This is a genomic window from Tabrizicola fusiformis (assembly GCF_013328815.1).
Taxonomy (GTDB): Bacteria; Pseudomonadota; Alphaproteobacteria; order Rhodobacterales; family Rhodobacteraceae; genus Fuscibacter.
The window spans coordinates 1-55,416 of record NZ_JABUHN010000017.1 but is presented as its reverse complement, the minus strand read 5'-3'; the positions used below and the strand labels follow the sequence as shown (position 1 = coordinate 55,416).

The following is a 55,416-nucleotide window of genomic DNA, read 5'->3' as shown; positions in this document are numbered from 1 at the left end:
AGCCGCGCGCAATGCCACGCCCGACCCTTTCCGACCCGGTAAAGGAAATCGCCGCCACATCGGGATGAGCGACCAAGGCCGCACCAATCTCGGAGCCGCGCCCCATGACAAGGTTGAAAACGCCCGCCGGACAGCCTGCCGCCACCAGAATTTCGGCCAGCAGATGCGCACAGCCCGGCGTCAGATCGGCGGGTTTCAGAATGACCGAATTGCCGGCGGCCAGTGCCGGCGCAGTTTTCCAGGCCGGTATGGCGATGGGAAAGTTCCATGGGGTGATCAGACCGACAACCCCCAGCGGTTCGCGTGTCACGTCAATCTCGACCCCTTCGCGGATCGAGTTGTGCTTTTCCCCCGGCAGGCGCAGCGGTTCGCCCGCATAGAAATGGAAAATCTGGGCGGCACGCAGCGCCTCGCCCTTGGCTTCGGCCAGGGTCTTGCCCTCTTCGCGGCTCAGAAGCCGGGCCATTTCGTCAACCCGTGCCAGCAGTATGTCACCCACCCGGCGCAGGACATCGGCCCGCAGTTGGGGCGAGGCGGCGGCCCAGCCGGGCTGCGCCGCTTTGGCGGCCGCGACCGCCGATGCCACCTCGTCCGCGCCACCGCGGGCATAAAGCCCGATCAGGTCTTCGGGATTGGCCGGGTTGCGGTTCTCGCTTGTGTCATGGGGCAGGGCCCATTCACCGCCGATCAGGTTGCGCAGGGGCAGGGGCATGGTGGTTTCCATTCGATAGCGCCGTTTTGGCGGCACTATCGCGCAAAGCGGGCTTGCCCTCTGCAAAGAAGAGATCAGCCAGGGAAAGTTATTCTTTGCTGTTTCGCGCTCTGATGCGGGCCGGATCGCTATTCCGGCAGGCCATCCACAAGGACGACATGCGCGGTTGCGGCCCCAAGGCGATGTCGCAGCGCCTGTTGATATTCTTCCGAGGCATAGCAGGCCCGGGCGGCGGCCAGCGTGGGGAAGGCAATCACCACATGGCGGGCCAGTTCGGGGCCTTCCAAGACATCGGATTCGCCGCCGCGCGCCAGAAACCGCCCGCCATGGGCGGCAAATGCGGCAGGGGCCAGCGCCTGATACCGCGCATAGACCTCGGGGTCAGAGACGGTGACATGGGCGATCCAGTAGGCGGTCATTTCTCGTTCTCCAGCAGGCGGCGGGCGATTTCCGAAGCCTCGGTCAGATGGTCGCTCACGGCTTTGGCGGCGGCGGTGGCATCCTTGTTGCAGATCGCCTCGCAAATCCGCGCCATATGGGCCGGGCCGGAAATGCGGCGGTCCGTGGTGGCAAGGGTCAGCGCCCGCAGCCGGGAAATCCGGCCATTCAGGCGCTGCACCACCTCCCAGGCGATGTCATGGCCGGCGGAGGTGAAGATCGTCTCGTAAAATTCCGTGGTCGCCTCATAAACCCGGCTCGGGGCCGCATCGCTGAAGGCGGCCTCAAGATTGGTCAGCGCCCGGCGCAGCCGGTCCTTGATGCGGGTGTCGGCGATTCTGGCGCAGGCCGCTGCGGCATCAGCCTCAAGCAGGCGGCGGATGTTGTAGACCTGTTGCGCGCGGCCCCAGTCAAGCTTGGCCACCATGGGCCCGCTGCGCGCCTGCGTTTCCACCAGCCCCTCGGCCTCAAGATAGCGGATCGCCTCGCGCACGACCGAGCGGGAAACGCCCAGTTGATCGCAGAGCGTCCGTTCGACCAGACGGTCGCCGCCGGTGAAGCGGCCCGAGATGATGGCCTGCCGGATACGGTCCACCGCCAGCTCGCGCAGCGTGGTGGGGGCATGTTCGATCCGCAGGTCGGCATCATTGGTCTGATCCATGGCGCCACGATAGGCGCAGGGCGGGGCCAGTGCAAGAATATCTTGACATGTGATATGATGGTATACCAACATACCAAAACAGAAACCGGAGGCCCCCATGTCGGCACAGATTCGCAAGACCTATCTCAACATCGAGACCACGCTGATTGAGGGCGGCCGTGCAGCGCCAAAGCCGCTCAAGCTGATCGCGGCGGCGGCTGTGCTGAAGAACCCCTGGGCCGGGCGCGGCTTTGTCGAAGACCTGAAGCCGGAAATCCATGCGGTTGCCCCCGAACTGGGCGCTCTTCTGACCGCGATGATTCTTGAGGCGGCGGGCGGCGCCGAGAATGTGGAAGGCTATGGCAAGGCGGCGGTCGTCGGCCTTGACGGCGAGCTGGAACATGCCAACGCGCTGATCCACACGCTGCGCTTTGGTAACCATTACCGGCAGGCGCTGGGCGCCAAGACCTATCTTGCCTTCACCAATGTCCGCGGCGGCGCGAACACCCCGATCATGGTGCCGCTGATGGACAAGCATGACGAAGGCCGCCGCTCGCATTACCAGACCATCCACTTTGCCATTCCCGACGCGCCTGCCGCCGACGAAATCGTGGTGGCGCTGGGGGCCTCGACCGGAGGGCGCCCGCACCACCGGATCGGCGACCGTTATCAGGATCTGAAAGATCTGGGCCATGATGTCGCAAACCCTGCATCTGTCTGACGGTCTTGCCGTTCGCGTGATCGAGGCGGGGGCGGGAGAGCCGCTGCTGCTGATCCATGGTGTCGGCATGCGGGCCGAAGCCTGGGGTCCGCAGATCGCGGCGCTGGCCCGCGATTTCCGGGTGATCGCCGTCGATATGCCCGGCCATGGCGAAAGCGACGCGCTGCCGGGCACGCCGGAGCTGCCCGATTACGTCGCATGGGCGGCGCGGGTGATTCAGGCGTTGGGCCTTGGGCCGGTCTCGGTCGCTGGTCATTCGATGGGCGCGCTGATTGCCGGGGGCCTTGCGGTGGAACGGCCCGATCTGATCCGGCGCGCGGCGCTGCTGAACGGCGTGCATCGCCGCACACCCGAGGCGCGGGCGGCCGTTCTGGCCCGCGCGGCCGAGATTGCGGCGGGCGCGGGTGGCATCGAGGCACCGCTGGCGCGCTGGTTTTCCCCCGAAGAGGCGGCGTTGCGCGATCAGGTTGCGGGCTGGCTGCGGGCGGTTTCGGCCACGGGCTATGCCAGTGCCTACCGCGCCTTTGCGCGCGGTGATGCCGTCTATTCCGACCGGCTCAGTGAAATCCGCTGCCCGCTCTTGGTGCTGACGGCGGATGGCGATGCCAACTCTACCCCGGCGATGACCGAAGCCATGGCTGCGATGGCCCCGCAGGGCCGCGCCGTGGTGATCAGGGGGCACCGCCACATGGTCAACCTGACCGCCCCCGAGGCGGTCACGGCAGAGCTTCAACACTGGCTGTCCACCAAGGAGATTGCGGCATGACCGACCCTCTTCCCCCGCTGGACCCGCGTGCGCTGCGCGATGCCTTCGGTTGCTTCATGACCGGGGTGACCGTGGTCACCACCCGCGACGATACAGGCAAGCCGCTGGGCTTTACCGCCAATTCCTTTTCCTCGGTCTCGATGGACCCGCCGCTTCTGCTGGTGTCGATCTCGAACCGCTCGGTCAACCTGGCGGCTTTTGCTGCGGGCGCGGGCTTTGCCGTGAACATTCTGGCCGAGGGGCAGAAGGATGTCTCTGCCACCTTCGCCCGCCCGTCTGAGGACCGCTTTGCCAATGTCTACTGGCGGCAGGGGCCGGTCGGATCGCCGCTGATCGCGGGCGTTTCGGCGTGGTTCGATTGCACGCTGGAACAGGCCATCCCGGCGGGGGATCATACGATCCTTCTGGGCCGGATCGGCGCGTTCGAAGCCGCCCCGGCGCCGGGACTGGGCTATTACCGCGGGGCCTATGTGACCCCGGCGCAGACGGCAGCGCAACTGCCGGCAGGCCCCGATGTGGTGATCACCGCCATTCTGGAATGCGAAGGCAAGATCCTGTTGCGCGATGACGGGCGCGGCGGACTGACCCTGCCCATGGCCCGCGTCGGGCGTGAGGGGGTGCAGAACGCCCTTGCCCGCCTGATCGCCGAAACCGGCCTGCCTGCCACGGCGGGCGAAATCTATGCCGTTTACGATGACGTGACGCAGGGCAAGCAGCACATCGCCTTCCGCTGCCCCGCCAAACCCGGCACGCCTGCGCAGGGTGCCTTTGTCGATCTTACGCCCGAGGGGGTCGCAGATGTCACCGACCCCGCCATGCTGACCATGCTTGAACGCCTCGCTGCCGAGGCTCGTATGGGCAATTACGGCCTCTATTTCGGGACACATGAACAGGGACGCGTGCAACGGATCGGGGAAAGGAAAGACCCATGAAATTCTCACTTTTCATCCATATGGAGCGCGTTTCGGCCGAAGATGACCAGAAGCAGCTTTATGATGAGATGATCGAGCTGTGCCGCATGGCTGACGAAGGCGGGATGCACGCCATCTGGACCGGCGAACATCACGGCATGAACTTTACCATCGCGCCGAACCCGCTGCTGAACCTTGTCGATCTGGCGCGGCGGACCAAGAATGTCCGGCTGGGCACCGGCACGGTGATTGCGCCCTTCTGGCATCCGATCCGGCTGGCGGGTGAGGCGGCGATGGCCGACATCATCATGGACGGTCGGCTCGACCTTGGCATTGCGCGCGGCGCCTACAGCTTTGAATATGAACGGCTGATGCCGGGGCTGGATGCCTGGGGCGCCGGCGGGCGGATGCGTGAGCTGATCCCGGCGGTCAAGGCGCTGTGGGAAGGCGATTACGCCCATGACGGCGAATACTGGCAGTTCCCGAAAACCACCGCCTCGCCCAAGCCGCTGCAACCCTCTGGCCCGCCGATCTGGGTCGCGGCGCGTGACCCGAACAGCCATGACTTTGCCGTGTCGCAAGGCTGCAACGTGCAGGTGACGCCGCTGCATCTGGGTGACGAAGAGGTGGTCAGCCTGATGGAGCGGTTCAACGCCGCCTGCGCCGCCCATCCCGAGGTGGAGCGCCCGAAGATCATGGTCCTGCGCCACGCCTATGTCGCCGACAGCGAGGCGGATGCCCAACTTGCCGCCGAAGAGATCAACAAGTTCTATTGCTATTTCGGCGCTTGGTTCAAAAACGAACGGCCCATCAGCCAGGGCCTGATCCAGGAACTGACCGATGCCGAAATCGCGGCCCATCCGTTCTATTCGGCGGCGGCGATGCGCAAGAACCAGATCATCGGTGAACCTGCGGAAGTGATCGAGCGGATTAAGGGATACGAGGCGCTGGGCTATGACGAGTTCAGCTTCTGGATCGACACCGGGATGAGCTTTGCCCGCAAGAAAGCCTCGCTTGAACGGCTGATCCGCGACGTGATGCCCGCCTTCGCCTGACCAGACTTCGCCAGCGGAAAGGACGCCTGATGGACCGCTTTGCACAGTATATCGACGGGGCTTTCGAGGAAGGCCCGGCGATGTTTGAAAGCCTTGACCCCGCCACGGGGGCACCTTGGGCGCAGATGCCCCTTGCCGGTGCCGCCGAGGTGGAGCGGGCGGTGGCGGCGGCGCATCGGGCGTTCCTGTCGGGGCCGTGGCCCGCGATGACGGCTTCGGCGCGGGGCAAGCTTTTGCACCGGCTGGCCGATCTGGTGCAGGCGGCGGCGCCGCGTCTGGCTGCGCTGGAAACCCGCGATACCGGCAAGATCATCCGCGAAACCAGCGCCCAGATCGCCTATGTCGCGGAATATTACCGCTATTATGCCGGGCTGGCGGACAAGATCGAAGGCGCCCATCTGCCGATCGACAAGCCGGATATGGAGGTTTGGCTGCGGCGCGAGCCGGTGGGCGTGGTTGCGGCCATCGTGCCGTGGAACAGCCAGCTTTTCCTCTCGGCGGTCAAGATCGGTCCGGCGCTGGCGGCGGGTTGCACCTTGGTCGTCAAGGCGTCCGAGGATGGCCCGGCGCCGCTGCTGGAGTTCGCGCGGCTGGTGCAGGAGGCGGGCTTTCCGCCCGGCGTTGTCAATATCCTCACCGGCGGGCCAGAGGCGGGGCGGGCGCTGACTACCCATCCGAAAGTGGCCCATATCGCCTTTACTGGCGGGCCGGAAACCGCGCGCCATATCGTGCGGGCAAGCGCCGAGAACCTTGCCAAAACCTCGCTGGAGCTGGGGGGGAAATCGCCCTTCATCGTCTTTGACGACGCCGATCTAGACAGCGCCGCCAATGCGCAGGTTTCGGGCATCTTCGCGGCCACCGGGCAAAGCTGTGTCGCAGGCTCGCGTCTTCTGGTGCAGCGCAGCGTCAAGGAGGCGTTCCTTGCCCGGCTGAAGGCCAAGGCCGAAGCGGTGGCAATCGGTGCCCCTGATCAGATGGCAACCGAGGTTGGCCCGCTTTGCACCGCCCGCCAGCGGGACCGGATCGTGGCACTGATTGCCCGCTCCGTCGCGGCGGGGGCGGTGATTGTCACCGGCGGCGTGGCGCCGGAGGGGCCGGGTTTCTACTTTCCGCCGACCATTCTGGACTGCACGAATGCGCCCGATGCGCCCTGCCTGCGGGAAGAGTTCTTTGGCCCCATCCTTTCGGTCGTGGCCTTTGATACCGAGGATCAGGCGTTGGTGCTGGCCAATGACACCGAATACGGCCTTGCCTCGGGCGTTTTCACCCGCAGCCTGACCCGCGCCCACAGGATGATCCGGGGCATTCGGGCCGGGATCGTCTGGGTCAACACCTACCGCGCCGTTTCGCCCATCGCGCCCTTTGGCGGCCACGGTCTTTCGGGCCATGGCCGTGAAGGCGGCATGGCGGCGGCGCTGGATTACACGACGGTCAAGACCGTCTGGCTGCGCACCTCGGACGATCCGATCCCGGATCCGTTCGTGATGCGCTGAACCCCTGCATCATCTTTGGGAGGAGATAGGATGAAGACGAAACTTGTGGCGCTGGCCACGGCTGCCGTGTTTGCCGCGCAAGGCGCTTTGGCGCAGGACATGGTGTTCACCTCTTGGGGCGGCACGACGCAGGATGCGCAGATGGCGCATTGGGCGGCCCCCTTCACCGAAAAGGGCGGGCCTGCGGTCGTGGCCGATGGTCCCACCGATTACGGCAAGATCAAAGCTATGGTCGAGGCCGGGGCAGTGTCTTGGGATGTGGTGGACGCCGAATATGACTGGGCGCTTCAGGCCGGCAAAGCCGGGCTGCTGGAGCCGCTGGACTTTACCGTGATCGACAAGACCAAGCTTGACCCGCGCTTTGTGTCGGATTTCGCGGTAGGCTCGTTCTACTACTCCTTCGTGCTGGGCTGGAACCCGGCGAATTTCACCGGCGATCAGCCCGCCACGCTGGCCGACCTGTTCGACACCGCCAAGTTTCCCGGCAAGCGGACCTTCTACAAATGGTCGGCTCCGGGTGTGATCGAAGCGGCCCTGCTGGCCGATGGCGTGGCACCGGATGCGCTCTATCCGCTGGACCTTGACCGGGCCTTTGCCAAGCTGGACACGATCAAGGCCGATATCATCTGGTGGGAGGGTGGCGCGCAGTCGCAGCAACTCCTCGCCTCGGGTGAGGCGCCGATCGGCTTTTTCTGGAACGGCCGTCTTGCCGCACTGGCCGCCGACGGAATGCCGGTGGGCATAAGCTGGGATCAGAACATCACTGCCGCCGATGCGCTGGTGGTGCCCAAGGGGGCAGCCAACAAGGAAGCCGCGATGAAGTTCATCGCCGAGGCGACCAGCGCCGAAGGACAGGCCGCCTTTGCCGCCACCACCGGCTATGCGCCGATCAACCTTGGTTCGGCCGATCTGATGGACCCTGCGGTGCGCGCCACGCTGCCCGATGCACAGACGGCGGTGCAGGTGAATGCCGACATGGCCTATTGGGCCGAACACCGCGATGAGATCGGCAACCGCTGGTATGCTTGGCAGGCGCAGTAACGCCCGCCTGCAACGGTCCGGGTGCTGCCAAGGCGCCCGGACCATCTGCTGACATCCTTCTGAGGGTTTCCCAATGCTGTCCGCCATCGCCGCGCGCCGCCGCGGATCAGGGCTTGGCTTTGCCATGCCTGCCATCCTGCTCTTGCTGGCCTTTTTCGTGGTGCCGGTCGCGGCACTTCTGACCCGTTCGGTCACCGAGCCGGAGCCGGGCCTGCAGAACTATGTCACGCTTCTGGGCAATTCGACCTATGCACGGATCTTCTTCAACACCTTCTTCGTGTCGGCCGTGGTCACGCTGATCACCGTGCTGATCGCCTTTCCGGTCGCCTGGGCGCTGGCCATCATGCCGCGGCGCTGGGCCGGGGTGATCTTTGCCATCATCCTTTTGTCGATGTGGACCAACCTTCTGGCGCGCACCTATGCTTGGATGGTGCTGCTGCAACAGACCGGGCTGATCAACCGCAGCCTGATGGCGCTGGGTCTGATCGACGCGCCGCTGCAACTGACGAACAATCTGGTGGGGGTGACCATCGGCATGGTCTATATCATGCTGCCCTTCATGATCCTGCCGCTGATGGGGGTCATCAAGAAGATCGACCCGGCCATCCTGCAGGCCGCCGCCCTGTGCGGCGCAACCAAGGCGCAGGCGCTGTGGCGGGTGCTGGTGCCGCTGGCCGCACCCGGCATCGCCTCGGGTGCGCTGATGGTTTTCGTGATGTCGCTGGGCTATTACGTCACGCCCTCGCTCTTGGGCGGGACGGCCAACATGATGCTGGCCGAGCTGATTGCCCAACAGGTGCAAAGCCTGCTGAACTGGGGCATGGGCGGGGCGGCGGCCTTTGTGCTGCTGGTGGTGACGCTGGGTCTTTACGCCGTGCAACTGCGCTTCTTCGAGCCGGGGGAGGGCCGCTGATGCTCTTGGATTTCAACAAGCTGGGCGCGTGGAAATGGGCGCTTTCGGGCATCTGCGCGCTGATGGCGCTGTTCCTGCTGCTGCCCATCCTGTTCATCGTGGCGCTGTCTTTCGGGTCGTCGCGCTGGCTGATCTTTCCGCCGCCGGGCTGGACGCTGAAATGGTATGAAGAACTGTTCGCCGATCCGCGCTGGCTGGGTGCGGCGCTGACCTCGGCCAAGATCGGCGTCATCGTCATGGTGTTGTCGGTGGCGCTGGGTCTTCTGGCGTCGCTGGCGCTGGTGCGGGGCAAGTTCCGCGGCCGCGCCGTGCTGCGGGCGTTCTTCCTGACGCCGATGGTGCTGCCGGTGGTGATCGTCGCCGTGGCGCTTTACGCGGCCTTCCTGCGGCTGGGCATCAACGGCACGCTGCCGGGCTTTGTGATTGCCCATCTGATCGTGGCGCTGCCCTTTGCCATCATCACCATCACCGGCGCACTGGAAACCTTTGACCCCGCCATCGAGGATGCCGCCATCCTCTGCGGCGCCAGCCCATGGGAGGCGCGGCTGCGCGTTACCCTGCCGGGCATCCGCCACGGGCTGTTTTCGGCAGCAATCTTTTCCTTCCTCATCTCGTGGGACGAGGTGGTTCTGGCGATTTTCATGGCCTCGCCCAGCCTGCAGACCCTGCCGGTCAAGGTCTGGACCACGCTGCGGCAGGATTTGACCCCGGTGATCGCCGCCGCCTCAACCCTTCTTGTCGCGCTGACGGTGATCCTGATGATCGCCGCCGCCCTGATCCGCAAAGGCAAATCCGAATGACCGCGCCCTTCCTGCACATCAACGGCATCCGCAAGACCTATGGCAATGTCGTCGCCACCGACCATGTCGAGCTGGCCATCGCCGAAGGGGAGTTCATGACTTTCCTCGGCCCGTCCGGCTCGGGCAAATCGACGACGCTTTACATCCTTGCCGGGTTTCAAGACCCCACCGCGGGCGATATCCGGCTGCGGGGCCAGTCGATCCTGCAAACGCCCTCGCACAAGCGCAACATCGGCATGGTGTTCCAACGCTATACGCTTTTCCCGCATCTGAGCGTGGGGGAAAACGTGGCCTTCCCGCTGCGCGTGCGCCGCATGGGGCAGGATGAGGTTGCCGCCAAGGTCAAGCGCGCCTTGTCGCTGGTGCGGCTGGACGGGTTCGAAGACCGGATGCCGGCCAAGATGTCGGGCGGCCAGCAGCAGCGCGTCGCCTTGGCCCGGGCGCTGGTCTATGATCCGCCGGTGTTGCTGATGGATGAGCCGCTTTCCGCGCTCGACAAGAAGCTGCGCGAGGAAATTCAGTTTGAAATCCGCCGCATCCATCAGGAAACCGGGGTGACGATCTTGTATGTCACCCATGATCAGGAAGAGGCTTTGCGCCTGTCGGACCGCATTGCCATCTTCAATCAGGGCAAGATCGAGCAGGTTGGCACCGGACCCGAGCTTTATGCCAATCCCGCCACGCATTTCGTGGCCGATTTCATTGGCGACAGCACCTTTCTTGCCGGGCAACTGGCGGGGGTCAGCGGCAATCGCGCCGGGTTGCGCTTTGCCGATGGAACGCTGGTGGCCGATGTTCCGCTGCACGGCAGCGGCCATGCCGGGCAGGCGGCCGAGCTTATGCTGCGGCCCGAACGGATCGAGCTTGCGCCAGAGCCGGGGGCGGCGGGCGCCTCGCTGCCGGTCACGGTCGAGGATATGACCTTCCTTGGCAACAACACCACGGTTGCGGCACGGACAAGCTGGGGTGACGCGCTGTCGGTGCGGCTGAATTTTGGCCATCCGCTTTCGGGCCGGATTGCGCGCGGGGACAGCCTGTATATACGCTGGTCGCCCGAGGCGGCCCATGCTTTCGTGCGAGGATAAAGATGCAGTTGAACGACCCCAGCCTGATTGAGACCCGTGCCTTTCTGGGTGGGGCATGGGTGGCGCGCGACCGCCGCTTTGCCGTGACCGATCCGGCGCGCGGCACGCTTCTGGCCGAGGTTGCCGATTGCAGCCGCGCCGATGCCGCCGAAGCCATTGCGCTGGCTGCCAAGGCGCAGCCCGGCTGGGCCGCCCATACCGGCAAAGAGCGTGCGGCGGTGCTGCGGCGCTGGCATGATCTGGTGCTGACCCATGCCGATGATCTGGCGGCGATCCTGACCGCCGAAATGGGCAAGCCGCTGGCCGAGGCGAAGGCGGAAATCCTCTATGGCGCCAGCTATATCGAATGGTTCGCCGAAGAGGCCAAGCGGATCTATGGCGAAACCATCCCCGGCCACCGCCGCGATACCCGGCTGATGGTGCTGCGTCAGCCGGTCGGCGTGGTGGCGGCGGTGACGCCGTGGAATTTCCCAAATGCGATGATCGCGCGCAAGCTGGCTCCGGCGCTGGCGGCGGGCTGTGCCATCGTGGCCAAGCCTGCGGCGGAAACCCCGCTGTCGGCGCTGGCGCTGGCGGTGCTGGCCGAACGGGCCGGGCTGCCTGCCGGGGTGATGTCGATCCTGCCCGCGACCGATGCCGTGGGGCTTGGGCTGGAGTTCTGCGAGAACCCGACGGTGCGCAAGATCACCTTCACCGGGTCCACCAATGTCGGCCGCATCCTGATGCGACAGGGGGCGGCGCAGATCAAGAAACTGTCGCTGGAGCTGGGCGGCAACGCGCCCTTCATCGTGTTCGACGACGCCGATCTTGAGGCGGCGGTGCAGGGCTGCATCGCGTCCAAGTTCCGCAATGCCGGGCAAACCTGCGTCTGCACCAACCGCATTTATGCGCAATCGGGCATCCATGATGCCTTTGTCGCCCGTCTGGCCGAGGCGGTCGCGGCGCTGCGCGTGGGGCCGGGGGATGCGGCGGGTTCCGAGATCGGCCCGCTGATCAGCCCCGCAGCTTTGGCCAAGGTCGAGGCGCATATCGCCGACGCCCGCACCAAGGGCGCAAGCGTGGCGACCGGCGGGGCGCGGCTGGACGGCACCTTCTACCGGCCGACCGTCCTGTCGGGCATGACCGATGCGATGGACATTGCGCGCGAGGAAACCTTTGGCCCCGTCGCGCCGGTCTTCCGTTTCGACACCGAGGAAGAGGTGGTCGCCCGCGCCAATGACAGCGAATTCGGGCTGGCCTCCTATGTCTATACCCGCGATCTGGGCCGGGTCTGGCGGGTGATGGAGGGGCTGGAAACCGGCATGGTCGGCATCAACACCGGCCTGATCAGCACCGAGGTTGCGCCCTTCGGCGGGGTAAAGCAATCGGGCATCGGGCGCGAAGGCTCGCACCACGGGATCGAGGATTACCTGACGGTGAAATACGCCTGCCTGTCGGTCTGAGCGCGGTTAGCGCCGCCTGCCGGTGGCGGGCGGCGTCTTGTTGCCGCGCGGGCCGGTGGCGACCGGCGTATTGGCGCGGTTTTCATCGGCAAGCTTGCGCCAGCGGTCCAGCCGGGCGGGGTCCAGCCTGCCGTCCGCCACTGCGGCCAGCACCGCGCAGCCCGGCTCATGCGCATGGGTGCAGTTGCGAAAGCGACAATCGGGCGCAAGCTCGGCGATTTCGGCGAACAGCACATCCAGCCCCACCGAAATGTCGCTGACATGCAGCGTGCGGATGCCCGGCGTGTCGATCACCCATGCCCCGCCCGCCATCGCGTGCAGCGAGCGCGAGGTGGTGGTATGCCGCCCCTTGGCATCGCTTTCGCGGATGCTGCCGGTCAGTTGCGCCTCTTCCGGCGCCTTGGCCGCCAGCGTGTTGAGGAGCGAGGATTTCCCCACCCCCGAAGACCCCACCAGTGCCACTGTCTGTCCGGGGCCGCACCATGGCGCCAGGATCTCTGCCGCCTCGGGTGATTTCGCGTTCAGGGCGACCACCTGCAACCCGCGCTGCAATCCGGTCACCTGCGCGGCATAGGGGGCGGTGTCGGGCACCTGATCGGCTTTGGTCAGCACGATCACCGGCAGGGTTCCCGCCTCATTCGCCAAGGCCAGATAGCGTTCCAGCCGGGCCGGGTTCAGATCGTCATTGCAAGAGGTAACGATGAACAGCGTATCGACATTCGCGGCGATCAGTTGCGGCGCCCGCCCGCCTTCGGTCCGCCGCTGCAACAGTGTGTTGCGCTCCAGCCTGCGGATCAGCAGGGCGGTTTCCGGTTCCACCAGAACCCAGTCGCCCACCGCGAAATCGGCGGTGTTGGTCTGCGGGGTAAGTTGCAGGCGCAGGGGGCCGTCTACCGTTTCTGCCGTCATCCGCGACCGATGGACGGTGGCAATGCGTGCCGGCATCAGGCCCTTGTCGGCGACGGCAAGCTGCGCCGCAAAGGCATCCGACCAGCCAAGCGCGGCCAGCGATAGCGGCGGAGGGAGAGGGGTATCGCTCATCCCCCTTTGAATGCGCGCGGGGCCGGGGCAATGCAAGCCCCGCCTTGCGGGACTGCCCCCGGCTGGACGCGCTGTGGCGGCGGCGCTATGACGGGGCCTGCCTGCGGCATCCTGCGCGGGGAAAAACGGGGCGGCCTCATGCTTTGGGATATCCGGGCGCGGATGAAGCCGGTGCTGTCGGTGATCGACCTGATCCCCGACGTGCATCGCACGGCTGCGCTGACCATTCTGCGCCGCTCGGTGTTCGAGGGGCGCCCGACGGTGCTGCGGCTGACATCCGAGGACCGCGACTATGCCTTTCACGATGCGCCGGTGCCGTTGACATCGCCCATCGGGGCGCGGGTGCTGAAGGCGCTGTATCTGGGCGGGCATCTCAAGCTGAAGAAACCCGGGATCAAACCCTTGCCCGCTTTGGACAGGTATATCGCCACAGAGCCGGATTTCCGGGCCGAGGTGGCGCGGGTGCTGGGCGCGGAAACCGCCCGGCGGGCGCGGCTGGATCAGATCATCGCCGACCCGGCCTGCGCCGATCCGGCAGAGCTTTCGCCCTATCTGATCGACAAGGTGATGACGGCACAGCTTGGCCATGGCGTCTGCGGCACGCTTCTGATTGCCGGCATGGCCTGCCACCGGACCCAAGCCGCGCCGGATGGCGCCGAGGGCGACCGGCTGCGTGCCGAGAACCGGCTGCTTTGCTGGTGGCTGGATGCGGCGGGCAACCGGCAGGGCGACAGCGCGTAACCCCGCCGTTGCCCCGGGGTCAGGCCAGTTCGACCGGACGAACCCAGCCGTAGGGGTCATTGGTCTGGCCGCGTTGCAGGCCGACCAAGGCTTCGCGCAGGCGCAGGGTGACCGGGCCGGTCTGGCCATCGCCCACCAGGAATTCACCGCCGGTATGCTTGACCTTGCCGATGCCCGCCACCACGGCGGCGGTGCCGCAGGCGAACGCCTCGGCCAGATTGCCGCTGGCGGCATCGGCCTTCCATTCGTCAAAGGAATAGAGGCGTTCGGTGATGGTGATGCCCGCATCCTGCGCCAGTTGCAGCAGCGATTTGCGGGTGATGCCCGGCAGGATGGTGCCCTGCAACGGCGGGGTGATGATCGAGCCGTCCTTGAAGACGAAGAAGACGTTCATGCCGCCCAGCTCTTCGATCCAGCGGTTTTCGCGGGCATCAAGGAAAGCCACCTGATCACAGCCATGCGCCGCCGCTTCGGCCTGTGCAATCAGGCTGGCCGCATAGTTGCCGCCGCATTTCGCGGCCCCGGTGCCGCCCGCCGCCGCGCGGGTATAGCCTTGCGAGGTCCAGATCGTCACCGCCTTGGCGCCGCCCTTGAAATAGGGGCCGACCGGCGAGGCGATGACACAGAAGATATATTCCTTGGCCGGGCGCACACCCAGAAACGCCTCAGAGGCGAACATGAAGGGGCGCAGATACAGGCTCCCCTCCCCCTCGGGCACCCATTTCAGGTCTTGGGCGATCAGCTTGTCCACCGCCTCAAGAAACACCTCTTCGGGCAGTTGCGGCATCGCCATGCGCCGGGCCGATTCATTGAAGCGGCGGGCGTTTTCCTCGGGGCGGAACAGGACGACGCGGCCACCCTCATGGCGATAGGCTTTCATCCCTTCAAAGATTTCCTGCGCGTAATGCAGAACGCTCGCCGCCGGGTCCAGCGCAAAGGGGGCGCGGGCGGTGATCTGCGCCGAATGCCAGCCTTTCCCTTCGGTCCAGCGGACGACGGCCATGTGATCGGTGAAGAGGGTGCCAAAACCCAGCGCCTTGAACGCTTCGATCCGTTGATCTTCGGGCAGGGGGGCGGTGTTGGGCGTGATCTCGAACTGCATGTCATGCTCGGCTTTGCCGCGGGCGACCGGGACGGCGGCCATCTGGCGGGTGAAAATCGGCGCCAGCATAGAGCAAAGATTTCCATGGTCCAGATGCCGCGGCAGGTGATCAGCCGCCCCGATCAGCCGCTGCGATTTCGGCGAAAACGCCGTAAAGGTGCAGCGCCTGTTCCGCCGGCAGCACCGACGAGCCTGTGGCATAAAGGCATTGGCAGAACAGCCGGTAACCTTCTGCCGTGCGCATCAGTTCCGCCGCCCGCGCCTTGTGCCAGCGGCAGCAGTCGTCATGCAGGGCCGTCACCCCCGGCAGGCTGCGCAGCGCGGCGATTTCGGCCTGCAACGGTGCGGCCCAGGCGGCCATGGCGGTGTTTTCCACGGTGTTGAAATTCCGCTCCACCCAATAGCCAAGGTCGATGGCCTTGGTCCGCCTGTTGGCCAGCCCACGTTCGACCTTGACCAGAAAGCTTTCGGCAGAGCGCAGGGAATAGTGGTGCAGCTCGATGACATCCCGGCCAACGTCCAGCCCGGGCAGCGCGATCTGGCCATCCGCCGCCGCGAAACGGTCCGGCAGCCGCCGCCCCGCGCCGTCATACCAGTTGGGCAAAGCCCCCCCTGCAATCCGCTTGGGCCGGTGAACCCCGGGTTTGTGAAAGCGGTCGGGGCGGTAAAGCGTCTTGATGTTGCGCCCGGCAATCGGGTGATAGAGGTTTTCGGGGGCAGAGCGGGTGAATTGCGCGGTGACCGGGGCGTCGTGAAATTCGGCCCGGCCCGCCGCCCCGAACAGCCGCCACGGCAAGGCGATGGCATCGGCATCGCCCGGCACGGCGGCGATGGCATCGGCAAGGGTGCGCTGCCCGGCATGTATCACCGCAAACTCATCGACATCGGTGAACATGGCCCAGTCATGGCCCGCCGTGACGCCCCCCTTGGCGACCTGTTGCAGGGCCTGCCATTGCGGGCTTTTGCCCGGCCTGATCTCTTGCGGGATGTGGCGCAGCACTCCATTGCGGGCAAGCTGCGACAACAGCCGGTCGCTGCCATCGGTGCAGTCGTTCGAGAAGATGAGGAAATCCGTGACGCCGATCAGCCGGTGATAGGCGATCCATTCCAGAAGGAAGGGGCCTTCGTTGCGGATGCAGGTGAAGGCAAGGATGGTCACGATTGTCTCCGCCTCTGGCCCGGGTCGCCCGGCGCCAGTCTTGCCCAGCCGGGCCGGATGCGCAACCATCGCCAAAGACAAAGGCCCGCACGACAATGCGCGCGGGCCTTCGGTTGCGGGGCGGATCAGCGCGCCAGAATCTGGCGCAGCACGCGGGTCAGGTCTTGCGCCGGGGTGTCCGACAGCCGGGTCGCCCGCCATGCGACATGGTGGTCGGGCCGCACCAGCAAGCAACCCGAGTCGCGGATTTCCGATGCCCGTGCCCATTCGCCGGAATGGTCCACATAGGTCTGCCGCGGACCGATCACATGGGTTGCAAGATCAATCCCCAGATCGGCTGCCACTTTCTGCGCGGCCGCAACCCAAGCCTCGCCGCCCAGACCTGTGAGCAGGGTAAAGCGGCCATGGCCGCACAGGTCCAGCGTCGAAACCTCGGCGCCGTTGTCATGGCGGTAAAGCCAGGCATGGGGCAGACGCGCACCGGGCCATGTGGTGGGCTGGTAATGCAGGTCGGCATCCAGTTGGAACGCCGGTTCGATCTGCCCGTCGGTCACCACCGCGCCCGAGCGGTAGCGCTGGTTCATCTCGACGCCATGGGCATCGAACTCATATTTCTTGAAGGCAATGGCCTTGCGGATCGCCTCGCGCTGCGCCTCGGCGGCGGGGGTGCCTTCGGTGCGGGCCTGAAGGTTCTTCTGCATCTGCACCGGATCGACGCCTTCACCCATGCCAAGGGCAGCAAAGATCGGGCCGGTTTCGCCAATCGACTGGTTGGCGCGGGTCACGATCTGTTTGGCCACCGGCGCGCGCTCGGCGTCATAGCTGTCGAGCAGCTTTTCGCCCGCCTGACCTTTCAGCACCATGGCCAGCTTCCATGCGAGGTTAAAGCTGTCCTGAATCGAGGTGTTGGACCCCAGCCCGTTCGACGGCGGATGGCGGTGGATCGCATCGCCCATGCAGAAGACCCGGCCATTCGCGGTGCGGGTGGCGTAGAAGTTGTTCACGGTCCAGGTGTTGGCCGACAAAAGCTCGATCTCAAGCTCGGGGTCGCCGATCAGTTGGCGCGCAACGCCGGTGGCAAATTCGGGCGTCACCTCGGGTTCCGGCTGATTGATGTCATAGCCCCAGACGATCAGCCATTCGTTCCACGGCCGCACCATCCGCACCAGACCCATGCCGATCCCGCCCACATCGGCCCCCGGCTGCATCACCCAGTAAAGCACCGAGGGGCGGTGGGCGACATATTTGGACAGATCGGCGCGGAACAGGATGTTCATGCTGCCGCCGACGCCCATCTTGCCTTCAAATGGCAATCCGGCATGTTCGGCCACCAGCGATTTGCCGCCATCTGCCCCCACCAGATATTTCGAGCGGATGGTTAGTTCCTTGCCCGTCAGCCGGTCGCGGCAGGTTGTGGTCACCCCCTCGGCATCCTGCACATGACGCAGGTATTCGGTGGACATGCGCGCCTGCGTGCCGCGCTGGCAGGCGGTCTTGAACAGCAAGGGCTCCATGAAGGTCTGCGGCAGATCGTTCATCTTGGTCGGCGAGGACATCAGATGTTCGGCCTTCGACAGGGGATGGTTGCCCCATGCCTTCATCCGGCCGATTTCCTCGCCTGCAAGGCTTTCGCAAAAGATGTTCTCGCCCATCAGATCCTGATGGGTGGCGAACATATAGGCTTCATCCTCGACATTGCGGCCAAGGTCGCGCAGCACCTCCATCGCGCGCTGGTTGGTGATGTGCGCACGCGGCGTATTGGCCAGCCAGCGATAGCGGTTGATCGCCATGTTCTCGATGCCATAGGTCGAAAGCAGCGCCGCGGTGGCAGAGCCTGCGGGGCCCGTGCCGATGATCAGCACGTCGGTTGTGATGTCAGCCATGAAGTCTCCTCCCAGATATTCGGCCGGATTGCGGGCCTGTTGCCCGCGGGGCAAGTCAGATGGCGGGTTCTTCCCCCGCCCATGCCGCCTGCAACAGGCGGCGGATACCGTCGCGCGTCACCGGGCGCGGGTTCCAATAGGGGTTGGCGGTGGCCAGATCGGCGGCGCGGTCAAGGTCGGCCTCTTTCAGGCCCAGATCGCGCAGCGCCATCGGCGCCCCGGACTCCTTGGCGAATTGCCACAGGCCAAGGCCGGGGCCGCCGCCGAACAGGTCTGCCACCGGGGCCAGAAGGTCCGGCACAGCGGCGGCGTTGAAGGCGATGGCATGGGGCAGCACGATGGCGTGCGTCTCGGCATGGGGCAGATCGAAGCTGCCGCCCAGCGTGTGGCAAAGCTTGTGGTGCAGCGCCATGCCCACCTGCCCCAGCACCGTGCCGCAAAGCCATGCGCCATATAGCGTTTCGCCCCGCGCGGCGGGGTCGGTCGGGGCCGCAATGACCCGGGGAAGGCTGTCACGGAAGGCGCGCAGCCCCTCCACCGCCATCAGCGACGACAGGGGCGAGCGGTCGCGTGCATAAAGCCCTTCGGCTGCATGGGCCATGGCGTTCAGCGCCGAAGTCACCGTCATGCCCACGGGCAACGAGGCGACCAGCTCGGCATCATAAAGGATCACCTCGGGCTGCACCTTGGGGCTGGTCAGGGTGGTCTTCACGCCGCCTTCGGTCTGGCCCAGAATGCCCGTCGCCTCGGACCCGGCATAGGTGGTGGGCACCGCGATCTGCGGCAGATCGGTGCGCAACGCGATGGCCTTGCCAAGCCCGGTGGTCGATCCGCCCCCCACCGCAAGGATGCAATCCGCCTTCAGCGCCAGCGCCAGAGCGGTGGCCTCTTCCGACACATCAACCGGGGTGTGCATCGTGGCGCCGATAAAGCGACCCACGGCATGGTCACCGCAGTAGCCGGCAAATTCATCGGCCAGTGCAGCTTGCTGCGGCGTGGTCAGGATCAGCGCGCGGCGGGCACCGAGCAGGTCAAGCTCTTCGGCAACCTGCCGGCGCACTCCGGCACCAAAGCGCACGCGCACCGGTGCGCTGCGCGCGCTGAATTCCTCGCGGAAAAAGGACATCGGATTCCCCCCTGCGTCATCTGGGCTGACACTAGACCGGGCGCACAGAAATATTGATCGCATGAGGCGGATATTATATCGCTTTTCGCTATGAAGATGGACAGCGAACATCTGGAGATTCTGTCGGTCATCGTCGAGAAGGGCGGTCTGACCGAAGGCGCCGAGGCGCTTGGCAAATCGCAGCCCTCCGTCTCGCGCAGCATGGCGCTGCTTGAGGACCGCATCGGGATGCCGCTGTTCGAACCCGGGCGCCGCCCGCTGCGGCCGACCGAGCTGGGCGCCACCCTTGCCCGGCTGGGCGCGCGGATCCGTGCGGCCAATCAGGAGGCGAGCCTGCTGGTCCGTCGGTTCCGTCAGGGGCTGGCCGGGCGGCTGCGGGTGGGCGGGTCGCCGATCTTCATGGATGGCGTCGTTGCCACCATGATTGCCGAATTCCAGTCGCGCCATGCCGATGTGCAGATCGACCAGTCCTATGGCTATCTCGACACGCTGGAGGCGGGGCTGCGCAATGGCGGGCTGGATGTGGCGATCCTGCCGCTGCATTCCAGTCAGGTGCCGCCGGACATGGATTTCGCGCCGCTCTTGTCGGGCAACAATGTGATTGCCTGCCGGGCTGGCCACCCCCTGACCCGGGCGCGGGGCATCACCTTGGCCGACATCGCGCCCTTTGCTTGGATTGCGCCGCCCGCCAACAGCCCGCTTTACCGCGATCTGCAACGCGCGCTGAAATCCATCGGCCAGGAAGATTTCCGGGTGAATTTCTCGGGTGGAACGCTGGCTTCGATCCAGTCGGTTCTGGCGGGGTCGGATGCGCTGACGGTGCTGCCCTATTCGGTGGTCTTCCTGTCGCGCCGCACCGTGCCGCTGGAGACGCTGCCCCTGAAGATCGACCACCCCGACCGCCAGCTTGGTGTGCTGACCATGGCCGAGCGGCAGGGCCCGCCCGCGGTTCGGCAGTTCAACGCCTTCCTTCAGGCCGAATGCGAACGGTTGCAGGCCCGGATGGACCATGAACAGCAGGTCACCCGGCGGCGGGGCTGACTATTTCAGCGCGATATAGCTGCCCGGGTCCAGCGCCGCGATCCGCACAGCGGCGTGCAGCCCGGTTTCCGCCTGCAGCCTGTCACGCAGCGCCTCGGCCGCGGCGCGCAGCACCTGCGGCGTGCGTTCGCTGCGTGGCAAAAGATGCAATTCGGCGTTGATCTGCGGCTGGTCCGGCAGGCCCATGACGGGGATCACGGCGAACTGACAGGCGGCATGATCCACCGCCAGCGTGGCGCAGAGCATGTCGCGTAACTCGGGAAGCAGGGCCGCAAGGCCCTGCCTGACCGAAGGATAGCGCGCCTCATCGACGAAAAGCTTCACATTTGGCATTGCGGCCTCAGAGCGGAACCAGAGTGAAATCGAAGGGCGAGTGCCACAGGGTCTGCCCGCCCTCGACCCGGTCAAACGGGGCGACCAGCGTGTTCTTCACACCGAACACCGCATCCGAGGTCAGGTAGGTATCACCGCCGACAAAGGTATGCGTCACCAGCTTCTGATACCCCGGCGCCGTGACGAGATAGTGCATATGGGCGGGCCGATAGGGATGGCGGCCCAGATGGCCCAGCATCTGCCCGACCGGGCCGTCATCGGGGATCGGATAGCTGACCGGCTTGATGCCACGGAAGGCATAGGTGCCATCGGCCCCGGTGATGAAGCGGCCCCGGTTGTTCCACTTCGGCTGAATGCCCGGCTGCTGCACGTCATAGAAGCCATCGGCATTGTCCGACCAGACATCGACCGTGGCCCCGGCAATCGGCTTGCCGTCAAGGTCCAGCACCCGGCCCTCGAACAGGCAGCTTTCGCCCTTGCCGTCGAGGCTGATGTTGTCGCCCATCGCACGGATCGGGGCATCATCGACGTGGAACGGGCCAAAGACGGTGTTTTCCGTGGCCCCCGCCGGGCGGCGGTTATTGATGGCATCCACCAGCATCGACACGCCCAGCGTATCGGACAAAAGGATGAACTCCTGCCGTTCGCCCGAACACATCTGGCCGGTGCGGGTCAGAAAGCCGATGCCGTATTCCCATTCTTCCTGCGTCAGGCCGACATCCTTGATGAAGGCATGCAGATGCTGCACCAGACTGGACATCACCTGTTTCAGGCGCGGGTCGGTATCGGCGCCCATCCGGCCGTTGACCGTCTCGACAGAACTGGCTTCGGTGAAATAGCTCATTGTGGTCTCCTCGACAGGTCAGGTGGCGGATTTGGGCGCGGAATGCCCAAGAGGGAGCGGGTCAAACCCGCTGCGCGACAGGAAGGTGCCCCAGAGGCCGCGCCGCGCGAACAGCATCACCGCGATGCCGATCAGCCCCAGAACGATCAGATAAACCGTGCCGTAGTCGGCCAGCAGTTGTTCCAGCGCATAGAACACCAGCACGCCGATCACCGGGCCGGGCAGGGTGCCGATGCCGCCGATCACCACGACGAAGATGACGAAGGCGGTCCAGTCCAAGAGCGAAAACGCGGCATCGGGCGAGATGCGGCCGATCTGGATGAAGATCAGCCCGCCGGCAAGCCCGGTGCCAAAGGCGGTCAGCACGAAGACCAGCGCCTTGAGCCGGGTCGGGTCCACCCCCACCGAACGGGCGGCGACCGGATTGTCGCGCACCGCCTGCAACCCCAGCCCCATGCGGGAACGCAGGAAGACCCAGCTTGCCGCCAGCATCACCGCCGCCAGTGCCAGCGCCAACCAATAGGTCATTACATCCACCGCCGCCGCCTTGGACACATCCAAGAGCGCCCGGATCGGCACGACGCCCGCCATGTCCTGCGCGGCGCCCTTGGGCAGCGAGGTGCCGGTGCCGCCGCCCAGCGCCTTCCACTGACCAAAGGCCAGCCTTGCGATATCGGCAACCGCCCAGGTGCCGATGGCGAAATAGGCGCCGTTCAGCCGGAAGGCGAAAAACGCCACGGGAACCGATATTGCCGCCGCCGTGACCCCGCCGATCAGCACCCCCGCCAAGGGGTCCATCCCCCACAGGATCACGGCAGCAAACATCGCATAGCCGCCGACGCCGACGAACAATTGCTGGCCGACCGACATCAGCCCCGCAAACCCCGCCAGCATGTTCCAGTTCAGCGCCAGCACCAGAAGGCACAGCACCATGAACAGCTCTTGCACCAAAGCGCGCGACCCGATCAGTGGCACAAGGGCCATGACCGCCAGCAGCGCGAGGAACAGGGGGATGGTCAGCTTTTGCCGCATGGTCCGGTCTCCTCAGTCATTCGCGCGGGGGAAGAGGCCGCGCGGCCGCACCAGCAGCACCGCGACAAAGGCAAGGTGGCCCGCCAGAATCTGCCACTCGGGGTTGATGGCGGCGCCCATCGCTTGCGCGACACCAATCACCAGCCCGCCTGCCAGTGTGCCCCACAGGCTGCCCAGCCCGCCGATGATCACGGCTTCAAAGGCGTAAAGCAGGCGGGCCGGGCCGATGGCGGGATCGAAGTTTGCCCGCGCCCCCAGATAAAGTGCTGCAATCGTGGCCACGACCATCGCAATGCCGGTCGCCACGGCAAAGATGCGCCGGGGCCGGATGCCCATAAGCTGCGCCGTCACCGGATCGTCCGAAGTGGCACGAAAGGCCCGGCCAAGGGCCGTATGATAGAACAGCCAGTTCAGCCCAAGGATCACCACAATGGCAGAGCCAAAGGTGATCAGCGGCATCGCGCCAACTGTGACCGGGCCGAGGGGCAGCGATTGCGCCTCGATCGGGCCGATGGGCAATTTGCGGCTGTCGGCGGAAAAGCCCATCAGCAGGGCATTCTGGATCACCACCGACAGGCCGAAGGTGACAAGAAGCGGCGGCAGAATATCGTCGCCCAGCACCCGGTTCAGCAGCGCGCTTTGCAGCGCCCAGCCCAGTGCGAACATCAAGGGCAGCGCCAGCGCCGCCGCCAGGAACGGATGCAGCCCGGTTGCCGTGCCCAGCCCCAGGATCAGATAGGCCCCCAGCACGATCAGATCGCCATGCGCCAGATTGACCAGCCGCATGATCCCGAAGACCAGCGACAGTCCCGCCGCAAACAGCGCATATAGTCCGCCCAACAGGATGCCCTGTATCAGAGTGTCCAGCCAGATCATGCGTGGTTCACTCCGAAATAGGCGTCATGGATGGCCTCGCGGCTGAGGTCTGCCGGGCGGCCCGACAGGGTGACGCGCCCTTCCATCATGCAATGCACATGGTCGGCCACCTTCAAAGCCTGCCCGATGTCCTGCTCGACCACGATGATCGAGGTGCCGCTTTCGCGGATGGTCGGGAAGGCGGCGTAAATCTCGCGGATCACCACCGGGGCAAGACCAAGGCTGAGTTCGTCGCACAGAAGAACCGTGGGGTTCGACATCAGCGCCCGCCCGATGGCCACCATCTGCTGCTGCCCGCCGGAAAGAGCGGTGCCCGGATGGTCGCGCCGTTCGCGCAGGATGGGGAACAGGGTATAAAGCCGTTCCAGCGTCCAGAAGCCGTTGCCCTGCCGGGCATGGGCGCCGATCCGCAGGTTTTCCTCAACCGTCAGGCTGGGGAAGAGCTTGCGCCCCTCGGGCACCATGGCGATGCCTGCCGTCAGAATGTCGGGCGCGGCGCGGCGCGACATCTCGGCCCCATTCAACAGGATGCTGCCTGCGGTCACCTTGGCGATGCCGGTGATGGCGCGCATCAGCGTGGTCTTTCCCGCGCCGTTGGCGCCGATGATCGCCACGGTCTGGCCCGCCTCAAGCGCCAGATCGACGCCGAACAGCGCCTGAAAATCCCCGTAATGCGCGGTCAACCCGCTGATTTCGAGAAGCGCGCTCATGCCTCGATCCCCAGATAGATCTCGCGCACCTGCGGCGCGGCCATCACCGCATCGGGGGCGCCGATCATCAGCATCTTGCCAAAGTTCAGCACCATCAGGCGCGAGACGACGGCGGTCAGCGCGTGCAGCACATGCTCGATCCAGATGATCGCCGTGCCTTCGGCATGGATTGCCCGGATGGTGGCGACGAGTTCGCCGCATTCGCCATCGGTCAGCCCGCCCGCGATTTCATCGAGCAGGATTACCCGCGGCTGCGTCGCCATCGCCCGCGCCAGTTCCAGCCGCTTGCGGCTGAGAAGCGGCAGCCCCCCCGCCTTGCGGTCGGCCACCTGCGCCAGCCCGGTGCGGCGCAGGATATCCATGCAGGCATCGGGTGCGGCACTGGCCGACAGCCCGCCGCCAAAGCGCGCCGCGACCAACAGGTTTTCGTAAACCGACAGATGGTCGAACGGCTGCGGAATCTGGAACGACCGGCCGATGCCGCTGGCGCAACGTTGCATCGGGGTTTCGGTGGTCACGTCGCGCCCGTCCAGAAACACCCGCCCGGCATCGGGGCGCAGGTTGCCGGTGATCAGGTTGAACAATGTGGACTTTCCCGCCCCGTTCGGCCCGATGATGCCCAAAGCCTCGCCGGGGGCGAGGTCAAAGCTGACATCATCGGTGACCTTCAGCGCGCCGAAACTTTTCGACGCGCCCCGTAGTGACAGGATCGCCATGGGTTCCCCTCTTGCCCACCCTCCCCGGCGGGCCCTCTTGCCGGCATCCTAGGCTGTCGGATGGGCGAAGTTGATCGGATGGCTGCGCATCAATATCGCATTCCGTTATGAAGTTGCGGCGCGGATCAGGTCTGCCGCCCGCTCGCCGATCATCACGGCGGGGGCATGGGTGTTGCCGGAAACGATCTGCGGCATCACCGAACAATCGGCGATCCGCAGCCCCGCCAGCCCGTGGACCCGCAATTGCGCATCCACCACCGCCATAGGGTCATCCCCCATCTTTGCCGTGCCGACGGGGTGAAAGATCGTGGTCCCGATCTCTCCGGCCAGCTTTGCAAGGCTTTCGTCATCCTCCGGTCCCGGGCCGGGCTTCACCTCGGTCGGGGCATAGCGGGCCAGATGCGGCTGGGCCATCAGACGGCGGGCGTGGCGGATGCTGTCCGCGGCAACGCTGCGGTCGGCCTCGGTCGCCAGATAGTTCGGCTGGATCGACGGCGCCGCCGAAGGATCGGCACTGACGGCATGGGTCGCGCCGGTGGAGGTCGGGCGCAGGTTGCAGACCGAAACCGTCAGCGCCGGGGTCTTGTGCAGCGGCTGACCGAAAGCGTCCAGCGACAGGGGCTGCACATGGTATTCGATATTGGCCCGGTTATGACCGGGGCCAGAGCGGGTGAAGATGCCCAACTGGCTGGGCGCCATCGCCATCGGGCCAGATTGCGTCAGCGCATATTGCAGCGCGATCCCGGCCTTGCCCCAGAGGCTGCGCGCCCGGTCGTTCAGGGTGTGTGCGCCAGAGATGGCAAAGATCGTGCGCAGTTGCAGATGGTCCTGCAGGTTCTCGCCCACGCCGGGCAGGGCATGGGCCACCGGAACCCCGATAGCGCCCAGAATCTGCGGCGCGCCGATGCCGGACAGTTCCAGAATTTGCGGCGTGCCGATGGCGCCCGCCGACAGAACCACCTCTTGCCCGGCGCGGGCGTGGTGCAGGCCGCTGCGGTCGCGGAAGACAACTCCCGTCACGCGCCGCCCCTCCAGCGTCAGGCGCAGCACCTGCGCGCCGGTCAGAATGCGCAGGTTGGGCCGTTTGCGGGCCGGATCAAGAAACGCCTTGCGCGCGTTCCAGCGGATGCCGCGCCGCTGGTTCACCGGGAAATAGCCCACGCCCTCATTGTCGCCCGCGTTGAAATCGGCACTTTCGGGAATGCCCATCTGCTGCGCCGCGCGGGCCACCTCATCAAGGATCGGCCAGTGCAGGCGCTGCTGCTCGACCCGCAACTCGCCTTCGGTGCCATGCGCGGCATCTGCCGCGCCGAAATGGCGCTCTGAACGGCGGAAGAGCGGCAGCACATCCGACCAGCCCCAGCCCGGATTGCCCAGATCGCGCCAGCCGTCATAATCCTGCGCCTGTCCGCGCATGTAGATCATGCCGTTGATCGAGGAACAGCCGCCCAGAACCTTGCCGCGCGGATAAAGCAGGCTGCGCCCGTTCAGCCCCGGGACCGGTGCCGTCTTGAATCCCCAGTCCAGACGCGGATTGCCGATGGCGAAAAGATAGCCCACCGGAATATGCACCCAAGGGTGATTGTCGCTGCGCCCGGCTTCGATCAGCAACACGCGGCGGCGCGGATCGGCGGACAGCCGGTTGGCCAGCACGCAGCCTGACGATCCCGCGCCGACGATCACCACATCATAGCTGCCGAAATCGGCAGCGGGTTCAGCGGAAGACATCGCGGTATTCGGCATCCATCAGGGTCAGGCTGGCCGTGCCGTCGGCCCGCTCGCGCAGACGGTGCCAGCGCCGGTCAAGATAGATCAGTGATTCCAGTTCCGGCGCGCCGGGTTGGGCCCCTGCGGCGCCTTCCAGCAGTTCTGCGGTCACAACGGTTGCCCCCGTCACCGGCAGCGTGCCGATGATCCGCGCGCGGAACCATGTGGCGACATCGGTATAGCGCGGCTCTCCGCCCGGCAGCCGTTCCCATGCGATATCAGACCCGAAACGGTCGGCGCCGGGGGTGGCGCCCAGTTGCGCCACGGCAAGATCGCTGTAGCGCAGCAGGTGAATGACCATCGCGCCCGCCTCAAGCACGGTCGCGGTAGAGCCGGAACGCGACGACAGCGAAAAGGCCACGGTCGGCGGCTCGGCACTGACTGAGATCAGCGAGGAAACCGTCATCGCCACCGGCCTGCCGCCCGGATCGGCAGTGATCACCGCCACCCCGGCAGGATGGCAGCGGAACGCCTCGCGGAAGGCGGCGGAAAGGGGCTGTCCGGTCATGGTATTCTCCGAAAGGCCCGGGCCGGGGTGAACCGGCCCGGGGCCATGGATTATTTCTTTTCGATCAGGTCGTAGAACTGCCACGTCCGGTCGGTCCACTGGCCGCCGATCTCGCGGCCCGCCGAGGTGACGATCGACGGCGCGATGGTGAAGTGGTTCGCCGCCACCATCATGTCGCGGAAGGTGCGCTGGATCACGCCCGCCCGCAGCCCGGCCCCGCCCGAAGCGCGATAGGCAAAGTTGCAGACCTCGACGCCCACTTCGTGAATCTGCGCCTTGGCAAGGTGGACAAGGCTGACCTGACGGGTGGTCATCATGGTGCCGGCTTCGGCGGTGGCCTCGATCTCGCCCCAGACCTCCATCACAAGGGCGCGGGCGGCGCGATAGCTGGCTTCGGCGCGGCCATAATCATACCAGAACTTTTCGCTTTCCCCCAGAAGCCCGGCGCGGCCGGATTTCGAGCGGGCGAATTTGGCAATCTCATCCAGCATCCGCCGCCCGGCGCCCATTGCCCAGCCGGTGTGACCAATGGCGGCCAGCCCGACGATGCCAAGGCTGAACAGCTCTTTCAGGCGCTGCGGCGGTGCGGTCAGGATTGGGAAGACCAGATCCTCGGCAATGAAGACATCTTCGGCGGCATAGTCGATGCTGCCGGTGCCTTTCAGCCCCAGCACATCCCAGTTGCCAAGCTGCTTATGCTCGGGGATCGGCGCATGGGCGCACATGACAATGACATTGCCCGCCGCATCCTTGGCCGGTTTGCCGGTGCCGTCATCAACGAAGCAGGCCGAATGCGACCAAGTGGCATGGCTGAAGCCCGAGCCATAGCTCCACTTGCCGGTCAGGGTATAGCCGCCCTCGGTCGGCTTCAGCATCCCCAGCGGGGCGCCCTGACCGGAAAAGCGGTTCTCGGTGCCCGGCGCAAACAGCCGGTCCACGGCGCTGTCGGGCAGGAAGGCCGCCGACATTGCCCCGATGCAGCAATGCACCATCGACACCCAGCCAGCCGAGCCGGACCATGTGGTGATGGCTTCGATCAGTTGCAGCACCTCGGTCGGGCGCATCTGGGCGCCGCCCAGCTTTTCGGTTGCCAAAAGGTGCGACATGCGCAGCGGGCGCAGCAGTTCAAAGCTTTCGGGCGTCAACTCGCCCGCCGCCTCATCCGCGGGGGCATTCGCTTCAAGCTGGGGACCGATTTCGGCGATCTTGGCCAGAATCTCGCGGTAATCGACGGTATTGCCCCAGTAGCCGTGTTTCATGGGCTTGTTCATGGCTGTCTCCTCCTAAGACAATGGTTCAGGCGGCGAGGAAATCGCCGATTTTGGTCAGGGTTTCGGGCTTTTCCTGCAGAACCAGATGGCCCGCCGCAGGAACGGAAAGCAGTTGCCCGGCAGGCAGCGCGGCGACCCATTCGGGCGCCTGACTTGCGGGCAATAGGCGGTCTTCGCTGCCCCAGACGACCAGCGTGGGGTTGGTGATACGGCCCAGCATCCGCCGCAGGTTCGGATGGCCCATGCCGAAGGGCGCGCAAAGGCGGCCCACCGCCTCGCCCTCGCGGGCGCGGTCGGCGCCGAAGGCTTCGGCAAAGGCGGTGTCAGAACCGTCGGGGAAATATTGCAGCGCAACGGTCACGTCATGCGTCATATAGCCGGGGAAATCCTGCGGGGCGATCTCGCCCAGCGGGGTGGCCGGATGGGACGGATCGTTCAGCCCGGCAGGCGCGACCAAGACCACACGGTCAAACTTTTCGCGGGCAACGGCGGCTAGCTCGGTGGCCATCCAGCCGCCCATAGAAAAGCCCATCAGATGCGGCTTTTCGGGCAGGGCCAGCGCGTCCAGCAGGTTCAGGTAATGCACCAGCAGATCGGCCATGCCCGCGACATGCGGCGCAGGGCCGGAGAAGCCCATGCCCGGATGGCTGGGCAGAAGCACGCGGAAACGGTCGGCCAGACCCGCGGCGAAATCGAAGCCCTCCAGCGTGGCGGCGCCGTGCAGGAACAGCACCGGCTTGCCGCGGCCGATGGCCTTCACCACGGTTTTCACGCCGCCGATATCAAACTCCAGCGTCTCGAAGTTCACGGACATTTGGTTCCTCCTCAGGAAAATTCGGGCTGGATCAGCACCTTGCACTGGGTGGTGCGGCGGCGCAGGCTTTCGAACACCTGCGGCACGGGTGACAGGCCGATCCGGTCGGTGATCAGATGCTGCGGGATGCCGCTGGTCAGGGCGTCAAGGGCGACGCCGAATTCGTTGCGCTGATGGAAGAAGACGGTGAAGATCAGGTCGATCTCTTTTGACAGGGCCACGAAAGGATCCCATTCGTCGCCCCCGATGCACAGGCCGACGCCGATCACCTTGCCCTGCAACCGCACAGCCTGACTTGCCGCCTGCAACAGACCCCGCTTGCCCACGCATTCAAAGACGATATCCGGCGGACCACCGCAGAGATCGGCCAGATTTTCGGCCAGCCTTTCACCCGACAGCGCGAAATCGGTGGCCCCCAGCGCCAGCGCCCGGTCGCGCTGATGGGTGTGGATGTCGGCGACGACGACATGGCTTGCCCCCATCCGCCGCGCCCAGAACGCCACCAGCAACCCGATGGGTCCGGCGCCCAGAATGGCCACGCGGTCGCCCGGCTTCATGCCCGAGCGCACGATGCAATGCAGCGCAACAGACAAGGGTTCGGCCAGCGCACCATCGGCCAGCGCGATATCCGGCGGCAGCACGCGGCATTGCCGGGCGGCCACGGTGACATATTCGGCATAGCCGCCGCCGATCAGCACCAGTTCCGGGCAGCGCGCCGGATCGCCCGCAAGGCAGCGCGGGCAGCGCCCGCAGCCGCGCATCGGCACCACGGCCACCGCATCCCCCGGCTTCAGGTCGCGCACATCGGCGCCGGTGGCCACCACCTCACCCGAAATCTCATGGCCAAGGACAAAGCCCGCGCCGATGCCAAAGGGCGCCGGATCTTCGGTGATGTGCAGATCGCTGCCGCAGATGCCGCAACCGGCCACCCGCAGCACCACCTCATCGGCGGCCGGCGTCGGGTCGGGCTTTTCGGCCATGCGCAGGGGTTGACCCACCGCGTCAAAGATCAGCGTTTTCATGCCCGGTCCTCCGCTTTCAGGATCAGGTGGCGGCTGATCGGGAACCACGGCGCATCCCAGCGTTTCGAGATGGCGCCCCAGATGCCGGTGCGGGCGTAAAGCGCCACCAGAACCGTCATCACCCCCAGCACCACGAAATAGCTGGCGCCGTATTCGCCGAACCAGCGGTCGGCGATGAAATAGATCAGCGTGCCGATCAGCACCCCCTCGATCGAGGCGATGCCTCCCACCATCACGATGAAAATCGCCACATTCGACCACATCGGATCAAAGGCCGAAGGCGGGTTGATCCGCAGTTGCGCCATGAAATAGACCGCACCCGCAAGGCCACAGCCCACCGCCGCCGCGACATAGATCATGAAGCGCAGGCGACCGACGTTCACGCCCTGACTTGCCGCCGCGACCGGATTGTCACGGATGGCGATCAGCGCCAGCCCATAGCGCGAGCGCAGGAACCAATAGCTGCCGCCGATGGTCGCAAGGATCAGCAGCGCGCAGAGCAGCGACATCGCCACGTTCCGCTCGAACCCGGAATAATCCTTCATCACGTTCAGCGACATACCCGCCCCGGCATTCAGCCAGCCCATGTTTGAGGCGACGAGCCGGAACACCTCGGCCACAACCCAGGTGCCGATGGCGAAATAGGGCCCATCCAGCCGGTGCAAGAGCAGATAGCAGGGCACCGCCAGCGCGGCAGGCACCAGAAGCGACAGGAAGATCGCAAGGAAGGGATTCACGCCAAAGGTCTGCGCCAGCACGAACATCGCATAGCCCGCGGCCCCCATGAAGGCTTGCTGGCCGACCGAGACCAACCCGGCATAGCCGGCCAGCATGTTCCACATCTGCGCCACGGCGATATAGCAGCACAGTTCCAGGATCATGCGGATGGTGCCGGTCTTGGCCCACCACGGCATGGCGACCAGCGCGATCAGCGCGATGACGAACAGCGTCAGCGCGACGCGGCCAGATGCGGTTTGCCGGCGCACGGTGACCTTCGGCAGGGTGGCATCGGTCGGGGAAAGCGGGACAGATGTCATAGCTCAGGACTTTCCGAACAGGCCCTGCGGGCGCGTCGCCAGCACGAGCAGGAAAACAAGGTGACCGGCCAGCACGCCAAAGCCGGGGTCGATGCGGAAACCGATGGCCTGACTGATCCCCAGCACCATCGAACCGATGAACGCCCCCCAGACCGAGCCCATGCCGCCGATGATCACCGCCTCGAAGGCATAGACGAGCTGGGCGCCGCCATCGGCGGGAGCAACGGTTGACCGCAGCGACTGAAACACTGCGGCAAAGCCGAGGATGCCCACCGCAATCGCCGTGGCGCTGGCGTAGACGGCCCGGGGGTTGATCCCCGTCATCGCCGCCGCCTCGACATCGGCCGCGGCGGCGCGCAGGGCACGGCCAAAGCGGGTGCGTTTCAGCATGAGGTCAAGGCACAGCGTCAGCGCGGTGGCAAAGACCAGCACGATCACCGGCAAGAGGCCCACATAGATGCCCGCCACCTCGACCGAGCGGCTTTCGATGCCGCCACCGGGCAGCGAGCGGCTGTTGGCCGACCAGATTTGCAGCATCAGGTTCTGCAGCGCCAGCGACAGCCCGAAGGTGGCAATTAGCGAGGGCAGCGGATCATCGCCCACCACCCGGTTCAGGATGACCTTCTGCAGGATCCATCCCATCGCCACGGCAAGCGGCACCAGCGCCGCCATCACCCAGAACGGCCCCAGCCCGAAAGAGGTGGCCAGCGAAATCCCGATCAGCGAGAGCAGGATCACCAGATCGCCATGGCTGACGTTCACGATCCGCATCACGCCGAACATCAGCGCCATGCCCAGCGCATATTGCGCATACATCCCGCCCAACAGGACGCCCTGCACAAGCGCGTCAAACCACTGCATGAGAGCCTCCGAAATAGGCCGCGCCGATCTGTTCGCGCGTCACCTCGCCCGAGCGGCCGGACAGCGTCACACGGCCTTCGAGCATACAATAAAGCCGGTCGGTGGCCGATTGGGCGAGGCCCACATCCTGTTCGACCAGCACGACCGCCGTGCCCTGCCCGCGGATTTCCGGCAGGGCGGCATAGATTTCACGGATCACCTTGGGCGCAAGGCCAAGGCTGATTTCGTCACAGAGCAGCACCTTGGGCTGACAGAGCAGCGCCCGCCCGATGGAGACCATCTGTTGCTGACCTCCCGACAGGCTTTGCACCGGGGTCCGCGCCTTTTCCTTCAGGATCGGGAAAAGCTGATGCAGCCGCGACAGCGACCAGCCGCCCTTGCGGCCCAGCCGTTCGGCCTGATCCACTGCAACGCGCAGGTTATCCTCAACCGACATGCCGGAAAACAGACGGCGGCCCTCGGGAACGATGGCCACGCCCTTTTGCACCATGCGGTCGGTCGGCGTGCCGCCAATCGGCTGCCCGCCCAGCCGCACCATATCCGGTGCGACCGGCAAAAGCCCCATGATCGCGCGCAGGAACGTGGATTTGCCCGCACCATTGGCGCCGATCAGCGCCACCGCCTCGCCTTCGTTCACGGTCACGTCCACGCCGTAAAGCGCCTGAAAGTCGCCATAGCGTGCCACCAGCCCATGGGTGGACAGAACAGACGTGGAAAGGGTTTCCATCATGCCTCGATCCCCATGTAGACCCGCTTGACTTCGGGGTTGGCGATCACCTCTTGCGGGTCGCCCTCGGCAATCTTTTCGCCGAAATTCAGCACCAGAAGACGGTCCGCCACCGCCATGAGCGCGTGCAGCACATGTTCGATCCAGACGATGGTCACACCGCGGTCGCGGATGCGGCGGACAAGGGCGACCAGTTGCTTGGATTCCTCTTCCGTCAGCCCGCCCGCGATCTCGTCCAGAAGCAGCAGTTTGGGGTCCGAGGCCAGCGCCCGCGCCAGTTCCAGCCGCTTGCGGTCCAGGAGCGTCAGGCTGCCGGCGCGGGTATTGGCCTTGTCGGCCAACTCGCAATCCTGCAGCACCCGGGCGCAGAAGGCATAGCTTTCCGCCTCGGACTTGCCACCGCCAAAGGTCGAGGCGACCAACAGGTTTTCAAAGGTGGACATGCCCGAATAGGGGCGCGGAATCTGGTAGGTGCGCCCGATCCCCATCTGGCAGCGCCGGAACGGCGGCTCGCCCGACAGGCGTTGTTCCCCCAGGCGGATATCCCCGCCCGAGGGTTTGATATCGCCGCTGATCATGTTGAACAGCGTCGTCTTGCCTGCCCCGTTGGGGCCGAGAATCCCCAGCACCTCGCCCCGATGCACATCGAAGCTGACCCCATGCAGCACCCGCACCGCGCCGAAGCTTTTCGACACATCGGTTGCGCGAAGAAGAATGTCCCGGTCCATCCCGGCCCCACGGTCCAACATGATCACCAGGCGATCGGCGCGATCTTCTGTTCGGGCTCGAACAGTTGGTTGACCGAGTTGTCCACGATCTTCAGATCATACATCCACTTTTCGCCCTTGACCCACTGACCGCCGAAGATCGGCATGGTGCAGATGTTCTTGTGCGGAGTGCCTGCGAATTTGACCGGGCCGCAAACGGTGGTGATGTCGGTCGCCGCCATCGCCTCGCGGTTGGCTTCGCGGTCGAGCGGGTCGGCCGAACGTTTCAGGATGTCGATGGCCACTTCCAGCAGTGCATGGGAATAGCCAAGCGGTTGCGTCCATTGCCGCTTCTGATCGGTTTCCCACTGATCGGCGAGCGCACGGCTGTCCTGCCCGGTCAGGGTCGAGGGGAACGGGAAGGCCGGGGTCCACCAGACTTCGGACGACATGCCGTTGCCCAGGGGGCCCATCGCCTCGACCCCGCCGGGGAAGAGGAGCGCCGCCGCCACCGTCACCGCCTTGGGCTTGAAGCCTTGCTGGTTGCATTGGGTGACAAAGGTCTTGAGGTCGTCGGGATAGGTGATGCCGCCGATGATATCGACGCCAGCCTTTTTGAATTCGGCGATCTGGGCCGAAAAGTCATTGGTGCGCGGCTGGAAATAGCCGGGGATCGTCACGTCATAGCCGGCGGCCTTGGTCGGCACCGGCAGGCCATAGTCATTGTTGCCCCAGGTTTCGCCGTCGATGTTCTGCGGGAAGAGCATCCCCACCTTCTTGTTGGTCTCCAGCCCGTTCCACAGGCCGACGAAGGTGTTCAGCGCCTCGTCCAGACCCCAGAAGAAGTGGTAGGTCCAATTGAACTCACCGCCGCCGCGCGGCATGATCACGGCCTGCCACGGCGCACCGGACGAGATGCAGGGCGCTTCGTAAAGCTCGGCCTGCTCCATCGCGGGCAGGATGGTGTCGGTGGTCGAGGCGGGCGCCAGAAGATGCACCTCCTCGTTCAGGATCAGGTCACCGGCGATTTCGGCGGCCTTGTTCGGGTTCGACTGGGTGTCGCGCTCGAGGATCTCGATTTCATAGGTATTGCCGTTGTTGCTGACCAGTTGGCCCCCCAGCACTTCACGGATCTTCTGCACGGTATAGCCGTCGGTCTCACCGAACAGGCCCAGTGGCCCGGTGGCGGGCGTGAGGTAGCCCAGCTTGATCTTGCCGGCGCTTTGCGCCCGCAGATAGGTCGGCAGCGCCATCGTCGAAGCCGCCACACCTGCGCCGATGCCGCGCAGCATGGCGCGGCGGCTGATGCCGGCCTTGACCAGTTTGTTATAGTAGGTCATTCGCGTCTCCTCCCTGGAGTTTTCGTTGATTTGATCCGGTCGCGCGACCTCCTCCGGCCGCGCGCCCGGCTGAGCGTCAGGTCATCCGCGTGAGCGAGCCGCCGTCGATCACGATGAGCGAGCCGGTGAAATAGGCCCCGGCGGGCGAGGCGAGCAGCAGCGCCAGCCCCTTGATATCCTCGACATCGCCGATCCGCCCGATCAGCGATTGCGCTTCGAACGCGGCGCGGTCTTCCTTGTTGCGCAGCCGCCCCCCGGCGATGTTGGTGATGAAGGGGCCGGGCAGGATGGCGTTCACCCGGATGCCGAACGCCCCCAGTTCCATCGCCATATGCTTGACGAAGTGGTTCACCGCGGCCTTGGCAGGCATATAGCTGGTGCCGACGATGCTTTCGTTGATCAGCGCCGCGATGGAGGAGGTGACGATGATCTCGCCGCCGCCATTCGGCTTCATGTGCCGCACCGCGTTTTTCACCGTAGTATAGACCGAGGTCAGGTTGATCTCGATTCCGCGGTCCCATTGGCTGTCAGGGATGTTCTCGATGGCGCCGTCGGGGTTGCGTTCGCCCACCGGGGTCATGAAGCCGGGGCCGGGGTCGATCCCGGCATTGGCGAAAACGGTGTCGATCCGGCCGTGGCGCGCGGCAACCTTGTCGAATGCCGCAGCCATGGCGGGGCGGTCGCCCACATCCACCACCTGACCCCAGCAATCGCCGCCGATTTCGGCCACCACACGGTCAAGGCCCGCCGGGTCGATGTCGAAGATGCAGACCTTCGCGCCCTGTTCGGCCATGATTTCGGCATAGGCCCGCCCGATGCCGCTGGCGCCGCCGGTGACGATCACCGATTTGCCGCGCACGTCGAACATCTTCTCAAGTGTGGCCATGAACCTCTCCTCCTCCCGGCCCGATCCATTCCGCATGGCTTCCAGCCCTTCAGGGCAGCCGCGACTGGCCCCGGAATCCGGGGTTCGACGCAGGGAACTTGCGGAAAGGGTCTGCCCGCCTCCCAGAGGGCAGAACCACTGGACGCATGAGGTCTGTCAGAGGCTAACAAGTCAAATGCGGAAAACTGCAGTTAATATATCGTTTTGGCATAAAAGTAAGCATATGAATTTAAACGAAATAAATAAAATCCAGCCGATGGGCTGACGCACTTCAAAAAATGAACTTCACCAAATGATAAATTTCATTGATGATTTGATTAAACCAACACGGGAGCCTTGCGTTGAAATCCCCGCTGCTTGCCCTCCGCATCAATCTTGACTCAGCCGGGCTGCTCGACCGGGGGGGCCGCCCGACGGTGCGTGAGCTTCTGGGCGGGCTGCAGTTCGACGCGGCCACGGGGGCGCTGCGGCTCAACCAGGCGCGGGTCACGCTGCAGACTGCCGCCGCCGACCGCATCCTGCGCCGCGAGCTGGTGCAGATGCTGGGCGAAGAGGAGGCGCGGGTTTTCCTCTTGCGCCGTGGTTTCCAGATGGGTCATCACGATGCCGCCTTTGTCGCGCGGTCCTGGCCTGCGCTGGACCGGGGTGATGCCTTTACCGCCGGAACCCGGCTGCACATGTTCAGCGGCATCGTGCGGGTCGAGACGCTGCACAACGATTTCGACTTCGCCCGCGGGCGCTTTTCGGCCGAGTTTCTATGGCACAATTCGATCGAAGCCGAGAGCGGTGACGATCTGCCCCGCCATTCGGATCGGCCGCTGTGTTGGCAGCAACTTGGCTATGCCTCGGGCTATGCGAGCTTTTTCTTCGGCGCCCCGGTGATCTACAAGGAAACCGCCTGCATGGGGCAGGGGCACCGGGCCTGCCGGGTGGTGGGGCGGCTGGCCACCGGCTGGGGCGAGGACGACCCCGAGGTGATCCTGTTCCGCAACCGCATCCTGCCCACGGCCCCGGTGGTGCGCCGCCGGGGGCAGGCCGGTGGGCCGGTGCCCGAAGCCGCCGATGCCCTGCTTCTCGCGCCGGTGCTGCGCGGGCTTGAGCGGGCAGCGCGGCTTCCCTTGCCCGCACTGATCGCCGGGGCCGGCAGTTGCGGGCAGGAACTGGCCGCGGCCCATCTGATCCGCCTTGCCGGCGGTGCCGAGGTGCCTTTGCGGCTGCATGGCCCCTCTTGCACCATCGAGGCGCTGCGGGCTGCCTTCGCGCAACAGCGCAAGCCCCGCCGCAAGGACGCAGCCCCGCCGATCCTGCTGGAAGGGGTTGAAGCGTTGCCGACCGAGGTGCAGGCCGAACTGGCGCATGAACTGTCCGAGGGCGAGGTGCAGGCGCGGCCCCTGCTGGTGGCAACCTCGGCGCTGACACTGGGGCGGCTGGCCGGGGGCGGCATCGCCTTTGCGCTCTGGGCCCGGCTGGCGCCGCTTGCGCAGGAACTTCCCGCCCTTTCCAGCCGCGCTGCGGATCTGCCCCGGCTGGCCGTTGCCCTGCTGGAGCGTCTGGCCGGGCAGCTTGGCCTGGATCAGCCCGAGGTCGAGCCCGGAGCTTTCGACCTGCTGGCGGCTGTGCCGCTGCCCGGCGGGCTGGCGACACTGGAGGCGGTGCTGACCGCCATTCTGGTTGAGGCATTGGATGGTCAGCCGGTGACGGCCGCGCGGGTGCGGGGCGTTTCGGACCGGATCGCGCCCGCCGCTGCGGCATCGGGGGCGGAGCTTGACCTTGACGGGTGGATCGCCGCGCGGTTGGACGAGGGCGGCTTTGCCCTTGACGCGCATGAGGCGCGGATCAGGCGGGCGGCACTGGCGCGGGCGGGCGGGAACCTGTCGGCTGCGGCGCGGCTTCTGGGGATCAGCCGGGCACAACTGGCCTATCGGGAGAAGGCCGCGAAGGAATAGCGGCGGGGGCCGGATTCGGACCCCGCCACCAAGGGCATCAGGCAAGCGCCTCCATCGTGCCGCCGGTCGGGATTTCCGGTGCGGCGCCATTCTCGACAATCACGAGGTCATAGCCGCCGCCCTCTTTCATCCGCCACTGGCCGCCGGTCAGCGGCGTCTTGCAGACGTTCTTGGCCGCAAACTCGGGCACGCCGGCGCCGTTCCACGCCACCTTGCCGACGATGGTGGCCATGTCGGTTGCGGCAATCGCCTCGGCCACGCCATCGCCATCGGTCGGGTCCGCCGCGCGACCCATGACATTGGCCGCCACTTCAAACAGCGAATGCACAAAGCCGATGGGCTGGGTCCACGGACGCCCGGTTTTGGCAGTGAAATCCGCCGCCAGATCGGCCGAGCTTTGCCCGGTGATCGAGGAGGCGAACGGGTGCGACGGCGTCCACCACACTTCCGACGACAGGTTGTGCCCGGCATCGCCCAGCGTTTCCACCGATTGCGGGAAGAGCAGGGCCTTGGCCACAGTCACCACCTTGGGCTTGACCCCTTGCTGGCGCAACTGGTTCCAGAAGGTGGTGAAATCCGGCGGGATCAGCACGCCGGTGATGATGTCGGTGTTCGCCGCCTTGAAGGCGTTGATCTGGGCCGAGAAATCATCCGACAGGTTCTGGAAGCTGCCCGGATTGGTCAGCGCATAGCCCGCTGCGGCCAGCCCCGGTTTCAGCCCGTTGTCGGGGTCGCCCCAGGCGTTGCCGTCGGCGTCATTCGGGAACAACCCGCCCACCGCCTTGTTGGTCGCAAGCTGGTTCCACATCGAGGTGTAGACCTGAATCACATCCTCCATGCCCCAGAAATAGTGGAAGGCATAGTCAAAGCCTTGCCAGCTTGCCGGGTCACGCGGGTTGCCCTGTTGGCCGATGAACCACGGCTGCCAGGGGGCAACGGTGGTGATCACAGGCACGCCTTCGCCTTCGCAGACCGAGGCGACGGGATTGGTGTTTTCCGGCGTCGAGGCCGCCAGCATCAGGCTGACCCCATCGTTCAGGATCAGTTCCTTGGCCACTTCCGCCGCGCGGTTGGGGTTCGACTGGCTGTCCTTGACGATGACCTCAAAGTTCTTGCCGACCTCCGAGGCCAGAAAGGCTTCGATGTTGAAGGCATCGCTTTCGGCAAAACCGGCCAGCGGGCCGGTCTGCGGCGAGACATAGCCCAGCTTGATCTTGGCGCCTTGTGCAATGGCCGGCGCCGCAAGGCCCGAAGCGGCAAGCGTCAGGCCGGTGGCCGCCGAACTGCGCAGGAATTTCCGTCTGGTGATCATGTTCGTTCCTCCCTTTTGTGTGTCGGTTGGCGGTCCGCCTCCCGCGGCGCCGCCGGAAATGCGAAAGGGCGGCCCTAGCGTGGGGCCGCCATTCCGGGTGTCTTGCCGCTGACCAGATCAGCCAGAACGGTTCGCAGCATCTCGATCTCGGTCCCGGTCGCCTCATGCGGTCTGCCGGGGAAAAGGTCGCATCGCAGCCGGGCGCGGGCCTGCCCCAGTTCCAGCGCCGCCTCGGCAAAGGCGGTGACGGGTATCCAGGGGTCGGCATCGGCGCCGGTCAGGTAAACCGGCAGCCCGGCGGGCAGGGCATGGGGGCGGTCATCCGAAAGAACCCCCACCCGGCAGCCGGTAAAGGCCACCAGAGCCTGCGGCGGTGGAAGGCCCGCAAAGGCATATTCCAGCGACAGGCACGCGCCCTGCGAAAACCCCGCCAGCACCAGAGGCAGGCCCGGATGCGCCGCCCGCGCCGCCGCGATATCGCCCGCGAGATGGTCGATCGCCTTAGCCAGCGCGACCCGCGTTTCGGGCGTCAGCGGGTCTACCGCCCGGGCCGCATACCAGACATTTCCTGGTGCGCGGGGCAGCACAAAGGCCACCCCGGGCGCATCAAGCCGGGCAAGGATATGGGACTGCATCTCTTCCGGCGATTGCCCACGACCGTGGACAAGGACGCAAACCGCCCTTGCCCCCGCCGATGCCCCAAGATGAAGGGCGCCCGATGCCATCAGGCGAACTCGGCCTGCTCCAGCCCTTCGCGCAGCTCCGCCTCGCGGTCCTTGAACCACGGCGGGAAGACCAGCGTCTTGCCGATGGCGCCGGGCGGCTCGTCCTTGGCCCAGCCTTCGGGTGTGGTCCATGCCAGTTCGAACAGCGCGCCGCCGGGACTGCGGACATAGCAGGATTTGAAGTAGTTGCGGTCCTTCTGTTCCGAGATGTCGGTAAAGCCCAACCCCTCGATATGGGCGCGCAGTTTCAACTGGTTTTCCTCGTCGCCGGTGTTCAGCGCAAGGTGGTGGATCGTGCCGCCCGAGAGCGTCCAGGTGCCCTGCGCGCTGTCACGGTCCACGATCACCTCGACGCGCTGCACCACGCCATTCGCGTCCGGCACGCGGAACACCAGACCTTCATGGGTGTCGGCCTCTTTGGTCAGGGGCAGGGCGATGGTCATGAAATCGTCCATCGCGGTGCGGTCCATCACGGCGACCGAGGCGCCATAGATGCCCTTGATGCCATGGGCCGCACCGATGCCCTGCTTGTCATTGGTGATGGGCGTGCGGGGGTCCCCGTCGCTTTCCACCAGTTCATGCGGGATGCCGCAGGGATGGGCGAAAACCACGCGGTCCGCACCGAAGCGGGTGGTCTTTTCCGCCTTGATGCCGCGCCCGTTCAGCCGGTCCACCCAGAATTGCGCAGCGCCCTTGGGGATCGACTGCATGATGGTGCGCGACTGATTGGTGCCGCGACGGCCATAAACGCCCGGCTTGCGGAAGGGGAAGGTGGTGATGATGGTCGAGGCATCGCCATTGGGCGAGCCATAGTAAAGGTGATAGACCGGGATCGTGCCGTCAAACAGCACGGTCCGCTTGACCGAATGCAGGCCCAGCGTCTTGGTGTAAAAGTCGAAATCCTCCTGCGCGCCGTCTGTTGACATCGTCAGGTGGTGATAGCCGCTGATCTGGCTCATGGGTTTTCCTCCGGTTGGGTCAGCCTTGCCGCAGCGGGCAAAGCACAAGTTTCAGGTCAAGCAGACGTCCGTCCGCCGCTCCTTCGGCGGGTCGGAAATCGGCCAGGAGTTCGGGTTTCACCCCGAAGATCGCATCCCGGCCGATGGCAGGATCTGCCCGGTCGAAGATGTGGGTCGTCAGCCTCTCATGCCCTTCGGCCGAGACGCGGAAGTGGATATGTGCGGGCCGTTCAAGGCAGAGGCCAAGCCGCGCGATCAGCCGCCCCACCGGCCCGTCCGAGGGCAGGGCATAACCCTTTGGCATGACCGATCGGAAGTTGAACCGGCCCTGCGCATCGCTGCGCAGGCGGCCGCGCAGGTTGTGTTCGGGCTGCCGGTCGGGTTCCTGATTTTCATAGCGGCCCTCGCCATTGGCCTGCCAGACCTCGACCAAAGCCCCCCCAACCGGCGCGCCGTTCAGGCCCAGAACCCGGCCCCGCACGGCAAGCGGCACGCCACGACCGTCGCGCGACAGGTTGGCCCCGGCGGGCAGGTCCGGCGCGTCGGCGCGGTAGAACGGCCCGGCCACCGTGTTGGGCGTGGCCCCCTCCGGGCGCGGCGTTGCCATATCCTCGACCAGCGAGGAGAGGCCCAGCGCATCGGCCAGCAGCACCCATTCCTGACGGCGGCTGTCGGCATGATGCCCGGCCTCGGTCAGGAAGGCGACCACGGCCCGCATTTCTTCGGGGGTCAGCGCGATCTTCGCGGCAATGTCATGCAGCGCCGCCACCAGTTGGCCCACCGCATCGCCCAGCCGCGAGGGGGCAACCCGGTTCAGCCGGTCGGCGAAATCGCTTGCGATTGCGCGTTGTGCAGACGGGCCTTCGCCCGGCTGCGGCTGTTGCTGCCGCCCATCCATCCCGTCGGGCCTCCCTGCCCCTGAACTTTGGATAGCGCGGCGCCCGAGGATTTTGGTTGAGATGTTCGACCAACAGTATAGCATTATGGCATGAAGTTGAATGAGCGCCACCTGATGCAGCTTGCCGCCGTGCTGGATGCGGGCGGCGTGTCGGAAGGGGCCGCGATGCTGGGCTTGACCCAGCCCGCGGTCAGCCGCTCGCTCGCCATGCTTGAGGCGCGGGTGGGAGAGCCGCTGTTCCTCAAAGGCCGCCGTCCGTTGCAGGCCACGGCCCTTGGCCATCAGCTTGCGGTGCAGGGACGGGCGATCATTGCCGCCTCGCGCCGGGCGTCAGATGCGGTGCAGGGGTTCGTGCGCGGCACCAAGGGGCTGGTGCGGCTGGGCGGGGTGCCGTTCTTTATCGATTCCATGATCAGCCGGATGATCGGCGAGTTCCTGAATCTGGAACCCGATGTCACGGTGCAGCAATCCTACATGAACCTGCCCGAGATCATGGCGGCGCTTGAAGGCAACCAGATCGACCTTGGCATCGTGCCCATCGGCGCGCTGGACCTTGGTCCGGCGTTTCTCTTCACCGAGATTCTGCCGGGCCGCAACATCGTGGCCTGTCGTCCGGGCCACCCGCTCATGCGCAAGCGCCCGCTTGAAGCGCAGGATCTGACCCGTTTTCCATGGGTGGCGCCGCTGCCCGGCTCGCCCCTGATGTCGGATTTGCAGATGATCCTGATGTCCATTGGCATGTCCGACCTGAACATCCGCTATTCGGGCGGCTCGCTGATGAGTGTGGTCAATGTGCTGGCGGAAACCGATGCGCTGGCGGTGCTGCCGTTTTCGGCGGTCTTCGCGCAGCGGCAAGAGGGGCGGATCGTCACGCTGCCCTATGACATCCCGCAGCCCAACCGCTCGCTGGGGGTGTTGCGGCTGACCTCGGCACCGCGGGCGCCATCGGTTGAGCGGTTCGCGGCACATGTGATTGCCGCCTTCGACAACCTGCGCCATGTGATCCGCCGGCACGAGCGGGTGGTGGTCTGGGGGGCGGGGCAGGCCGAAACCCTCCCCGCCGAAGATTGATCGGGTCAGACCCGCTCGGTGGCCACGGCGATGCCCTGACCCACGCCGATGCACATGGTGGACAAAGCCCGCCGCCCGCCGGTCAGCGCCAGTTGCAGCGCGGCGGTGCCGGCGATGCGGGCACCCGACATGCCAAGGGGATGGCCAAGCGCGATGGCGCCGCCATTGGGGTTCACCCGGGCGTCATCATCGGCGATGCCCAGTTGCCGCAGCGTGGCGATGCCTTGGGCGGCAAAGGCTTCGTTCAGCTCGATCACGTCGAAATCGGCCTGCGTCAGGCCAAGCCGCGCCATGAGCTTCTGGCTGGCCGGGGCCGGGCCGATGCCCATGATCCGCGGCGGCACGCCTGCAACCGCCCCGCCCAGAATGCGCGCGATGGGGGTCAGGCCATGGGCGCGGGCCGCCGCCTCGCTGGCGATGATCAGGGCCGCCGCCCCATCATTCACGCCCGAAGCATTGCCCGCGGTGACTGAGCCACCCGCGAATAGCGGTTTCAGTTTGGCCAAGGCTTCGGGCGTGGTGGCGCGGGGGTGTTCGTCACTGTCCACCACCAGCGGATCGCCCTTGCGCTGCGGAATGGTGACCGGGGTGATTTCGCGGGCCAGCCGCCCGTTTGCCTGCGCCGCAGCGGCCTTGGCCTGCGATGACAGCGCCATGCCGTCCTGCGCCTCGCGGCTGATGCCGTAATCATCGGCCACGTTCTGCCCGGTCTGCGGCATGGAATCGGTGCCATAGGCCCTGTGCATCGCCGGGTTCACAAAGCGCCAGCCGATGGTGGTATCGTAAACCGCATTGTCGCGGGAAAAGGCCGTTTCGGCTTTGGGCATGACAAAGGGTGCGCGGCTCATGCTTTCCACGCCGCCTGCGATGTAAAGGCTGCCCTCGCCCGCCTTGATCGCCCGCGCAGCGGTGATCACCGCATCCATGCCCGAGCCGCACAGCCGGTTCATCGTGGTGCCGCCGATGCCGATGGGCAGACCGGCCAGCAAAAGCGACATCCGCGCCACGTTGCGGTTATCCTCGCCCGCCTGATTGGCGCAGCCGAAGATCACATCGTCCACTGCTTCCCAGTCCACCCCCGCGTTGCGCGCCATCAGCGCCCGCAGCGGCACCGCACCCAGATCATCGGGGCGCACGGAAGAAAGCGAACCGGCATAGCGGCCGATGGGGGTGCGGATATAGTCGCAGATATAGGCTTCGGTCATAGTCACACCTCGGGGCAGATCAGGTCGGCAACGGGGCCGGGGATGAAAAGTTCGGCGCCGGTCACGGCCTGCAATTCCTCAACCGACAGCGACGGCAGTTTCTCGCGCAGCACAAAGCGCCCGTCTTCAATGTCGATCACGGCAAGGCTGGTATAGACCCGCGTCACGCAGCCCACGCCGGTCAGCGGCAGGGTGCAGCGTTGCAGAAGCTTGGGCTTGCCGTCCTTGGTCACATGATCGGTAATGACGGCCACGCGCTTGGCGCCATGGACCAGATCCATCGCACCCCCCACGGCGGGAACCCCCTTGGGCCCGGTGGACCAGTTGGCAAGGTCGCCGTTCTCGGCCACCTCATAGGCGCCAAGGATCGCCACATCCAGATGCCCGCCCCGCACCATGGCAAAACTGTCGGCATGGTGGAAGAAACTGGTGCCCGGTTTGACGGTGACGGCCTTTTTGCCCGCGTTGATCACGTCCCAGTCTTCGGTTCCCTTCGCCGGGCTTTCGCCGAAGTTCAGGATGCCGTTTTCGGTGTGAAAGATGGCCTGCCGCCCCGGCGGCTGAAACTGTGCGACCTTTTCGGGAAAGCCGATGCCAAGATTGACATAGGCGCCATCGGCAATGTCCTGCGCCGCGCGCCAGGCGATCTGGTTGTTCGTCAGCTTGTCCATGGCTCAGACCTCCAGCGGATAGGTGGCTTTGGCGAGGTTCAGATCCTCTTCCTGCGCCGGGTTCGGCACCTCGACCACCTTCTGCACAAAGATGCCGGGGGTGATTACATGCTCGGGGTCGATTCCGCCGGGCGGCACGATGCGGCGGGCCTGCACGATGGTCTCGGCGGCGGCCATGCACATCAGCGGGCCAAAATTCCGCGCCGCCGCGCGATAGGTCAGGTTGCCATGCGGGTCGGCCAGTTCGGCCTTGACCAGCGCGACATCGGCCTTGAGCCAGCGTTCCTGCACATAGGAGCGGCCTTCGAACACCTCGACCGGCTTGCCTTTGGCAAGGTCGGTGCCAAAGCTCGTCGGGGTGTAGAAGGCGGGAATGCCTGCCCCCCCGGCGCGGATACGTTCGGCCAGCGTGCCCTGCGGCACCAGTTCAAGCGCAATCTTGCCCGCAAGATACATCTCGGTGAACACAACCGGATCGGCCGAACGCGGGAAAGAGCAGATCAGCTTTGCCACCATTCCCGCCTCGATCAGCGCGGCAAGGCCGACATGGCCGTTTCCGGCATTGTTATTGATCACCGTCAGCCCCGTGGGATGCCCGGTGGCGCGGTAGCGGTCAATCAGCGCGTGGATCAGTTCGATGGGCGAACCCGCGCCGCCGAAGCCGCCGATCATCACCGTCATGCCGTCGGTGATCCCGGCCACCGCCCGGGCGACATCGGGAAGGGTCTTGTCCATGGCATCCTCCAGCCTTGGCGGGCCTGGCCCGCGATGGCCAAGCCATAGGCGCAGCGCAGGGTTGCCGTAAATCGGGTTTGTGCGATATGCTGCATTTGTTGACATATCGCACGGATGGACAGCATGATCGGCGAGCGGGACATCATGGGTGGGCTGGCCAAGGGGCTGGCGGTGATCGAGACCTTTCGTGCCGACCGCCCGCGCCAGTCGATATCGGAAGTTGCGGCGGTCTCGGGGCTGGACCGGGCGACGGCGCGGCGCTGTCTCTTGACCTTGGCCCATCACGGCTATGCCGATTATGACGGCAAGTTCTTTACGTTGACGCCCCGGGTGCTGCGTCTGGGCACGGCCTGCTTGGCCACCATGCCCCTGCCGCAGATTGTGCAGCCCTTCCTTGACGAATTGTCGGAACGGGTCGGGCAAAGCTCTTCCGTGTCAATTCTGGATGGGGCGGAAATCGTCTATGTCGCGCGGGCCGCACAAAAACGGGTGATGTCCATTGCGCTGATGCCGGGTTCCCGCCTGCCGGCCTATTGCACCAGCATGGGGCGCATCCTGCTGGCAGCCCTGCCAGAGGCAGAGGCGCGCAGAATCCTTGGCCCCGGCCCGCTGCCCCGCCGCACCGCCCGCACCCTGACCGATCCCGAAGCGGTGATGGCCGAACTGGCCCGCGTGCGGGCGCAGGGCCATGCTCTGATTGATCAGGAGGTGGAGGAAGGGCTTTGCTCGGTCGCGGTGCCGCTCTTGAACGCCCGGGGGCGGATCGTGGCGGCGCTGAACATCGGTCTTGCAGCGACCGTGCCGCTGGACGAGATGGCCGGGCCCTATCTTGCGGCGCTGGGCGAAGTGCAGGCGCGGTTGCGCGCTATTCTGACCTGAGCGCGCCAAGGTCAAGGATTTCGGCCATGACCTCTTGCGCCCGATCGGCCTGACCTGCCTCGACGGCAGCCAGAAGGGTATTGTATTGCGCCGCCGCGCGGGCCGACAGCCCCTCGGCCGGGGCATTGCCCTGCGGGTCAAGCCGGGCGTTCACGGTGATGGCCACGCCGAATTCGACCATGGCAGAGGCCGCGCGCAGGAACGGGTTGGTCGAAGCTTCGGCGATCAGCCGGTGCAACTCGAACTCGGCCATGGCGAAGGGTTCGGGCTGATGCGCCAGCTTGCCGCGCTGGGCGATCCAGTAGTGCATCATGCGCAACTGTTCGCCATCGCGGTGGCGCGCGGCAAGACCTGCCGCCTCGATCTCAAGCCTTTGGCGGATCAGGCGGAATGCGGCGAGAAATGTTTCGGACGGCCCGCTTTCCAGCACCCATGCCAGCACCTGCCGGTCATAAAGGCTCCACCGCGCCTGTGGCAGAACCCTTGTGCCGACCTTGGCACGCGCCTCGACCAGACCCTTGGCCTCAAGCGTTTTCAGCGCCTCGCGCAGCACGGTGCGCGAGACGCCGAAGCGCGCCATCATATCGCCGTCGCCGGGCAGGATTTCACCCACCTTGATCTGCCCCGAGACAATCGCCAGACCGACCTCGTTGATGACATAGGTGTGGAAATTCCGGGCGGCAGGGCGACCGGCGAGCGCCCTTATGATGCTCCCCGGTTCGCTCATCTCATGGGGTTCCGACGGTCTTTCGTTTGCGGGCCGAGGTGCTGAAGATCAGCCGTTGAAGGACGATGAACATAAACAGCAACCCGCCAATGACAATCTTTGTCCACCAACTCGACAGCGTGCCGTCGAAGACGATGTATGTTTGCACCAGCCCCTGCAACATCACCCCGATGAAGGTGCCCGCAACCAACCCGTAGCCCCCGGTCAGCAAGGTGCCTCCGATCACCACGGCGGCAATCGCGTCCAGCTCCATCCCCAGCGCGTTCAGCGAATATCCGGCCGAGGTGTAAAGCGAGAAGACCACACCGGCAAGCCCGGCAAGGGTGGAGGACAGGGTATAGATCCCGATCGTGGTCCGCGCGACCGGCACCCCCATCAGCGCCGCCGAGGTTTCGGATCCGCCGATGGCATAGACGCAGGCGCCGAACCGGGTGCGGTGGGCCAGAACGATGCCGAAGGCAAAGACCAGCAGCATCAGCATGGCGATGGTGGTCAGCCGCCCGCCGCCCGGCAGCAGGATATAGGCTTTGGACACCGCAGAATAGAACTCGTGCTTGATGCCGATGGAATCCGGCGACAGGACCGAGGCGGCGCCGCGTGCCAGAAACATCCCTGCCAGCGTGACGATAAAGCTGGGCACCCGCAGATAGTGGATGGCCGCCCCCATCGCTGCACCGAAAGCTGCCGCCACGATCAGCGCAACCGCAAAGGCCGCCAGAGGGTGCATCCCCACCCACATGATCAGCACAGCAATCAAAACGGTGGTAAAGCCGATCACCGCGCCGACCGACAGGTCGATCCCGCCCGACAGGATCACAAAGGTCATGCCCACCGCAGCAATGCCCAGAAAGGCGTTGTCGGTCAGAAGGTTGCCCACCACCCGGGTTGACAGCATCGCGGGAAACTGCGCCACGGCCATCAGATAGGCCAGCATGAAAATGGCGGTGGTGGCGAAAAGTGGCCTCAGGGCGCGGTTCATCGGCGGGCTCCGTCGCTGTGGGCCGTGGTCTTGCGGCGCAGAAGATTGGCCGAAATCGGCGATTGCAGGATCAGGATCAGAATGATCACCCCCGATTTTACCACCAAATTGAACTCGGGCGAGAAGCCGGAAATCAGGATGCCGGTGTTCATCGCCTGAATGATCACCGCGCCCAGCACGGACATCGGAATGGAGAACCGCCCCCCCATCAGCGAGGTGCCCCCGATGACCACCGCCAGAATGGCATCCAGTTCAAGCCACAGGCCCGCATTGTTGGCATCGGCGCCGCGGATGTCTCCGGCGGCGATCAGCCCGGCGGTGGCGGCGCAGAACCCGGCAAAGGTATAGGCCAGAACCAGCAGCAGCCCCGCCGATATCCCGGCAAAGCGCGCGGCGGAACGGTTGACGCCCACCGCCTCGATCAGCAGGCCAAGGGCGGTGCGCCGCACGATCAGCGTGGCGGCAAGCATCAGCGCCAGTGCCAGAAACACCGGCGTCGGCAGGCCCAGAACCGTGCCCGTGCCGATAAAGATCAGCACCGGGTCGGAAAAGGTGACGATCGTGCCCTCGGTGATCAGTTGCGCAAGACCCCGCCCGGCAACCATCAGGACCAGCGTTGCGATGATCGGCTGGATTTGCAGCACCGTCACGAGGATGCCGTTCCACAAGCCGCAGACCAGCCCCGCCGCCAGTGCCGCCATCACCGCGAGCCAGGCGGGTTGCCCCGAGGTAACCATGACTGCCGCCACCGCCCCGCTGATGGCCATGACCGCGCCGACCGACAGGTCAACGCCCTTGGTGGCAATCACCGCCGTCATGCCGATGGCCAGGATCGCCACCGGCGCGCCGCGGTTCAGCACATCGATCAGGCTGCCGAACAGGCGACCGTCCTGCCATGTGATTGAAAAGAAACCCGGAAACAGCAGCCAATTGACGCAAAGCACCAGCGCCAGCGCAATCACCTGTGGCCGGGTAAAGAAATTGGCCAAGGGCCGTGGGCGCCCGGCGGGTGGTTTCGAGCTGGGGCGCAGATGTGCGGTCGGGCGGGTCATGGCCGTGCCTCCGCTTGGGCCGGACCTGTTCCGGCGATGGCGCGCACGATGGCGTCAGGTTCCAGATCGGCACCCGCAAGTTCCGCCACCATGGCGCGGTCCCGCATCACCACCACGCGGTTGGAATAGGCCACCACTTCATCGAGTTCCGACGAGATGACGAACAGGGCCAGCCCCTCTTCGCGCAGCCGGTTGATGGTGCGGACGATCTCGGCATGGGCGCCCACGTCGATGCCGCGGGTCGGTTCGTCCAGGATCAGGAAGGTCGGGTCGATCGCCAGCCAGCGCGCAAGGATCGCCTTTTGCTGATTGCCGCCGGACAGAAGCTTGATCGGCATGTCATGGTCGGCGGCCCGGATGTCGAGCATATCGGCATAGCGCCCGGCCAGCTCGATCTGATCCTCGCGCGAGAGGGCGCGGAACCAGCCCAGCTTGGCCTGCAATGCGATGATGATGTTTTCGCGCACCGACAGGTCGCCAAAGATGCCGTCCGCCTTGCGGTCTTCCGGGCAAAAGCCAAAGCCGGCCGCCACGGCCTGCGCCGGGTTGCGGATGCTGACCGGCTTGCCGTCCACCATGACTGTGCCGCCGTCCGCGCCATCCACGCCGAACATCAGCCGCGCCACCTCGGTCCGGCCCGAGCCGAGAAGCCCGGCGACCCCCACCACCTCACCTTCATGCAGGGTCAGCGAAAAGGGCGCCACGCTGCCTGCGCGGCCCATCTGCGAAAACTCCACCCGTACCGCACCGCGGGCCGCGGCGTCGATGCCGGTCAGGTGATGGTCAAAGGCCACATCCTTGCCCAGCATCATCCGCACGACATCGGTGGCATCCAGCCCCGCCAGCGCCTGTGTCGTGATCTTGCGCCCGTTGCGCAGGATGGTCACGCGGTCGGACAGTTCGAACACCTGATCCAGAAAATGGGTGATGAAGATGATGCCCAGCCCCTTGGCCTTCAACTCGCGCACCACCTTGAACAGAAGGTCAACCTCGGTGCGGTCAAGGCTGGCCGTCGGTTCGTCCAGCACCAGAACCTTGCCCGAAAGCTCGACCGCGCGGGCGATGGCGATGATCTGCTGGATCGCCACGGAAAAGGTCGAAAGCTCTGCCCGCACGTCGATGTCGAGCCCGTAGGTTTTCAGCAACTCACGCGCCCGCTCCTCGATCTCGCGGCGGCGGATCAGGCCCCAGCGGGTGGGCTGGCGGCCCAGAAACAGGTTCTCGGCCACCGAGCGGTTGGGCAGAAGGTTCACCTCCTGATAGACCGTGCCGATGCCATGGGCCTGCGCCTGTTGCGGATCGCGGAAGGTCACTTCCTGTCCGTCCACCTCAAGCTGCCCGGCATCCGGCTGATAGGCGCCGGTCAGAATCTTGATCAGCGTCGATTTTCCGGCGCCATTCTCGCCCAGAAGGGCATGAACCTCACCGGCGCGCAGGTCGAAATCGACCTCATCCAGCGCGCGGTGACTGCCGAAGATCTTGGCGATCCCCGTGGCCCGCAACAGGGTTGCGTGTTCCTGCGGCATCCGGTGCCCCTCCCTTGGTTGCTGCCTTTGCGGCAGTCTCGCCTGTTCCGTCTCACAAGACAATTCTGCCGGCCGGGGCGGACCCCGACCGGCAGCAGAGGTGTGACCTGATCAGTAGCCCAGACCCTTGCGGCGGTCGTATTCGCCCTGCGGATCATCGGCCGGCGTGTAAAGCTTGGACTCGGTGATGATGAATTTCGCGGGCGCGGTGCCAGCGTTCAGATAGCCGTCCAGCGCGTCAAAGGCCGGGCCTGCCATGTTCGGCGTCAGCTCCACCGTGGCATTCGCTTCGCCCGCAACCATCGCCGCGAAGATATCGGGCACGGCGTCGATCGAGACCACCAGAATGTCGCTGCCCGGCTTCAGGCCGGCATCTTTGATCGCCTGAATGGCGCCTACGGCCATGTCGTCGTTATGGGCATAGACCGCGCAGATCCCCGCGCCGCCGCCCTCGGCCTTGAGGAAGCCTTCCATCACTTCCTTGCCCTTCGAGCGGGTGAAGTCGCCGGTCTGGCTGCGGGTGATCGTCAGGTTGGCATGGCCTGCCAGCGCCTCTTCAAAGCCCTGCTTGCGGTTGATCGCGGGCGACGAGCCGACGGTGCCCTGCAATTCGACCACGTTGCACTGCTTGTCGCCGACAGTGCCCACCAGCCATTCGCCCGCCACGCGGCCCTCTTTGACCTGATCCGAAGCAACCGAAGTCAGATACAGATCTTCGGGTGCCTCGACGCCGCGGTCCAGAAGGACCACCGGGATGTTGGCTTCCTTGGCTTCGGTCAGCACCTCTTCCCAGCCGGTTGCGACGACGGGAGCCACAAGAATGGCATCCACGCCCTGCGCGATGAAGCCGCGGATCGCCTTGATCTGGTTTTCCTGCTTTTGCTGGGCATCCGCGAATTTGAGGTCGATGCCACGCGCCTCGGCCTCGGCCTTGGTCACGCTGGTTTCTGCCGCGCGCCAACCCGATTCAGACCCGATTTGCGAGAAGCCGACAACCTTGCCCTGCAGCCCTTCGGCCCAGGCTGCCGAGAGCATAAGCGCACTGATCCCCGCGCCAAGCGCGAGCTTTTTGATGACAGTCATGATTTCCCTCCCAGAGAATTGGTGGCCACGCTCCTCAACGCGGCTGCAAGTAGGCTAGCAAAAGTAATACTATATTCAAGTAAGAGTTTTTCAGTGGATTTCCTCTGTTTCTTACAGGCGGTGATGCCGCAGGGCAGCGAAACCGGGGCAAGGGTTTTCAAGGTGCTGCGGGTTGGTTTCTGCGCCTGCTGTGGCTCGCCACCGGAGTCTGCATAGTTTGACACAGGAGTTTGCATCAGAGCGATTTTCGTAAGGTCCGTCAAAGCAGCCCGCGAATCACTCGACCGGCTCGATGAGATCGGCGCCCTCGTCCGCGATACCGAATCGACGCACCTCGTGATGCCGAAGAACGGCACCCGCCCCGATCTCAAGCTCATCGCTCCCCGCCAGCCAAGCCGCTTGTTCCTCGGTGTTCAGGATCACGGGCATCCGGTCATGTATCGGCTCTACCGAAGCATTGGCGGCGCGGGTCATCATCGTGCAGGTCAGCAGGCCCTGCCAGCGCGATGCCAAGCCTGCGATCCACAGCGTGTCGTCATTACCCGCCGATCGGAAGAAGAAGGGCCGCTTGGCGCCCCGGTCACCCTGCCACTCATAGTAACCCGCGGCCGGGATCAGGCAGCGCCCATGCCGCCAGACATTGCGAAAACTGGGCTTATCGCGCGCCTCCTCGATCCGGGCATTGAAGGTGGTCGCCTTCCAGGCTTTAGCATCCGGCCCATCGAACCAGGACGGGATGAGCCACCATCGCGCCATCATGGCCTGTGCCGGCTGCTTTGCGACGATCAGCACGTCTTGCGTCGGCTTTACGTTCCAGCGCCTCGGGAAGGGGTTAATCTTGAGCCAAGACGTGTCGAGGCCTGCGCTCCTCATATCTGGGTCGACAAAACGTCCGCACATGCCATCAGCCACCGTGATGAGAGGGCTTGGCCCCCCTTAAGGAATCATTAAACACCTAACTATAGGCTGCCGTCATGAAGATGCGCCTATGGTCATACAGCATTTGCGCCGATCAGCGCGACCCGGATCGACCGGGACTTCTCTGGGCGCCGACGGCGGCGTTGGCCTTGGTTCTGATCGATGATCCGGATGCCAATGTCTACGAGCTCCCGGCGGATGCCGACTATGAAGGCCCCGAGGTACTAAATCCGCGGGCACGAAGCGTCAGCAATTAAAGTGCACCGCCTTCTTCGGCGGCGTGGTAGCCTCGGTGCAGGAATTGCCACTGCTATGAACCCCCCACGCGGATGGCCTGCTGACCGACAGAGTGGATGCGCCGCCAGATCAGGTTGCCCAAGACGGGAGTATTTCTGTCCGAAGCGGGTTTCCTCGAAGATCCGATCGAAAGATCTCCGGGAAGTAAGACTTTGCCTCGCTGATTGCCGGGTCGGTGATGTCTAGCTGCGGGTGCAGCAACGCGAACTCGATCTTTTCCCATACCTTTGCAGTAACAGCACTTCTTGCTTTCGTTCGTGTCAACATATCGTACACCACAACTGCATGCTCCTCGCCGTCTCCTGAGCTCAAGTACGCATTTAGCAGTCCAGAGAGGTTCTTCTGATTGTTCAGAAAGTTGGGCCATGTTCCGTCATCTTGAGCCAAGAAATTTTCGTCAGCTTTAGCCAAAATCGAGAATAGGACACGCATCAACCTATCGAAGGCTTCGTCTCTCTGCCCGGTGTCCGGGCGTACCAGAGCACCAGACCAGCTGCCCTTGCTTTCCCACATTTTCTCGGCGACGCCATGTCTTCGCCGCTCGGCCACGCCGAAAATATGAGCAGCTGTGTTGTCGACCAGAAGCGGATGACGGTCGGGACGCAGGTCGAGATCATCGAGGCAAATCAGCTTTTTTTTGCGCCCGGACTCGCTTTGCCACGCGGCCCAAAAGATCAGCGTGTTCCGTTCCAAGGAAGCCGCGGTCGCCTCATCATCAAGCACGAACAGGGTGCCCCCTGCTTCCTGAGCAATGTCCGCAGTGAAAGCCCGAGCAACCACCTCGAAACTGTACCAAGGCACTAACCAGATGAGATGAATACCTTCGGCTAGGTAGTACTTGCTTCGAGCGACCACCTCCGTCGCCAAACTCGGTGCGAATTGCACTTCCACGGCAAACCGTCCAAGTCCACGAAGCTCAAATCTGACATCAGGCCACCTCCCCCTGCCGCCGTGCTCTGGTGCGAGATAGCTGTCAACAGCACCTGAGCCGGGCTCAAAGCGGGTGTCGCGCATAACTAGATCAAGAACACGATGGCACATCTCTCTATGAATCGGGGATTCTTGATTTCCGTCAAAAATGCCAGCTCTCACCTGGTCCGGGGTACGTCCGTCATCGGGACCCCAAGGGCATCGAACACCACCTCCTTTGAAGTGGGAAAAGTGAGGATTGACCGTGGTAGATGTGGCAGCCTTCACATGTGCTGGTTCGTTGCAGCCAAGGCAGAAAGCGAGAGGAACCGGCGCCGAATGATTGATCCTCGTTCGAAGGTCCTGCCACTCCTGCCGATCCAAAGCCAGCTGGCGCGCCTCGTCATAAACTCCCATGCCAAGAACGAGAGCTTTAAGAACCGGCATCGCCTCACCCCGCTACTTTACATAGGTTTTTGCCGGAGAATCGGCGCTGTTGCAACAATTCGCCTCGGTTCAGTGCGGCCCGGTGCTTGACGAATCTCAGCCTGAACACTTTGATCTTTAGATGGGCGATCTCGAATATGACTATGTTCTGTTCATCGACGAGGCGGGCGATGATGGCCTGTCGAAGATCGCGCCTATCGACCTAGGTGGATCGTCAGAGTGGCTGGTCATTTCTGGTGTCCTCGTGCGAGCGGAGAACGAGGCGACCTGTCGCACATGGCTTGACGCGGTCCGAACGGACATCAATGCTCTTCAGTCGGGAACGCTTCACTTCCGCAAGCTGAGCCCAAAAAAGCAGCTGCGGGCTGCCGGCATGCTCGGCGACCTTCCCGTGAAGCTGTTTACAGTTTGCTCGAACAAGAAAAACATGCGCGGCCACCGGAATGTCCGAGCTGAAGCGGTCGGCGGAAAGCAATGGTTCTATAACTGGATCGTGCGCATACTCATGGAGCGCGTCACCAATTATTGCCTCAAGAATTCGATCAGAAAGCTGGGGCGGCCGGGCAAAGTAAAGGTGCTCTTCAGCGTCCGTGGCGGTCACTCATATGGTCAGACCAAGGCTTATTGGGAATGGCTTCGAGCGAGTGGAAGGCCGTTTCTTGACAAGCACCAGATCAAGTTCGAAGTACTGAGCTTCGGGCTGGTCGAGTATGAGCCACATTACATGCACGCGGGACTGCAACTCGCAGACATAGTGGCAAGTGCGTTCTACCAAGCAGTCGAAACAAACTCTGCAAAATGGTCAACTGAACCCGCCAAGGCGCTAGGAAAGGCCATGGCGAGTTCGGACGGAACTATCACTGATACCGGCTTGGTCATACAGCCTCATCGGATTGACGACATCGGCCTGTCCATGGATCAGAAGCAGATATTCATCCACTACGGCTATCAGTTTCGACCATAGTAGGTGCGGGTCCCGGCTTGTGTTGATCGGTCGCATTAGGCTGAAATCCGATGTCCAACCGTCGACCGACCCGCAGCACATCTGAAGTGAGCTACACCAAGGCCCCGGCGCCCCCGCCATTGGACTCTAAGCCGAAATTGGGCTTCATATCAAGAAAATCCTCCCCGGAAGAGCGGCTCGGCCGCGGGTTTGGCCCACCGAATGCACCCGATGCTCTAGGTGGAATTCAATTCAGATGTTCCGCCTTCAGCATGCGCCACGCGCGTGCTGCAGCCAGCGGCACCACCCCATTACCGGCCGCAGCGGTTCGGTCCAGCCCGGAGGCCAACCCATCACCCAGTCGCTGAACTGCGGGTTTAAGGTCTGGCCGATCGAGGAGCCGGTCTCCCCACTCCGCAAGCGCACCCGGTAGGGGAGGGAAGAGGCCGGGGAACGCGGGCTCCAGCCCATCGCCATCAGCAAATCCCACAGCACGGTCCAGCTGTAGACCGCGTTCTTCAGGCCCATCTGCTTGCCGCTCTGGCGCTCGTCTTTCATCAGCTTCAGCCCCGC

The 55,416-nt window shown here is 65.0% G+C and carries 56 protein-coding genes (1 of these 56 only partly in view); 16 read left to right on the top strand and 40 right to left on the bottom strand.

Annotated features, from left to right (window positions below; all coding sequences use genetic code 11):
* The 3 genes from HS053_RS19420 to HS053_RS19410 all read right to left on the bottom strand — a co-directional run.
* A protein-coding gene (locus HS053_RS19420; RefSeq protein ID WP_241699949.1) for an aldehyde dehydrogenase family protein crosses the window boundary here: on the bottom strand, window positions 1-724 show its 5' portion. It extends 722 nt beyond the left edge of the window; only the first 724 of its 1,446 coding nucleotides appear in the window; it begins with the start codon at window positions 722-724; the stop codon falls past the left edge of the window.
* 116 nt (window positions 725-840) lie between these two features.
* On the bottom strand, window positions 841-1,131 hold the full coding sequence (locus HS053_RS19415) for a DUF1330 domain-containing protein (protein WP_174212908.1): 291 nt from the start codon (window positions 1,129-1,131) through the stop codon (window positions 841-843).
* The gene (locus HS053_RS19410; protein ID WP_174212907.1) at window positions 1,128-1,811 is read right to left on the bottom strand and encodes a GntR family transcriptional regulator; all 684 of its coding nucleotides are present in this window, start codon (window positions 1,809-1,811) and stop codon (window positions 1,128-1,130) included. Before HS053_RS19410 ends, HS053_RS19415 begins: the two co-directional genes overlap by 4 nt.
* Before the next feature lie 97 nt (window positions 1,812-1,908).
* Here HS053_RS19410 and HS053_RS19405 point away from each other — a divergent pair, with 97 nt between their 5' ends.
* The 10 genes from HS053_RS19405 to HS053_RS19360 all read left to right on the top strand — a co-directional run bounded on the left by HS053_RS19405 (window position 1,909) and on the right by HS053_RS19360 (window position 12,017).
* Window positions 1,909-2,511: an amino acid synthesis family protein gene (locus tag HS053_RS19405; protein WP_174212906.1), complete on the top strand. Its 603-nt coding sequence runs from the start codon at window positions 1,909-1,911 to the stop codon at window positions 2,509-2,511.
* Window positions 2,483-3,277, top strand: a complete 795-nt coding sequence (locus HS053_RS19400) for an alpha/beta fold hydrolase (RefSeq protein WP_174212905.1) — start codon at window positions 2,483-2,485, stop codon at window positions 3,275-3,277. Before HS053_RS19405 ends, HS053_RS19400 begins: the two co-directional genes overlap by 29 nt.
* On the top strand, window positions 3,274-4,209 hold the full coding sequence (locus HS053_RS19395) for a flavin reductase family protein (RefSeq protein ID WP_174212904.1): 936 nt from the start codon (window positions 3,274-3,276) through the stop codon (window positions 4,207-4,209). The genes HS053_RS19400 and HS053_RS19395 overlap by 4 nt, the downstream gene beginning before the upstream one ends.
* Entirely contained in the window at window positions 4,206-5,243 is a 1,038-nt protein-coding gene (locus HS053_RS19390) for an LLM class flavin-dependent oxidoreductase (protein ID WP_174212903.1), read from the top strand. Before HS053_RS19395 ends, HS053_RS19390 begins: the two co-directional genes overlap by 4 nt.
* A 29-nt stretch (window positions 5,244-5,272) precedes the next feature.
* The gene (locus HS053_RS19385; RefSeq protein WP_174212902.1) at window positions 5,273-6,736 is read left to right on the top strand and encodes an aldehyde dehydrogenase; all 1,464 of its coding nucleotides are present in this window, start codon (window positions 5,273-5,275) and stop codon (window positions 6,734-6,736) included.
* Window positions 6,737-6,766: 30 nt separating this feature from the next.
* Window positions 6,767-7,777 carry an ABC transporter substrate-binding protein gene (locus HS053_RS19380; RefSeq protein ID WP_174212901.1) on the top strand — a complete coding sequence of 337 codons (1,011 nt, stop codon included), beginning with the start codon at window positions 6,767-6,769 and terminating at the stop codon, window positions 7,775-7,777.
* A gap of 73 nt (window positions 7,778-7,850) precedes the next feature.
* Window positions 7,851-8,690 carry an ABC transporter permease gene (locus HS053_RS19375; protein ID WP_174212900.1) on the top strand — a complete coding sequence of 280 codons (840 nt, stop codon included), beginning with the start codon at window positions 7,851-7,853 and terminating at the stop codon, window positions 8,688-8,690.
* Window positions 8,690-9,490: an ABC transporter permease gene (locus HS053_RS19370; RefSeq protein ID WP_174212899.1), complete on the top strand. Its 801-nt coding sequence runs from the start codon at window positions 8,690-8,692 to the stop codon at window positions 9,488-9,490. Before HS053_RS19375 ends, HS053_RS19370 begins: the two co-directional genes overlap by 1 nt.
* Window positions 9,487-10,575, top strand: coding sequence for an ABC transporter ATP-binding protein (locus HS053_RS19365; RefSeq protein WP_174212898.1), 1,089 nt, complete (start codon window positions 9,487-9,489; stop codon window positions 10,573-10,575). Before HS053_RS19370 ends, HS053_RS19365 begins: the two co-directional genes overlap by 4 nt.
* Window positions 10,576-10,577: 2 nt before the next feature.
* Window positions 10,578-12,017, top strand: a complete 1,440-nt coding sequence (locus tag HS053_RS19360; RefSeq protein ID WP_174212897.1) for an NAD-dependent succinate-semialdehyde dehydrogenase — start codon at window positions 10,578-10,580, stop codon at window positions 12,015-12,017.
* A 6-nt stretch (window positions 12,018-12,023) separates the two neighbouring features.
* Here HS053_RS19360 and rsgA read toward each other — a convergent pair whose 3' ends face one another.
* Entirely contained in the window at window positions 12,024-13,058 is a 1,035-nt protein-coding gene (rsgA, locus tag HS053_RS19355) for a ribosome small subunit-dependent GTPase A (protein ID WP_174212896.1), read from the bottom strand.
* A gap of 138 nt (window positions 13,059-13,196) precedes the next feature.
* Here rsgA and HS053_RS19350 point away from each other — a divergent pair, with 138 nt between their 5' ends.
* Window positions 13,197-13,799: a hypothetical protein gene (locus HS053_RS19350; protein ID WP_174212895.1), complete on the top strand. Its 603-nt coding sequence runs from the start codon at window positions 13,197-13,199 to the stop codon at window positions 13,797-13,799.
* 19 nt (window positions 13,800-13,818) lie between these two features.
* Here the strand turns inward: HS053_RS19350 and HS053_RS19345 are convergent, their stop codons facing one another.
* The 4 genes from HS053_RS19345 to HS053_RS19330 form a co-directional block, all read right to left on the bottom strand.
* Window positions 13,819-14,970: a branched-chain amino acid aminotransferase gene (locus tag HS053_RS19345; protein WP_241699948.1), complete on the bottom strand. Its 1,152-nt coding sequence runs from the start codon at window positions 14,968-14,970 to the stop codon at window positions 13,819-13,821.
* A gap of 40 nt (window positions 14,971-15,010) precedes the next feature.
* Complete coding sequence (locus tag HS053_RS19340; protein WP_174212894.1) at window positions 15,011-16,060, bottom strand: glycosyltransferase family 2 protein; 1,050 nt, start codon at window positions 16,058-16,060, stop codon at window positions 15,011-15,013.
* A gap of 125 nt (window positions 16,061-16,185) precedes the next feature.
* The gene (locus tag HS053_RS19335; RefSeq protein ID WP_174212893.1) at window positions 16,186-17,943 is read right to left on the bottom strand and encodes an FAD-dependent oxidoreductase; all 1,758 of its coding nucleotides are present in this window, start codon (window positions 17,941-17,943) and stop codon (window positions 16,186-16,188) included.
* 55 nt (window positions 17,944-17,998) lie between these two features.
* The gene (locus tag HS053_RS19330; protein ID WP_174212892.1) at window positions 17,999-19,069 is read right to left on the bottom strand and encodes a maleylacetate reductase; all 1,071 of its coding nucleotides are present in this window, start codon (window positions 19,067-19,069) and stop codon (window positions 17,999-18,001) included.
* Window positions 19,070-19,165: 96 nt separating this feature from the next.
* Here HS053_RS19330 and HS053_RS19325 point away from each other — a divergent pair, with 96 nt between their 5' ends.
* Window positions 19,166-20,110 carry a LysR family transcriptional regulator gene (locus HS053_RS19325; protein WP_241699946.1) on the top strand — a complete coding sequence of 315 codons (945 nt, stop codon included), beginning with the start codon at window positions 19,166-19,168 and terminating at the stop codon, window positions 20,108-20,110.
* Here the strand turns inward: HS053_RS19325 and HS053_RS19320 are convergent, their stop codons facing one another.
* The 17 genes from HS053_RS19320 to HS053_RS19240 form a co-directional block, all read right to left on the bottom strand.
* Window positions 20,111-20,443 (bottom strand): hypothetical protein, encoded by a 333-nt coding sequence (locus tag HS053_RS19320; protein ID WP_174212890.1) that lies wholly within the window; start codon window positions 20,441-20,443, stop codon window positions 20,111-20,113. It abuts the gene before it with no gap.
* Window positions 20,444-20,450: 7 nt separating this feature from the next.
* Window positions 20,451-21,287, bottom strand: a complete 837-nt coding sequence (locus HS053_RS19315) for an intradiol ring-cleavage dioxygenase (protein ID WP_174212889.1) — start codon at window positions 21,285-21,287, stop codon at window positions 20,451-20,453.
* Between the two features lie 18 nt (window positions 21,288-21,305).
* Window positions 21,306-22,319: a branched-chain amino acid ABC transporter permease gene (locus HS053_RS19310; protein WP_174212888.1), complete on the bottom strand. Its 1,014-nt coding sequence runs from the start codon at window positions 22,317-22,319 to the stop codon at window positions 21,306-21,308.
* A 12-nt stretch (window positions 22,320-22,331) separates the two neighbouring features.
* Window positions 22,332-23,195, bottom strand: coding sequence for a branched-chain amino acid ABC transporter permease (locus tag HS053_RS19305; protein WP_174212887.1), 864 nt, complete (start codon window positions 23,193-23,195; stop codon window positions 22,332-22,334).
* Window positions 23,192-23,905 (bottom strand): ABC transporter ATP-binding protein, encoded by a 714-nt coding sequence (locus HS053_RS19300; RefSeq protein WP_174212886.1) that lies wholly within the window; start codon window positions 23,903-23,905, stop codon window positions 23,192-23,194. The genes HS053_RS19305 and HS053_RS19300 overlap by 4 nt, the downstream gene beginning before the upstream one ends.
* The gene (locus tag HS053_RS19295) at window positions 23,902-24,621 is read right to left on the bottom strand and encodes an ABC transporter ATP-binding protein (protein ID WP_174212885.1); all 720 of its coding nucleotides are present in this window, start codon (window positions 24,619-24,621) and stop codon (window positions 23,902-23,904) included. The genes HS053_RS19300 and HS053_RS19295 overlap by 4 nt, the downstream gene beginning before the upstream one ends.
* A 105-nt stretch (window positions 24,622-24,726) precedes the next feature.
* Complete coding sequence (locus HS053_RS19290; RefSeq protein WP_174212884.1) at window positions 24,727-26,349, bottom strand: GMC family oxidoreductase; 1,623 nt, start codon at window positions 26,347-26,349, stop codon at window positions 24,727-24,729.
* Window positions 26,336-26,896 carry a flavin reductase family protein gene (locus HS053_RS19285; protein WP_174212883.1) on the bottom strand — a complete coding sequence of 187 codons (561 nt, stop codon included), beginning with the start codon at window positions 26,894-26,896 and terminating at the stop codon, window positions 26,336-26,338. Before HS053_RS19285 ends, HS053_RS19290 begins: the two co-directional genes overlap by 14 nt.
* 50 nt (window positions 26,897-26,946) lie before the next feature.
* Window positions 26,947-28,167 carry an acyl-CoA dehydrogenase family protein gene (locus tag HS053_RS19280; protein ID WP_174212882.1) on the bottom strand — a complete coding sequence of 407 codons (1,221 nt, stop codon included), beginning with the start codon at window positions 28,165-28,167 and terminating at the stop codon, window positions 26,947-26,949.
* Window positions 28,168-28,192: 25 nt separating this feature from the next.
* On the bottom strand, window positions 28,193-28,981 hold the full coding sequence (locus HS053_RS19275) for an alpha/beta fold hydrolase (RefSeq protein WP_174212881.1): 789 nt from the start codon (window positions 28,979-28,981) through the stop codon (window positions 28,193-28,195).
* Window positions 28,982-28,992: 11 nt separating this feature from the next.
* The gene (locus HS053_RS19270; RefSeq protein ID WP_174212880.1) at window positions 28,993-30,003 is read right to left on the bottom strand and encodes a zinc-dependent alcohol dehydrogenase; all 1,011 of its coding nucleotides are present in this window, start codon (window positions 30,001-30,003) and stop codon (window positions 28,993-28,995) included.
* Window positions 30,000-31,040: a branched-chain amino acid ABC transporter permease gene (locus HS053_RS19265; protein WP_174212879.1), complete on the bottom strand. Its 1,041-nt coding sequence runs from the start codon at window positions 31,038-31,040 to the stop codon at window positions 30,000-30,002. Before HS053_RS19265 ends, HS053_RS19270 begins: the two co-directional genes overlap by 4 nt.
* A 3-nt stretch (window positions 31,041-31,043) precedes the next feature.
* On the bottom strand, window positions 31,044-31,901 hold the full coding sequence (locus HS053_RS19260; RefSeq protein ID WP_174212878.1) for a branched-chain amino acid ABC transporter permease: 858 nt from the start codon (window positions 31,899-31,901) through the stop codon (window positions 31,044-31,046).
* On the bottom strand, window positions 31,888-32,631 hold the full coding sequence (locus HS053_RS19255; RefSeq protein WP_241699945.1) for an ABC transporter ATP-binding protein: 744 nt from the start codon (window positions 32,629-32,631) through the stop codon (window positions 31,888-31,890). The genes HS053_RS19260 and HS053_RS19255 overlap by 14 nt, the downstream gene beginning before the upstream one ends.
* Window positions 32,628-33,377: an ABC transporter ATP-binding protein gene (locus HS053_RS19250; protein WP_241699944.1), complete on the bottom strand. Its 750-nt coding sequence runs from the start codon at window positions 33,375-33,377 to the stop codon at window positions 32,628-32,630. The genes HS053_RS19255 and HS053_RS19250 overlap by 4 nt, the downstream gene beginning before the upstream one ends.
* A gap of 2 nt (window positions 33,378-33,379) precedes the next feature.
* A complete protein-coding gene (locus tag HS053_RS19245) occupies window positions 33,380-34,675 on the bottom strand; it encodes an ABC transporter substrate-binding protein (RefSeq protein WP_174212877.1) in 1,296 nt (431 codons plus the stop codon).
* Window positions 34,676-34,751: 76 nt separating this feature from the next.
* Window positions 34,752-35,561 carry an SDR family NAD(P)-dependent oxidoreductase gene (locus HS053_RS19240; RefSeq protein ID WP_174212876.1) on the bottom strand — a complete coding sequence of 270 codons (810 nt, stop codon included), beginning with the start codon at window positions 35,559-35,561 and terminating at the stop codon, window positions 34,752-34,754.
* Between the two features lie 341 nt (window positions 35,562-35,902).
* Here HS053_RS19240 and HS053_RS19235 point away from each other — a divergent pair, with 341 nt between their 5' ends.
* Window positions 35,903-37,507 (top strand): XylR N-terminal domain-containing protein, encoded by a 1,605-nt coding sequence (locus HS053_RS19235; RefSeq protein ID WP_174212875.1) that lies wholly within the window; start codon window positions 35,903-35,905, stop codon window positions 37,505-37,507.
* A 37-nt stretch (window positions 37,508-37,544) separates the two neighbouring features.
* Here the strand turns inward: HS053_RS19235 and HS053_RS19230 are convergent, their stop codons facing one another.
* The 4 genes from HS053_RS19230 to HS053_RS19215 form a co-directional block, all read right to left on the bottom strand.
* Entirely contained in the window at window positions 37,545-38,819 is a 1,275-nt protein-coding gene (locus tag HS053_RS19230) for an ABC transporter substrate-binding protein (RefSeq protein ID WP_174212874.1), read from the bottom strand.
* Between the two features lie 74 nt (window positions 38,820-38,893).
* Entirely contained in the window at window positions 38,894-39,544 is a 651-nt protein-coding gene (locus tag HS053_RS19225) for an alpha/beta hydrolase (RefSeq protein ID WP_174212873.1), read from the bottom strand.
* Window positions 39,544-40,503, bottom strand: coding sequence for a VOC family protein (locus tag HS053_RS19220; RefSeq protein WP_174212872.1), 960 nt, complete (start codon window positions 40,501-40,503; stop codon window positions 39,544-39,546). Before HS053_RS19220 ends, HS053_RS19225 begins: the two co-directional genes overlap by 1 nt.
* A gap of 19 nt (window positions 40,504-40,522) precedes the next feature.
* A complete protein-coding gene (locus tag HS053_RS19215; protein ID WP_174212871.1) occupies window positions 40,523-41,401 on the bottom strand; it encodes a dioxygenase family protein in 879 nt (292 codons plus the stop codon).
* 90 nt (window positions 41,402-41,491) lie between these two features.
* Between HS053_RS19215 and HS053_RS19210 the strand changes: the two genes are divergently transcribed.
* A complete protein-coding gene (locus HS053_RS19210) occupies window positions 41,492-42,472 on the top strand; it encodes a LysR family transcriptional regulator (RefSeq protein WP_174212870.1) in 981 nt (326 codons plus the stop codon).
* A 5-nt stretch (window positions 42,473-42,477) separates the two neighbouring features.
* Here HS053_RS19210 and pcaF read toward each other — a convergent pair whose 3' ends face one another.
* From pcaF to HS053_RS19195, 3 genes are read right to left on the bottom strand one after another with little or no spacing between them, the layout of a single operon-like run.
* Entirely contained in the window at window positions 42,478-43,677 is a 1,200-nt protein-coding gene (gene pcaF, locus HS053_RS19205) for a 3-oxoadipyl-CoA thiolase (protein WP_174212869.1), read from the bottom strand.
* Window positions 43,678-43,679: 2 nt separating this feature from the next.
* Entirely contained in the window at window positions 43,680-44,348 is a 669-nt protein-coding gene (locus HS053_RS19200) for a 3-oxoacid CoA-transferase subunit B (protein ID WP_174212868.1), read from the bottom strand.
* Window positions 44,349-44,351: 3 nt separating this feature from the next.
* On the bottom strand, window positions 44,352-45,083 hold the full coding sequence (locus tag HS053_RS19195) for a 3-oxoacid CoA-transferase subunit A (RefSeq protein ID WP_174212867.1): 732 nt from the start codon (window positions 45,081-45,083) through the stop codon (window positions 44,352-44,354).
* 123 nt (window positions 45,084-45,206) lie between these two features.
* Here HS053_RS19195 and HS053_RS19190 point away from each other — a divergent pair, with 123 nt between their 5' ends.
* Entirely contained in the window at window positions 45,207-45,962 is a 756-nt protein-coding gene (locus tag HS053_RS19190) for an IclR family transcriptional regulator domain-containing protein (protein ID WP_174212911.1), read from the top strand.
* On the opposite strand, the gene HS053_RS19185 is transcribed toward HS053_RS19190, so the two are convergent.
* The 7 genes from HS053_RS19185 to HS053_RS19155 form a co-directional block, all read right to left on the bottom strand.
* Entirely contained in the window at window positions 45,949-46,689 is a 741-nt protein-coding gene (locus HS053_RS19185) for a FadR/GntR family transcriptional regulator (RefSeq protein WP_174212866.1), read from the bottom strand. The genes HS053_RS19190 and HS053_RS19185 overlap by 14 nt on opposite strands.
* Before the next feature lies 1 nt (window position 46,690).
* Window positions 46,691-47,668 (bottom strand): galactofuranose ABC transporter, permease protein YjfF, encoded by a 978-nt coding sequence (gene yjfF, locus HS053_RS19180; RefSeq protein WP_174212865.1) that lies wholly within the window; start codon window positions 47,666-47,668, stop codon window positions 46,691-46,693.
* Window positions 47,665-48,720, bottom strand: coding sequence for an ABC transporter permease (locus HS053_RS19175; protein WP_174212864.1), 1,056 nt, complete (start codon window positions 48,718-48,720; stop codon window positions 47,665-47,667). Before HS053_RS19175 ends, yjfF begins: the two co-directional genes overlap by 4 nt.
* Window positions 48,717-50,246 carry a sugar ABC transporter ATP-binding protein gene (locus HS053_RS19170; protein WP_174212863.1) on the bottom strand — a complete coding sequence of 510 codons (1,530 nt, stop codon included), beginning with the start codon at window positions 50,244-50,246 and terminating at the stop codon, window positions 48,717-48,719. The genes HS053_RS19175 and HS053_RS19170 overlap by 4 nt, the downstream gene beginning before the upstream one ends.
* A gap of 111 nt (window positions 50,247-50,357) precedes the next feature.
* Window positions 50,358-51,329 (bottom strand): galactofuranose ABC transporter, galactofuranose-binding protein YtfQ, encoded by a 972-nt coding sequence (ytfQ, locus tag HS053_RS19165; RefSeq protein WP_174212862.1) that lies wholly within the window; start codon window positions 51,327-51,329, stop codon window positions 50,358-50,360.
* Between the two features lie 276 nt (window positions 51,330-51,605).
* Window positions 51,606-52,229, bottom strand: coding sequence for an SOS response-associated peptidase (locus HS053_RS19160; protein WP_174212910.1), 624 nt, complete (start codon window positions 52,227-52,229; stop codon window positions 51,606-51,608).
* Between the two features lie 384 nt (window positions 52,230-52,613).
* Window positions 52,614-53,900: a competence protein CoiA family protein gene (locus HS053_RS19155; protein WP_174212861.1), complete on the bottom strand. Its 1,287-nt coding sequence runs from the start codon at window positions 53,898-53,900 to the stop codon at window positions 52,614-52,616.
* 121 nt (window positions 53,901-54,021) lie between these two features.
* Here HS053_RS19155 and HS053_RS19150 point away from each other — a divergent pair, with 121 nt between their 5' ends.
* Window positions 54,022-54,864 carry a DUF3800 domain-containing protein gene (locus HS053_RS19150; protein ID WP_174212860.1) on the top strand — a complete coding sequence of 281 codons (843 nt, stop codon included), beginning with the start codon at window positions 54,022-54,024 and terminating at the stop codon, window positions 54,862-54,864.
* Window positions 54,865-55,110: 246 nt separating this feature from the next.
* Here HS053_RS19150 and HS053_RS19145 read toward each other — a convergent pair.
* Window positions 55,111-55,416 (bottom strand): hypothetical protein (locus tag HS053_RS19145; protein ID WP_206677638.1); only part of this gene is annotated, 306 nt, incomplete at its 5' end.

Bases quoted from the DNA above. Each gene is read 5' to 3' on its own strand.
- HS053_RS19415 (WP_174212908.1), bottom strand. From the start codon at position 1,131: ATGACCGCCTACTGGATCGCCCATGTCACCGTCTCTGACCCCGAGGTC.
- HS053_RS19410 (WP_174212907.1), bottom strand. From the start codon at position 1,811: ATGGATCAGACCAATGATGCCGACCTGCGGATCGAACATGCCCCCACC.
- HS053_RS19405 (WP_174212906.1), top strand. From the start codon at position 1,909: ATGTCGGCACAGATTCGCAAGACCTATCTCAACATCGAGACCACGCTG.
- HS053_RS19400 (WP_174212905.1), top strand. From the start codon at position 2,483: ATGATGTCGCAAACCCTGCATCTGTCTGACGGTCTTGCCGTTCGCGTG.
- HS053_RS19395 (WP_174212904.1), top strand. From the start codon at position 3,274: ATGACCGACCCTCTTCCCCCGCTGGACCCGCGTGCGCTGCGCGATGCC.
- HS053_RS19390 (WP_174212903.1), top strand. From the start codon at position 4,206: ATGAAATTCTCACTTTTCATCCATATGGAGCGCGTTTCGGCCGAAGAT.
- HS053_RS19385 (WP_174212902.1), top strand. From the start codon at position 5,273: ATGGACCGCTTTGCACAGTATATCGACGGGGCTTTCGAGGAAGGCCCG.
- HS053_RS19380 (WP_174212901.1), top strand. From the start codon at position 6,767: ATGAAGACGAAACTTGTGGCGCTGGCCACGGCTGCCGTGTTTGCCGCG.
- HS053_RS19375 (WP_174212900.1), top strand. From the start codon at position 7,851: ATGCTGTCCGCCATCGCCGCGCGCCGCCGCGGATCAGGGCTTGGCTTT.
- HS053_RS19370 (WP_174212899.1), top strand. From the start codon at position 8,690: ATGCTCTTGGATTTCAACAAGCTGGGCGCGTGGAAATGGGCGCTTTCG.
- HS053_RS19365 (WP_174212898.1), top strand. From the start codon at position 9,487: ATGACCGCGCCCTTCCTGCACATCAACGGCATCCGCAAGACCTATGGC.
- HS053_RS19360 (WP_174212897.1), top strand. From the start codon at position 10,578: ATGCAGTTGAACGACCCCAGCCTGATTGAGACCCGTGCCTTTCTGGGT.
- rsgA (WP_174212896.1), bottom strand. From the start codon at position 13,058: ATGAGCGATACCCCTCTCCCTCCGCCGCTATCGCTGGCCGCGCTTGGC.
- HS053_RS19350 (WP_174212895.1), top strand. From the start codon at position 13,197: ATGCTTTGGGATATCCGGGCGCGGATGAAGCCGGTGCTGTCGGTGATC.
- HS053_RS19345 (WP_241699948.1), bottom strand. From the start codon at position 14,970: ATGCTGGCGCCGATTTTCACCCGCCAGATGGCCGCCGTCCCGGTCGCC.
- HS053_RS19335 (WP_174212893.1), bottom strand. From the start codon at position 17,943: ATGGCTGACATCACAACCGACGTGCTGATCATCGGCACGGGCCCCGCA.
- HS053_RS19330 (WP_174212892.1), bottom strand. From the start codon at position 19,069: ATGTCCTTTTTCCGCGAGGAATTCAGCGCGCGCAGCGCACCGGTGCGC.
- HS053_RS19325 (WP_241699946.1), top strand. From the start codon at position 19,166: ATGGACAGCGAACATCTGGAGATTCTGTCGGTCATCGTCGAGAAGGGC.
- HS053_RS19320 (WP_174212890.1), bottom strand. From the start codon at position 20,443: ATGCCAAATGTGAAGCTTTTCGTCGATGAGGCGCGCTATCCTTCGGTC.
- HS053_RS19315 (WP_174212889.1), bottom strand. From the start codon at position 21,287: ATGAGCTATTTCACCGAAGCCAGTTCTGTCGAGACGGTCAACGGCCGG.
- HS053_RS19310 (WP_174212888.1), bottom strand. From the start codon at position 22,319: ATGCGGCAAAAGCTGACCATCCCCCTGTTCCTCGCGCTGCTGGCGGTC.
- HS053_RS19305 (WP_174212887.1), bottom strand. From the start codon at position 23,195: ATGATCTGGCTGGACACTCTGATACAGGGCATCCTGTTGGGCGGACTA.
- HS053_RS19300 (WP_174212886.1), bottom strand. From the start codon at position 23,905: ATGAGCGCGCTTCTCGAAATCAGCGGGTTGACCGCGCATTACGGGGAT.
- HS053_RS19295 (WP_174212885.1), bottom strand. From the start codon at position 24,621: ATGGCGATCCTGTCACTACGGGGCGCGTCGAAAAGTTTCGGCGCGCTG.
- HS053_RS19290 (WP_174212884.1), bottom strand. From the start codon at position 26,349: ATGTCTTCCGCTGAACCCGCTGCCGATTTCGGCAGCTATGATGTGGTG.
- HS053_RS19285 (WP_174212883.1), bottom strand. From the start codon at position 26,896: ATGACCGGACAGCCCCTTTCCGCCGCCTTCCGCGAGGCGTTCCGCTGC.
- HS053_RS19280 (WP_174212882.1), bottom strand. From the start codon at position 28,167: ATGAACAAGCCCATGAAACACGGCTACTGGGGCAATACCGTCGATTAC.
- HS053_RS19275 (WP_174212881.1), bottom strand. From the start codon at position 28,981: ATGTCCGTGAACTTCGAGACGCTGGAGTTTGATATCGGCGGCGTGAAA.
- HS053_RS19270 (WP_174212880.1), bottom strand. From the start codon at position 30,003: ATGAAAACGCTGATCTTTGACGCGGTGGGTCAACCCCTGCGCATGGCC.
- HS053_RS19265 (WP_174212879.1), bottom strand. From the start codon at position 31,040: ATGACATCTGTCCCGCTTTCCCCGACCGATGCCACCCTGCCGAAGGTC.
- HS053_RS19260 (WP_174212878.1), bottom strand. From the start codon at position 31,901: ATGCAGTGGTTTGACGCGCTTGTGCAGGGCGTCCTGTTGGGCGGGATG.
- HS053_RS19255 (WP_241699945.1), bottom strand. From the start codon at position 32,631: ATGATGGAAACCCTTTCCACGTCTGTTCTGTCCACCCATGGGCTGGTG.
- HS053_RS19250 (WP_241699944.1), bottom strand. From the start codon at position 33,377: ATGTTGGACCGTGGGGCCGGGATGGACCGGGACATTCTTCTTCGCGCA.
- HS053_RS19245 (WP_174212877.1), bottom strand. From the start codon at position 34,675: ATGACCTACTATAACAAACTGGTCAAGGCCGGCATCAGCCGCCGCGCC.
- HS053_RS19240 (WP_174212876.1), bottom strand. From the start codon at position 35,561: ATGGCCACACTTGAGAAGATGTTCGACGTGCGCGGCAAATCGGTGATC.
- HS053_RS19230 (WP_174212874.1), bottom strand. From the start codon at position 38,819: ATGATCACCAGACGGAAATTCCTGCGCAGTTCGGCGGCCACCGGCCTG.
- HS053_RS19225 (WP_174212873.1), bottom strand. From the start codon at position 39,544: ATGGCATCGGGCGCCCTTCATCTTGGGGCATCGGCGGGGGCAAGGGCG.
- HS053_RS19220 (WP_174212872.1), bottom strand. From the start codon at position 40,503: ATGAGCCAGATCAGCGGCTATCACCACCTGACGATGTCAACAGACGGC.
- HS053_RS19215 (WP_174212871.1), bottom strand. From the start codon at position 41,401: ATGGATGGGCGGCAGCAACAGCCGCAGCCGGGCGAAGGCCCGTCTGCA.
- HS053_RS19210 (WP_174212870.1), top strand. From the start codon at position 41,492: ATGAAGTTGAATGAGCGCCACCTGATGCAGCTTGCCGCCGTGCTGGAT.
- pcaF (WP_174212869.1), bottom strand. From the start codon at position 43,677: ATGACCGAAGCCTATATCTGCGACTATATCCGCACCCCCATCGGCCGC.
- HS053_RS19200 (WP_174212868.1), bottom strand. From the start codon at position 44,348: ATGGACAAGCTGACGAACAACCAGATCGCCTGGCGCGCGGCGCAGGAC.
- HS053_RS19195 (WP_174212867.1), bottom strand. From the start codon at position 45,083: ATGGACAAGACCCTTCCCGATGTCGCCCGGGCGGTGGCCGGGATCACC.
- HS053_RS19190 (WP_174212911.1), top strand. From the start codon at position 45,207: ATGATCGGCGAGCGGGACATCATGGGTGGGCTGGCCAAGGGGCTGGCG.
- HS053_RS19185 (WP_174212866.1), bottom strand. From the start codon at position 46,689: ATGAGCGAACCGGGGAGCATCATAAGGGCGCTCGCCGGTCGCCCTGCC.
- yjfF (WP_174212865.1), bottom strand. From the start codon at position 47,668: ATGAACCGCGCCCTGAGGCCACTTTTCGCCACCACCGCCATTTTCATG.
- HS053_RS19175 (WP_174212864.1), bottom strand. From the start codon at position 48,720: ATGACCCGCCCGACCGCACATCTGCGCCCCAGCTCGAAACCACCCGCC.
- HS053_RS19170 (WP_174212863.1), bottom strand. From the start codon at position 50,246: ATGCCGCAGGAACACGCAACCCTGTTGCGGGCCACGGGGATCGCCAAG.
- ytfQ (WP_174212862.1), bottom strand. From the start codon at position 51,329: ATGACTGTCATCAAAAAGCTCGCGCTTGGCGCGGGGATCAGTGCGCTT.
- HS053_RS19160 (WP_174212910.1), bottom strand. From the start codon at position 52,229: ATGTGCGGACGTTTTGTCGACCCAGATATGAGGAGCGCAGGCCTCGAC.
- HS053_RS19155 (WP_174212861.1), bottom strand. From the start codon at position 53,900: ATGCCGGTTCTTAAAGCTCTCGTTCTTGGCATGGGAGTTTATGACGAG.
- HS053_RS19150 (WP_174212860.1), top strand. From the start codon at position 54,022: ATGGGCGATCTCGAATATGACTATGTTCTGTTCATCGACGAGGCGGGC.